Annotated in this window: 58 protein-coding genes (2 of these 58 cut by a window edge); 52 read left to right on the top strand and 6 right to left on the bottom strand. The window is 53.0% G+C overall.

Translation table 11 applies throughout. The features are described from left to right. From hisG to R3I13_RS14585, 20 genes are all read left to right on the top strand, one after another. On the top strand, positions 1 to 720 hold the 3' portion of the coding sequence (gene hisG, locus R3I13_RS14680) for an ATP phosphoribosyltransferase (protein WP_346318720.1). It extends 135 nt beyond the left edge of the window; 720 of the gene's 855 nt are visible here — the last part of the coding sequence; its start codon lies off the left edge, out of view; the stop codon is at positions 718 to 720. A gap of 10 nt (positions 721 to 730) precedes the next feature. Further along, a complete protein-coding gene (gene hisD / locus R3I13_RS14675; protein ID WP_346318719.1) occupies positions 731 to 2011 on the top strand; it encodes a histidinol dehydrogenase in 1281 nt (426 codons plus the stop codon). Positions 2012 to 2015: 4 nt separating this feature from the next. Beyond that, positions 2016 to 3068 carry a histidinol-phosphate transaminase gene (hisC, locus tag R3I13_RS14670; RefSeq protein WP_346318718.1) on the top strand — a complete coding sequence of 351 codons (1053 nt, stop codon included), beginning with the start codon at positions 2016 to 2018 and terminating at the stop codon, positions 3066 to 3068. Next, on the top strand, positions 3065 to 4198 hold the full coding sequence (gene hisB, locus R3I13_RS14665) for a bifunctional histidinol-phosphatase/imidazoleglycerol-phosphate dehydratase HisB (protein WP_346318717.1): 1134 nt from the start codon (positions 3065 to 3067) through the stop codon (positions 4196 to 4198). Before hisC ends, hisB begins: the two co-directional genes overlap by 4 nt. 375 nt (positions 4199 to 4573) lie before the next feature. After that, entirely contained in the window at positions 4574 to 5983 is a 1410-nt protein-coding gene (locus R3I13_RS14660) for an anthranilate synthase component I family protein (protein WP_346318716.1), read from the top strand. Position 5984: 1 nt separating this feature from the next. Then, positions 5985 to 6554 carry an aminodeoxychorismate/anthranilate synthase component II gene (locus tag R3I13_RS14655; protein ID WP_346318715.1) on the top strand — a complete coding sequence of 190 codons (570 nt, stop codon included), beginning with the start codon at positions 5985 to 5987 and terminating at the stop codon, positions 6552 to 6554. Between the two features lie 18 nt (positions 6555 to 6572). After that, a complete protein-coding gene (trpD, locus tag R3I13_RS14650; RefSeq protein ID WP_346318714.1) occupies positions 6573 to 7562 on the top strand; it encodes an anthranilate phosphoribosyltransferase in 990 nt (329 codons plus the stop codon). A gap of 6 nt (positions 7563 to 7568) precedes the next feature. Beyond that, positions 7569 to 8360, top strand: coding sequence for an indole-3-glycerol phosphate synthase TrpC (gene trpC / locus R3I13_RS14645; RefSeq protein WP_346318713.1), 792 nt, complete (start codon positions 7569 to 7571; stop codon positions 8358 to 8360). Then, positions 8357 to 8980, top strand: coding sequence for a phosphoribosylanthranilate isomerase (locus tag R3I13_RS14640; protein WP_346318712.1), 624 nt, complete (start codon positions 8357 to 8359; stop codon positions 8978 to 8980). The genes trpC and R3I13_RS14640 overlap by 4 nt, the downstream gene beginning before the upstream one ends. 7 nt (positions 8981 to 8987) lie before the next feature. Beyond that, entirely contained in the window at positions 8988 to 10193 is a 1206-nt protein-coding gene (trpB, locus tag R3I13_RS14635; protein ID WP_346318711.1) for a tryptophan synthase subunit beta, read from the top strand. Between the two features lie 6 nt (positions 10194 to 10199). Further along, positions 10200 to 10970 (top strand): tryptophan synthase subunit alpha, encoded by a 771-nt coding sequence (gene trpA / locus R3I13_RS14630; protein ID WP_346318710.1) that lies wholly within the window; start codon positions 10200 to 10202, stop codon positions 10968 to 10970. A gap of 67 nt (positions 10971 to 11037) precedes the next feature. Further along, positions 11038 to 11631, top strand: coding sequence for an imidazole glycerol phosphate synthase subunit HisH (hisH, locus tag R3I13_RS14625; protein ID WP_346318709.1), 594 nt, complete (start codon positions 11038 to 11040; stop codon positions 11629 to 11631). Then, entirely contained in the window at positions 11628 to 12773 is a 1146-nt protein-coding gene (gene hisA / locus R3I13_RS14620) for a 1-(5-phosphoribosyl)-5-[(5-phosphoribosylamino)methylideneamino]imidazole-4-carboxamide isomerase (protein WP_346318708.1), read from the top strand. The genes hisH and hisA overlap by 4 nt, the downstream gene beginning before the upstream one ends. A gap of 1 nt (position 12774) precedes the next feature. Then, positions 12775 to 13530 carry an imidazole glycerol phosphate synthase subunit HisF gene (gene hisF / locus R3I13_RS14615; protein WP_346318707.1) on the top strand — a complete coding sequence of 252 codons (756 nt, stop codon included), beginning with the start codon at positions 12775 to 12777 and terminating at the stop codon, positions 13528 to 13530. A 40-nt stretch (positions 13531 to 13570) separates the two neighbouring features. Further along, the gene (gene hisIE / locus R3I13_RS14610; protein ID WP_346318706.1) at positions 13571 to 14167 is read left to right on the top strand and encodes a bifunctional phosphoribosyl-AMP cyclohydrolase/phosphoribosyl-ATP diphosphatase HisIE; all 597 of its coding nucleotides are present in this window, start codon (positions 13571 to 13573) and stop codon (positions 14165 to 14167) included. Then, complete coding sequence (locus tag R3I13_RS14605; RefSeq protein ID WP_346318705.1) at positions 14164 to 15255, top strand: TlpA disulfide reductase family protein; 1092 nt, start codon at positions 14164 to 14166, stop codon at positions 15253 to 15255. Before hisIE ends, R3I13_RS14605 begins: the two co-directional genes overlap by 4 nt. Before the next feature lie 90 nt (positions 15256 to 15345). Then, positions 15346 to 16488 (top strand): TlpA disulfide reductase family protein, encoded by a 1143-nt coding sequence (locus tag R3I13_RS14600; protein ID WP_346318704.1) that lies wholly within the window; start codon positions 15346 to 15348, stop codon positions 16486 to 16488. A 111-nt stretch (positions 16489 to 16599) separates the two neighbouring features. After that, a complete protein-coding gene (locus tag R3I13_RS14595; RefSeq protein WP_346318703.1) occupies positions 16600 to 17754 on the top strand; it encodes a carboxypeptidase-like regulatory domain-containing protein in 1155 nt (384 codons plus the stop codon). A 20-nt stretch (positions 17755 to 17774) separates the two neighbouring features. Next, positions 17775 to 18131, top strand: a complete 357-nt coding sequence (locus R3I13_RS14590) for a BlaI/MecI/CopY family transcriptional regulator (RefSeq protein ID WP_346318702.1) — start codon at positions 17775 to 17777, stop codon at positions 18129 to 18131. A 25-nt stretch (positions 18132 to 18156) separates the two neighbouring features. Next, positions 18157 to 20325, top strand: a complete 2169-nt coding sequence (locus tag R3I13_RS14585) for a T9SS type A sorting domain-containing protein (RefSeq protein ID WP_346318701.1) — start codon at positions 18157 to 18159, stop codon at positions 20323 to 20325. Between the two features lie 94 nt (positions 20326 to 20419). Here R3I13_RS14585 and R3I13_RS14580 read toward each other — a convergent pair whose 3' ends face one another. Continuing rightward, complete coding sequence (locus R3I13_RS14580) at positions 20420 to 21466, bottom strand: formylglycine-generating enzyme family protein (protein WP_346318700.1); 1047 nt, start codon at positions 21464 to 21466, stop codon at positions 20420 to 20422. 96 nt (positions 21467 to 21562) lie between these two features. On the opposite strand from R3I13_RS14580, the gene R3I13_RS14575 reads away from it, so the two are divergent. After that, complete coding sequence (locus tag R3I13_RS14575) at positions 21563 to 22960, top strand: GH1 family beta-glucosidase (RefSeq protein ID WP_346318699.1); 1398 nt, start codon at positions 21563 to 21565, stop codon at positions 22958 to 22960. A 92-nt stretch (positions 22961 to 23052) separates the two neighbouring features. Here R3I13_RS14575 and R3I13_RS14570 read toward each other — a convergent pair whose 3' ends face one another. Continuing rightward, positions 23053 to 24273 (bottom strand): hypothetical protein, encoded by a 1221-nt coding sequence (locus R3I13_RS14570; protein ID WP_346318698.1) that lies wholly within the window; start codon positions 24271 to 24273, stop codon positions 23053 to 23055. After that, positions 24270 to 25568 carry a DUF4270 family protein gene (locus R3I13_RS14565; RefSeq protein ID WP_346318697.1) on the bottom strand — a complete coding sequence of 433 codons (1299 nt, stop codon included), beginning with the start codon at positions 25566 to 25568 and terminating at the stop codon, positions 24270 to 24272. Before R3I13_RS14565 ends, R3I13_RS14570 begins: the two co-directional genes overlap by 4 nt. 282 nt (positions 25569 to 25850) lie before the next feature. On the opposite strand from R3I13_RS14565, the gene R3I13_RS14560 reads away from it, so the two are divergent. From R3I13_RS14560 to R3I13_RS14535, 6 genes are all read left to right on the top strand, one after another. Next, entirely contained in the window at positions 25851 to 26873 is a 1023-nt protein-coding gene (locus R3I13_RS14560; RefSeq protein WP_346318696.1) for a hypothetical protein, read from the top strand. Between the two features lie 20 nt (positions 26874 to 26893). Next, on the top strand, positions 26894 to 27187 hold the full coding sequence (locus R3I13_RS14555; protein ID WP_346318695.1) for a DUF4907 domain-containing protein: 294 nt from the start codon (positions 26894 to 26896) through the stop codon (positions 27185 to 27187). Positions 27188 to 27272: 85 nt separating this feature from the next. Beyond that, on the top strand, positions 27273 to 28598 hold the full coding sequence (locus R3I13_RS14550) for a sensor histidine kinase (RefSeq protein WP_346318694.1): 1326 nt from the start codon (positions 27273 to 27275) through the stop codon (positions 28596 to 28598). Further along, positions 28573 to 29265, top strand: a complete 693-nt coding sequence (locus tag R3I13_RS14545; RefSeq protein WP_346318693.1) for a LytTR family DNA-binding domain-containing protein — start codon at positions 28573 to 28575, stop codon at positions 29263 to 29265. The genes R3I13_RS14550 and R3I13_RS14545 overlap by 26 nt, the downstream gene beginning before the upstream one ends. 96 nt (positions 29266 to 29361) lie before the next feature. Next, positions 29362 to 29940 (top strand): hypothetical protein, encoded by a 579-nt coding sequence (locus R3I13_RS14540; RefSeq protein WP_346318692.1) that lies wholly within the window; start codon positions 29362 to 29364, stop codon positions 29938 to 29940. Positions 29941 to 29944: 4 nt separating this feature from the next. Beyond that, positions 29945 to 30133, top strand: coding sequence for a hypothetical protein (locus R3I13_RS14535; RefSeq protein ID WP_346318691.1), 189 nt, complete (start codon positions 29945 to 29947; stop codon positions 30131 to 30133). Between the two features lie 81 nt (positions 30134 to 30214). Here R3I13_RS14535 and R3I13_RS14530 read toward each other — a convergent pair whose 3' ends face one another. The 3 genes from R3I13_RS14530 to R3I13_RS14520 form a co-directional block, all read right to left on the bottom strand. Beyond that, positions 30215 to 31342, bottom strand: a complete 1128-nt coding sequence (locus R3I13_RS14530; protein WP_346318690.1) for a cysteine desulfurase family protein — start codon at positions 31340 to 31342, stop codon at positions 30215 to 30217. A gap of 120 nt (positions 31343 to 31462) precedes the next feature. Beyond that, entirely contained in the window at positions 31463 to 32845 is a 1383-nt protein-coding gene (gene glmM, locus R3I13_RS14525; protein WP_346318689.1) for a phosphoglucosamine mutase, read from the bottom strand. A 156-nt stretch (positions 32846 to 33001) separates the two neighbouring features. Further along, on the bottom strand, positions 33002 to 35371 hold the full coding sequence (locus tag R3I13_RS14520) for an ATP-binding protein (RefSeq protein ID WP_346318688.1): 2370 nt from the start codon (positions 35369 to 35371) through the stop codon (positions 33002 to 33004). Between the two features lie 293 nt (positions 35372 to 35664). Here R3I13_RS14520 and R3I13_RS14515 point away from each other — a divergent pair, with 293 nt between their 5' ends. The 25 genes from R3I13_RS14515 to R3I13_RS14395 form a co-directional block, all read left to right on the top strand. Then, positions 35665 to 37692 (top strand): sulfatase-like hydrolase/transferase, encoded by a 2028-nt coding sequence (locus R3I13_RS14515; protein ID WP_346318687.1) that lies wholly within the window; start codon positions 35665 to 35667, stop codon positions 37690 to 37692. A 13-nt stretch (positions 37693 to 37705) separates the two neighbouring features. Next, entirely contained in the window at positions 37706 to 38455 is a 750-nt protein-coding gene (locus R3I13_RS14510) for a methyltransferase domain-containing protein (RefSeq protein WP_346318686.1), read from the top strand. Beyond that, positions 38455 to 39030: a phosphatase PAP2 family protein gene (locus R3I13_RS14505; protein ID WP_346318685.1), complete on the top strand. Its 576-nt coding sequence runs from the start codon at positions 38455 to 38457 to the stop codon at positions 39028 to 39030. Before R3I13_RS14510 ends, R3I13_RS14505 begins: the two co-directional genes overlap by 1 nt. Then, positions 39027 to 39761: a ZIP family metal transporter gene (locus R3I13_RS14500; RefSeq protein ID WP_346318684.1), complete on the top strand. Its 735-nt coding sequence runs from the start codon at positions 39027 to 39029 to the stop codon at positions 39759 to 39761. Before R3I13_RS14505 ends, R3I13_RS14500 begins: the two co-directional genes overlap by 4 nt. A 24-nt stretch (positions 39762 to 39785) precedes the next feature. Next, entirely contained in the window at positions 39786 to 41072 is a 1287-nt protein-coding gene (locus R3I13_RS14495; protein ID WP_346318683.1) for a hemolysin family protein, read from the top strand. Between the two features lie 226 nt (positions 41073 to 41298). Then, positions 41299 to 42876 carry an aromatic amino acid ammonia-lyase gene (locus R3I13_RS14490; protein WP_346318682.1) on the top strand — a complete coding sequence of 526 codons (1578 nt, stop codon included), beginning with the start codon at positions 41299 to 41301 and terminating at the stop codon, positions 42874 to 42876. Between the two features lie 31 nt (positions 42877 to 42907). Continuing rightward, positions 42908 to 43642, top strand: coding sequence for a 3-oxoacyl-ACP reductase FabG (fabG, locus tag R3I13_RS14485; protein WP_346318681.1), 735 nt, complete (start codon positions 42908 to 42910; stop codon positions 43640 to 43642). A 66-nt stretch (positions 43643 to 43708) separates the two neighbouring features. Further along, positions 43709 to 44929 (top strand): beta-ketoacyl-[acyl-carrier-protein] synthase family protein, encoded by a 1221-nt coding sequence (locus R3I13_RS14480; RefSeq protein WP_346318680.1) that lies wholly within the window; start codon positions 43709 to 43711, stop codon positions 44927 to 44929. A gap of 119 nt (positions 44930 to 45048) precedes the next feature. Then, a complete protein-coding gene (locus R3I13_RS14475; RefSeq protein ID WP_346318679.1) occupies positions 45049 to 45306 on the top strand; it encodes a phosphopantetheine-binding protein in 258 nt (85 codons plus the stop codon). A gap of 62 nt (positions 45307 to 45368) precedes the next feature. Continuing rightward, a complete protein-coding gene (locus R3I13_RS14470) occupies positions 45369 to 46187 on the top strand; it encodes a lipid A biosynthesis acyltransferase (protein WP_346318678.1) in 819 nt (272 codons plus the stop codon). A gap of 15 nt (positions 46188 to 46202) precedes the next feature. Continuing rightward, positions 46203 to 46625 carry a 3-hydroxyacyl-ACP dehydratase gene (locus R3I13_RS14465; protein WP_346318677.1) on the top strand — a complete coding sequence of 141 codons (423 nt, stop codon included), beginning with the start codon at positions 46203 to 46205 and terminating at the stop codon, positions 46623 to 46625. A gap of 3 nt (positions 46626 to 46628) precedes the next feature. Further along, the gene (locus tag R3I13_RS14460) at positions 46629 to 47270 is read left to right on the top strand and encodes a hypothetical protein (RefSeq protein WP_346318676.1); all 642 of its coding nucleotides are present in this window, start codon (positions 46629 to 46631) and stop codon (positions 47268 to 47270) included. 25 nt (positions 47271 to 47295) lie between these two features. Further along, positions 47296 to 47721 carry an acyl-CoA thioesterase gene (locus R3I13_RS14455; RefSeq protein WP_346318675.1) on the top strand — a complete coding sequence of 142 codons (426 nt, stop codon included), beginning with the start codon at positions 47296 to 47298 and terminating at the stop codon, positions 47719 to 47721. Continuing rightward, positions 47718 to 48851: a beta-ketoacyl synthase N-terminal-like domain-containing protein gene (locus R3I13_RS14450; protein WP_346318674.1), complete on the top strand. Its 1134-nt coding sequence runs from the start codon at positions 47718 to 47720 to the stop codon at positions 48849 to 48851. Before R3I13_RS14455 ends, R3I13_RS14450 begins: the two co-directional genes overlap by 4 nt. A gap of 24 nt (positions 48852 to 48875) precedes the next feature. Next, positions 48876 to 49943, top strand: a complete 1068-nt coding sequence (locus R3I13_RS14445; RefSeq protein ID WP_346318673.1) for a class I SAM-dependent methyltransferase — start codon at positions 48876 to 48878, stop codon at positions 49941 to 49943. Positions 49944 to 49963: 20 nt separating this feature from the next. Next, positions 49964 to 51211, top strand: coding sequence for an NAD(P)/FAD-dependent oxidoreductase (locus R3I13_RS14440; RefSeq protein ID WP_346318672.1), 1248 nt, complete (start codon positions 49964 to 49966; stop codon positions 51209 to 51211). Further along, the gene (locus tag R3I13_RS14435; protein ID WP_346318671.1) at positions 51208 to 51822 is read left to right on the top strand and encodes a hypothetical protein; all 615 of its coding nucleotides are present in this window, start codon (positions 51208 to 51210) and stop codon (positions 51820 to 51822) included. The genes R3I13_RS14440 and R3I13_RS14435 overlap by 4 nt, the downstream gene beginning before the upstream one ends. Before the next feature lie 5 nt (positions 51823 to 51827). Beyond that, positions 51828 to 52091: a phosphopantetheine-binding protein gene (locus R3I13_RS14430; RefSeq protein ID WP_346318670.1), complete on the top strand. Its 264-nt coding sequence runs from the start codon at positions 51828 to 51830 to the stop codon at positions 52089 to 52091. Continuing rightward, positions 52088 to 53281: a beta-ketoacyl-[acyl-carrier-protein] synthase family protein gene (locus tag R3I13_RS14425; RefSeq protein WP_346318669.1), complete on the top strand. Its 1194-nt coding sequence runs from the start codon at positions 52088 to 52090 to the stop codon at positions 53279 to 53281. Before R3I13_RS14430 ends, R3I13_RS14425 begins: the two co-directional genes overlap by 4 nt. Before the next feature lie 5 nt (positions 53282 to 53286). Further along, positions 53287 to 54324, top strand: coding sequence for a beta-ketoacyl synthase chain length factor (locus R3I13_RS14420; RefSeq protein ID WP_346318668.1), 1038 nt, complete (start codon positions 53287 to 53289; stop codon positions 54322 to 54324). Next, complete coding sequence (locus R3I13_RS14415) at positions 54318 to 55088, top strand: polysaccharide deacetylase family protein (RefSeq protein ID WP_346318667.1); 771 nt, start codon at positions 54318 to 54320, stop codon at positions 55086 to 55088. The genes R3I13_RS14420 and R3I13_RS14415 overlap by 7 nt, the downstream gene beginning before the upstream one ends. Beyond that, on the top strand, positions 55081 to 55710 hold the full coding sequence (locus tag R3I13_RS14410) for an outer membrane lipoprotein carrier protein LolA (RefSeq protein ID WP_346318666.1): 630 nt from the start codon (positions 55081 to 55083) through the stop codon (positions 55708 to 55710). Before R3I13_RS14415 ends, R3I13_RS14410 begins: the two co-directional genes overlap by 8 nt. Next, positions 55688 to 56311, top strand: coding sequence for a hypothetical protein (locus R3I13_RS14405; protein ID WP_346318665.1), 624 nt, complete (start codon positions 55688 to 55690; stop codon positions 56309 to 56311). Before R3I13_RS14410 ends, R3I13_RS14405 begins: the two co-directional genes overlap by 23 nt. Beyond that, positions 56311 to 56673 carry a 3-hydroxyacyl-ACP dehydratase gene (locus R3I13_RS14400; RefSeq protein ID WP_346318664.1) on the top strand — a complete coding sequence of 121 codons (363 nt, stop codon included), beginning with the start codon at positions 56311 to 56313 and terminating at the stop codon, positions 56671 to 56673. The genes R3I13_RS14405 and R3I13_RS14400 overlap by 1 nt, the downstream gene beginning before the upstream one ends. A 9-nt stretch (positions 56674 to 56682) precedes the next feature. Next, positions 56683 to 57671, top strand: partial view of a DUF2062 domain-containing protein gene (locus R3I13_RS14395; protein ID WP_346318663.1) — the 5' portion only. It continues 202 nt past the right edge of the window; 989 of the gene's 1191 nt are visible here — the first part of the coding sequence; its start codon is at positions 56683 to 56685; its stop codon lies beyond the right edge, outside the window.

The following is a 57671-nucleotide window of genomic DNA, read 5'->3' as shown; positions in this document are numbered from 1 at the left end:
GTGTTCTTCCTCCGCGATGACGATATTCCGCAATACGTGGAAGACGGCGTGGCAGACCTGGGCATCGTAGGCGAAAACGTAGTGCTGGAAAAGAACCGGCCGCTTACCACCGTGGAAAAGCTCGGCTTCGGTAAATGCCGTTTAGCCATCGCCGTGCCCAAGGCCATGCAGTACAATTCTATCCGCGACCTCCAGGGCCAGCGCATCGCGACCAGCTACCCCGTGATCGTGAACGATTTCCTGGAGAAGCTGAACATACAGGCCGAGATACACGAGATCAGCGGTTCCGTGGAAATAGCTCCCGGCATTGGTTTGGCGGACGCCATCTGCGACCTCGTGAGCAGCGGCTCCACCCTGTTCATGAACGGGCTGAAGGAAGTGGAGACCGTATTGCGCTCGGAAGCCGTGCTGGTATCCAACGGCAAGCTGGCGCCCGAACAGCAGCAATTGCTGGCCAAGCTGCAATTCCGCATACAGGCCGTGAAAAAAGCCAAGAACAATAAATACGTGCTGCTGAACGCGCCCAACGACAAGCTGCCCGAGATCATCGGCCTGCTGCCCGGCATGAAAAGCCCCACCGTGCTGCCTTTGGCGGAAGAAGGCTGGAGCTCTGTTCACTCCGTGCTGAATGAAAACGATTTCTGGGACATTATCGAAAGCCTCAAGGCCGCCGGCGCGCAAGGCATACTGGTAGTGCCGATCGAGAAAATGGTTGTTTAAAAAAAGTGCTATGCAAATTATCCGTTACCCGGAGAAAGATACCTGGGGCGAGCTGCTGAAACGTCCTGTTTTCGATACCCGCCAACTGGAATACACCGTTTCCGCCATTCTCGGCGACGTGAAAGAAAACGGCGACGAAGCCCTTCGCCGCTACACCGCTCAGTTTGATAAAGTAACGCTGGACGGGATCTTTGTATCGGCAGAAGAATTTGAAGCTGCGGACGCGATATTGGAAGAATCTCTCAAAAGCGCCATCCGCACCGCTGCCGCCAATATTGAAATGTTCCACCGCGCGCAGGTGGAGCAGGTGACGCTGCTGGAAACCATGCCCGGCGTGCAATGCTGGCGCAAACCGGTAGGCATCGAAAAAGTAGGTTTATATATTCCCGGCGGCACCGCCCCGTTGTTCTCCACCATCCTGATGCTGGCCATTCCCGCCAGGCTGGCCGGCTGCAGCGAAATAGTGCTTTGCACGCCCCCGGGGAAAGACGGTACCGTGCACCCCGCGGTGCTCTGGGCTGCCCGGTATACCGGCATCACGCAGGTGTTCAAAGTGGGCGGTGTGCAGGCTATCGGCGCCATGGCCTACGGCACGGAAAGCGTGCCGAAAGTGTATAAGATATTCGGGCCGGGCAACCAGTATGTGACCTGCGCCAAACAGCTGGTAAACAGCGCCGGCGTAGCGATAGACATGCCGGCCGGTCCTTCGGAAGTGGCCGTGTTTGCAGACGATTCCTGCGTGCCCGCCTTTGTGGCGGCGGATTTGCTGTCTCAGGCGGAGCATGGGGCAGACAGCCAGGTGCTGCTCGTTACCACCTCCGGTGCCGTGATTGCGGCTGTTGAAAAAGAAGTTGCCGCCCAGCTGGCCCTGCTTCCCCGGAAAGAACTGGCCGCCAAAGCACTGGACAACAGCAAGCTGGTGCTCGTAAAAGACCGGGACGAAGCCATGGATATGCTCAACGCCTATGCGCCAGAGCACCTCATCATGGCCTGTGAAAACGATGAATCGCTGGCTGCCCGCGTAGTGAACGCCGGTTCCGTTTTCCTCGGCAACTATTCCCCCGAAAGCGCAGGCGATTATGCATCCGGCACCAACCACACCCTGCCCACCAATGGCTACGCCACAGCTTACAGCGGCGTGAGCGTGGACAGCTTCGTGAAGAAGATCACCTTCCAGCGCCTTTCCCGCGAAGGGCTGAAAGCCCTGGCCCCGGCTATCGAGGCCATGGCGGCGGCTGAAGGACTGGAAGCGCACAGGAATGCAGTTTCAATCAGAATTAAAAACATGTAGACATATGTTCGACCTGGATAGTATTTTAAGGGACAATATCAAAAGATTGGTGCCATACTCCTCCGCCCGCGATGAGTTTAAAGGCGAGGCCTCCGTATACCTGGATGCAAATGAGAACAGCTTCGGCTCCCCGCTTCCTGTTGCCTATCATCGCTACCCGGACCCGCTGCAGTGGAAGGTGAAATACCGCCTGGCGGAGATCAAGGGCGTGCCGCCGCAGAATATCTTTCTCGGCAACGGCAGCGACGAAGCGATAGACATCCTTTACCGCGCCTTCTGCCGCCCGGGGATCGACAATGTGGTGCTATGCCCGCCCACCTACGGCATGTACGAAGTGAGCGCCAACATCAACGATGTGACCGTGCGCAAAGCCTCTCTCACACCGGATTTCCAGCTGGACCTGGAGGCGATCGAAAGCGCGGTGGATGAAAATACAAAGCTCATTTTCATCTGCTCCCCCAACAATCCCACCGCCAACGCCATCAACCGGCAGGACATCGAGGCCGTGCTGAATAACTTCGACGGCATCGTGGTAATAGACGAGGCTTATATCAATTTCTCCCGCCAAAAATCCTTCATACAGGAGCTTACGGAATACCCGAACCTCGTGGTGATGCAAACGCTTTCCAAAGCCTGGGGCCTTGCCGCCCTGCGGGTAGGGATGGCCTTTGCCAGCGAAGACATCATCAATGTGTTCAACAAGATCAAGCCGCCGTACAACATCAACCAGGCCTCGCAGGAGCTGGCGTTGCAGGCGCTGGAGAATATAGACCAGGTGAATGGCTGGATTAAAGAGACCGTGGAAGAACGCGAGAAATTGCAGGCTGAGCTGGTGAAGCTGCCTATCGTGGAGCTGGTATACCCCAGCGATGCGAATTTCCTGCTGGTGAAAACCGTGGATGCGAAAGGCATTTACAACAAGCTGGTGGCGCAGGGGATCATCGTGCGCGACCGTTCCAAAGTGGAGCTTTGCGCCGGCTGCCTCCGTATCACCATCGGCACGCCTGAAGAGAATGTTGTATTGCTTGACACTTTAAAATCGATTTCCGCAATATGAAAAGGGTTTTATTCATAGACCGCGACGGTACCATGATCCGCGAAGTACCGCCCACGTACCAGATCGACTGCCTCGAAAAGGTTGAATTCTATCCCAAAGTATTCACCTACCTCGGGAAAATAGCCAGGGAACTGGATTATGAGCTGGTGCTGGTGAGCAACCAGGATGGCATGGGTACGGATTCTTTCCCGGAACATACCTTCCACCCGCCGCATAACCATATCATCCGCACGTTTGCCAACGAGGGCATCGTGTTTGCCCGCGAGCATATAGACGCATCGCTGCCGGCAGACAACAAGCCCACGCGCAAGCCGGGCATTGGCATGCTCAGCCAGTATTTCACCCCGGAATACGATCTCGCCAATTCCTTCGTGATCGGCGACCGCATTACAGACGTGAAGCTCGCCCAGAACCTGGGCGCAAAGGCCATCTGGCTGAACGAAGGCACCGGCCTGGGCGCTGCTGAAGTAAAAGGCGATGAATCCCTCAAAGACGTGATCGTGCTGGAAACAACAGACTGGGCGAAGATCTACGAGTTCCTCAAGATCGGGCTGCGCAGGGTAAAACACACCCGCACCACCAAGGAAACCGATATCCATATCGAGCTGAACCTGGACGGGACGGGGCAGGCAGACATCCACACCGGGCTGGCCTTTTTTGACCATATGCTGGACCAGATTGCCCGCCACGGCAGCATAGACCTTACCATTCGCGCCAAAGGCGACCTGCATATAGACGAACATCACACCATCGAAGATACCGGCATTGCGCTGGGAGAGGCCTTTGCCATGGGGCTTGCGGATAAAAAAGGGATGGAACGCTACGGTTTCTGCCTGCCCATGGACGACTGCCTGGCCCAGGTGGCCATTGATTTCGGCGGCCGCAACTGGATCGTGTGGGATGCGAAATTCAACCGCGAAAAAGTAGGGGATATGCCTACAGAAATGTTCTTCCACTTCTTCAAATCCTTCTCCGACGCCGCTAAATGCAACCTGAATATCAAGGCGGAAGGGGAGAATGAGCACCACAAGATAGAAGCGATCTTCAAGGCATTTGCCAAGGCCGTGAAAATGGCCGTGAAGCGGAACCCGGACAATATGCAATTACCCAGCACCAAAGGCGTACTGTAAGATGAAGAAAATAAAATTTGCATTTTCCGATAAAACCCTGCATATTTGCCCTCATAATGCAAATGAACAACACATACAAACTCTGGTGGCACGCAGGCAATTTCTCCGCTGTGTAGCAGTGCCGTGTTTGTATTGAACATACTAAAAAGAAGGCTCGCTGTACACAGCGGGCCTTCTTCGTTTTCAGCCGGCCCCGTACCGGGTAAAACAAAAGTCAACGGATATTTATATGACATCGAAGATGCCATTCGACAAATGAAAAGACAAACTTGAACGAATGACACCGCAAGGTGCCATACGGCCAATAAAAAAGACGAATGATTGCGTATGACATCGAAGATGCCATGCGGCCAATGAAAAGACAATTATGAACGCATGAAACAAATTCAGGTAAAAACAAAGTCAAAGAAGATGCTCGCTGATGTGTTCACACCCGTCAGCATCTACCTCCGCATCCGCGACAAATTCCCCGGCTCCATCCTCCTGGAAAGCACGGACTCCAATGCCAGCGAGAACAGCTGGTCCTTCATCGGGATCAAGCCCATTGCAGGCATTGAAGTGACCTCCACGGACATCTTTGAGTTCAAATACCCCGGCCAGCCCGTAGAACGCAAGCAGCTCTCCAGCAAAGCCGCCGTGCTCAAAGAGATGGATACCTTCCTGAAGAGTTTCAAGTTCGCCGAAAAGCCGCCCATTCCTTTCGGGGAAGGCCTTTACGGCTACAGCGCCTACGATTCCGTGCAGTTCTTCGAAAAGATCTGCTTTCAGAAACGCCCGGCCGCAGGCAATACCATCCCGCTGATGCGTTACCGTTTTTACCAGTATGTGATCGCCATCAACCATTTCAAAGACGATATGTACCTGATCGAAAACCAGGTAGACGGCCAGGAAAGCGAGTTCGATTTCGTGGAATCGCTTATCCGCAACAAGGACTTCCCCATGTATTCCTTTGCCGGCAAAGGTGAAGAACAAAGCAATATGACGGACGAAGCCTATATGGAAATGGTGGAAAAAGGCAAGCAGCACTGCTTCCGCGGCGATGTATTCCAGATCGTGCTTTCCCGCGCCTTCCACAGGCAGTTCAGCGGCGACGAGTTCAATGTGTACCGCGCCCTCCGCTCCATCAACCCATCCCCTTACCTCTTTTATTTTGACTATGGTGATTATAAGCTGATGGGCTCCTCGCCTGAAGCGCAGCTCATCATCAAAGACAGCAAGGCAGTGATACACCCGATAGCAGGCACTTTCAGGCGCACCGGCAACGATGAGCAGGACAAACTTCTTGCAGACCAGCTGCTGGAAGATCCGAAAGAAAATGCAGAGCACGTGATGCTGGTAGACCTTGCCCGCAACGACCTGAGCCGTTACGCCAAAGACGTTGAAGTGGAAACTTACCGGCAGATCAAGTATTACTCCCACGTGATCCACCTCGTGAGCGAGGTGACCGGCAAACTGGAACCCAACAGCAGCCCGTTCGACATACTGGCGGCCACTTTCCCGGCAGGCACTTTATCCGGCGCACCCAAATACAAGGCCATGGAGCTGATAGACAGCTACGAACCCACTGCGCGTGGGTTCTACGGCGGCTGTGTGGGTTTTGTAGGTTTCAACGGCGATTTCAATCATGCCATCATGATCCGCTCCATTCTCAGCAAGAACAATACGCTGTACTACCAGGCGGGCGCGGGCGTGGTGGCCAAATCCGTGGCCAGCTCTGAATTACAGGAAGTGAACAATAAACTCAATGCATTAAAACAGGCCATTATCCTGGCGCAAAATATCTGATATGAACATCCTGGTATTTGATAATTACGATTCGTTCACCTACAACCTCGTTCACCTCGTGGAGAAGATCATCGGCGGAAAGGTAACCGTGGTAAGGAATGACGAGATCAGGCTGGAAGATGTGGACCAATACGACCGGATCATTCTTTCCCCCGGCCCCGGCATTCCTGAAGAAGCAGGCTTGCTGCTGCCTTTGATCAAACAATACGCGCCCACCAAAAAGATATTCGGCGTTTGCTTGGGCCAGCAGGCCATTGGTGAGGCTTTCGGCGCAAAGCTGACCAATCTTACCGATGTGTATCACGGCGTGGCTACTCCCGTCAACATCATTTCCCGCAACGGCCGGCTGTTTGCCAACCTGCCGGAAGAGCTGGAAGTAGGCCGTTACCATTCCTGGGTAGTGGATGAATCCACGCTGCCCGCGGAGCTGGAAGTAACCGCCCGCGACGAACATGGCTACATCATGGCGCTGCAGCACCGGAAATACGACGTTTGCGGTGTGCAGTTTCACCCGGAAAGCGTGCTCACGCCGCAGGGAGAGCAGATCCTCCGCAACTGGTTAGGGCTGTAACACAATAAAATCAGGACAATGAAAAAGATACTCAACTATCTGTTCGAACATAAAACATTCAGCCGCGAAAGCGCAAGGGAAATACTGACCAATATTTCCAAAGGTGTATACAACGAAAGCGAGCTGGCGGCTTTCATGACCGTGTTCCTCATGCGGAGCATCACCATCGAAGAGCTGCTGGGCTTCCGTGACGCACTGCTGGAGCTGTGCGTGCCGGTGAAGCTGGAAGATAACGTGCTGGACATTGTGGGCACCGGCGGCGACGGAAAGAACACTTTCAACATCTCCACACTCAGTTGCTTCCTGGTGGCGGGCGCGGGCGGAAAAGTGGCGAAGCACGGCAACTACGGCGTGTCTTCTATCAGCGGCGCTTCCAACGTGATGGAAAACCTGGGCTACAAGTTCAAGAACGACGAAAGCAGGCTGAAACAGGAGATGGAGCAGGCGGGCATTTGCTTCCTGCATGCGCCGCTATTTCACCCGGCGTTGAAAAACGTAGCGCCGGTGCGCCGTCAGCTGGGCGTGCGTACGTTCTTCAACATGCTCGGCCCGCTGGTAAACCCCGCGTTTGCGCAGCACCAGCTGATCGGTGTGTACAGCCTCGAAATGGCGCGCATTTACAATTACCTCTTCCAGCAAACAGATAAACGTTACGCCATCGTGCACAGCCTTGACGGTTATGATGAGATTTCCCTCACCGGCGATACCCGCATCATCACCAACAAAGGTGAGCAGGACTGGACGCCCGAAGCCCTCGGCAAAAGGAAAGTGCATGCGGAAGACATTTTCGGCGGCAACACTACTGAAGATGCGGCGAAGCTCTTCCTGAAAGTGCTGAAAGGCGAAGGCAGCTGGGCGCAGCATTCCGTGGTAATGGCCAACGCCGCCATGGGCCTGTATTGCCTCGAAAAATACCCGACGTACGACGAATGTTTCCAGGCGGCTGTGGAGTCGCTGGAATCAGGCGCGGCATATAAAGTGTTCCAAAAACTTATTTCCTTACAATAACACCGTATGAAGAACATCCTGGCAGAAATAACCGCGCACAAGGCCGTGGAAGTGGCGGAAAGGCAAAAGGTAAGGCCCGCGCAGGAACTGGAGAGCACTTCCATGTTCCAGCGCACGCCGCTGTCGCTCCGCAGCTACCTGAAGCAACCGGGGCGGAACGGTATTATTGCGGAATTCAAACGCCAAAGCCCGTCCAAAGGCGTGATCAACGCCACCGCCACCGTGCAGGAAGTGACGACGGCCTATGCCCGCCACGGCGCATCAGGCCTGAGTGTGCTCACGGACCAAAATTATTTCGGCGGTTCTATGGACGACCTGCAAACAGCGCGGGCAGCGAACGTCATTCCCATTTTGCGGAAAGATTTCGTGATAGGGGAGTACCAGATACTGGAAGCCAAAGCCATCGGGGCAGACGTGATATTGCTGATCGCCGAATGCCTTACGCAGGCGGAAGTAAAGCACCTCGCGGAATTTGCGCATAACCTGGGGCTGGAAGTGCTGCTGGAAGTGCATACTGCCGACCAGCTGGACAAGATCACCCCGCATACGCACCTCGTGGGCATCAACAACCGCGACCTGAAAACGTTCCAGGTAGACATTTACCGCTCCATGGAACTGCTCAAACAAATACCCGCGGAATACAGCAAGGTGGCCGAAAGCGGCATGGACGACCCCGCTACTATCGTCACCCTCCGCAACGCGGGTTTTGACGGATTCCTGATCGGCGAGCATTTTATGAAAGCGGAAAACCCGGGCGCCGCGTTCGAATCATTCACTCAAAAACTGGCTTCATTATGAAGATAAAAGTCTGCGGCATTACCCGGAAAGAAGACCTGGACGCGCTGGTACAGCTGAAGGCGGATTACGCCGGGTTCATATTTTATGGCAAATCCCCGCGCTTCGCCGGCAATAAGCTGGACGGGCGCACCGTGCGTGAAATAGGGCAGCAGATCGGGAAAGTGGGCGTGTTCGTGAATGCGGACCCGCAGCAGGTATTGCAGACGGTGAAAGATTATGGCCTGGATATGGTGCAGCTGCACGGTGAAGAATCGATCGACGTTTGCCGGAAACTTCGTTTGTCCGTTCCCGTTGTAAAGGCTTTCCCGATGGGAGAGAAGGCCAATGGCGCGGACAACGCAGCGCCTTTCATGCCGGTAACCGACTATTTCCTGTTCGACACTGCCAGCAAGGAGTATGGCGGTACAGGCAGACAGTTCAACTGGGAATTGCTCAATGACTACAGTTACGATAAACCTTTTTTCCTCAGCGGCGGGATTGGTCCCGGCGATACCGAAGCCGTGCTGCGATGGCGGCATAAGCACCTGTTTGCGCTGGACGTGAACAGCCGGTTCGAGACTGCTCCCGGCGTGAAGGACATGGATAAAGTAGCAGCATTCATCAACACAATCAAAAAATAACTGGATCATGGATATCGCGGTGAATACATCACAATCCAAATATCATGTCAATAAAAAAGGCTACTACGGCGAGTTCGGCGGAGCATACATCCCCGAAATGCTGTATCCCAATGTAGAAGAGCTGCAGCAGCAATATATGCAGGTCATTTCCGACCCCGCTTTCCAGCAGGAATTTGAACAGCTGCTGAAAGACTACGTGGGCCGGCCTTCTCCGCTGTATTTCGCCAAACGTTTGTCTGAAAAGTATAAGGCGAAAATTTATCTCAAGCGGGAAGACCTTAACCATACCGGCGCACACAAGGTGAATAATACCATCGGGCAGATACTGCTGGCCAAACGGCTGGGAAAAAAACGCATCATCGCTGAAACCGGCGCAGGCCAGCATGGTGTGGCCACTGCCACTGTTTGCGCGCTGATGGGGCTGGAATGCGTGGTGTATATGGGCAGTGTAGACATCCAGCGGCAGGCGCCTAATGTGGCCCGCATGCGCATGCTGGGCGCTACCGTGGTGCCCGCCACCAGCGGCAGTAAAACGCTGAAAGACGCTACCAACGAAGCGATCCGCGACTGGATCAACAATCCCGTGGATACCCATTACATCATTGGTTCCGTAGTAGGGCCGCATCCGTATCCTGATATGGTGGCGCGTTTCCAGTCCGTGATCAGTGAAGAGATCAGGCAGCAGCTTACGGAAAAGACCGGCAAGGCTGAGCCCGATTATGTGATCGCCTGCGTAGGCGGGGGCAGCAATGCCGCAGGCGCATTCTTCCATTTCACCGATGCGGAGAAAGTGAAGCTGGTGGCCGTTGAAGCGGCGGGCCAGGGCGTGAACAGCGGTTATTCCGCCGCTACGAGCCAGCTGGGTAAACCGGGCATCATCCATGCCAGCAAAACCCTGCTAATGCAAACGGACGACGGGCAGATCGTGGAGCCGCATTCCATTTCCGCAGGGCTGGATTATCCCGGCGTGGGGCCGATGCACGCGAACCTTTACGCGACAGGCCGGGCGCTTTTCCTGAATGCCACAGACGATGAATCGCTGGCGGCGGGTTATGAACTGAGCCTTCTCGAAGGCATCATTCCCGCGCTGGAATCGGCCCATGCGCTGGCCAAGCTGAAAGACCTGCCGCTGAAGTCAGAAGACGTAGTGGTGGTATGCCTTAGCGGGCGCGGCGACAAAGACCTGGAAACCTATATCAAACATTTAAAGTAAAAGAGCATGAACAGGATCGATCAACTCTTTCAAAATAAACCGAAAGACATACTCAACGTCTACTGCACAGCCGGTTACCCTTCGCTGAACGATACCGTAACCATAGTGGAGGCGCTGCAGCAGAGCGGGGCAGACATGGTGGAGCTGGGCATGCCCTTTTCCGATCCCCTGGCTGATGGCCCGGTGATACAGGAAAGCAGCACCCGCGCCATTAAGAACGGTATGCGCATCAGCGTGCTGTTCGAACAGCTGAAAGGCTTGCGGGATAAGGTTTCCCTGCCGCTCATCCTCATGGGGTACATGAATCCCGTGATGCAGTTCGGCGTGGAGAAATTCCTGCAGAAATGCGCCGAAACCGGCGTGGACGGCCTCATTCTGCCGGACCTGCCAATGGACGAATATGAGGCGGAATACAAGCTGCTGTTCGAAAAGTACGGCCTGCATAATATTTTCCTCGTAACGCCCGAGACCAGCGAAGCGCGCATCCGGAAAATTGACAGCGTGAGCAACGGTTTCGTGTACGCCGTTTCATCTTCCTCCACGACGGGAAAGGACAAGGATATGAGCCACCAGGAAGCATATTTTCAGCGGCTGAAGGCGATGAACCTGCGCAATCCCGTCCTGATCGGGTTCGGCATCAGGGATAGCAAGACCTTCCGCGAAGCCTGCCGCCACAGTAACGGCGCAATTATCGGCAGCGCATTTGTGAAAGCCATCGAAAACAGTGCTAACTTGCAGGCTACCGTGAAAGAATTTGTGGCAGGCATCAAAAGTTAAACTAATGAAACCGGGCCGGAAGAAGCCGCAAGGTTTCATCAGACCTTTGAAAAATAATTAATAACTGATGAAGACAGCGATCATCAAATACAACGCCGGCAACACCCGCTCCGTGCTCTTCGCCCTCGAAAGGCTGGGCGTGGAAGCTACCGTGACGGACAACCCGGAAGAACTGAAAGCGGCGGACAAGGTGATATTCCCCGGCGTGGGAGAAGCCAGTACAGCCATGGCTTACCTGCGCGAACGCAAGCTGGATACGCTTATCAGGGACCTGAAGCAGCCGGTGCTCGGCATTTGCCTGGGCATGCAGCTGCTTTGCAAACATTCCGAAGAGAACGATACAGACTGCATCGGCGTGTTTGACCTGGAAGTGAAGAAGTTCCAGAGCCCGGTGGAGAACCTGCTGAAGATTCCGCAGATAGGCTGGAACAATATCACCGGCCTGCACAGCGTGATATTCGAGCATGTGAACCAGAACGACTACATGTATTTCGTGCATAGCTATTTCGCGGAGCTGGGCTCCGAAACCACGGCTATCGCCAATTACGTGATCAATTACAGCGCGGCTTTGCAGAAAGATAATTTCTACGCTGTGCAGTTTCACCCGGAAAAGTCTGCGGAAGCAGGCCAGAACATCATCGAGAGCTTTTTACGACTGTGAGCATACAAATCAGGAATATTACCACGGCAGATACGCTGCAATTGCGCAGGGACGTGATGTACCCCACCTGGCCGCTGGACCGGGTGACGCTGCCGCATGATGCGGACGGCCTGCATTACGGCCTGTATGCAGACGGCCGGCTGGTAACCGTGGTGTCGCTTTTTATAGAAGGCGACTCCGCGCAGTTCCGCAAGCTGGCCACCGCTGCCGATCAGCAGGGCAAAGGTTTCGGGAAACAGATGATGCAGCACCTGCTGGAAGTATGCCGCTCGCAAGGTATCAGCACCCTCTGGTGCAATGCCCGCGAAAGCGCGCTGACCTTCTACCGGCAGCTGGGCTTCACCGTTTTCAGCGACCGCTTTTTTAAAGACGACCTTCCTTTCTTCAAAATGAAAATACCCGTGGAACCCGCTTCCAAAAAGACTTTCAACATCATCCCCGCCATAGACATCATCGGCGGGAAATGTGTGCGCCTCACACAAGGCGATTACGCGCAGCAAAAAGTATACAACGAAAACCCGCTGGAAGTAGCGCAGGAATTTGAAGACAGCGGCATCCAACGTTTGCATCTCGTAGACCTCGACGGCGCAAAGAAAGGCGCTGTCGTGAACTGGAAAGTGCTGGAAACCATTGCCGGGAAGACCGGTCTGGTCATAGATTTCGGCGGCGGCATCAAAAGCGGCGACGACCTGAAGGTGGTGTTCGAATCCGGCGCCGCGCTGGCTACCATCGGCAGCGTGGCCGTTAAGCAGCCCGAGCTGTTCTTCAGCTGGCTGAACCAGTACGGGGCCGGTAAAATGTTTCTCGGCGCCGACGTGAAAGAAGAAAAGATCGCCGTAGGCGGATGGCTGGAAACCACCGACCGCAGCATTTTCGACTTCCTGCGCACTAACCTGGAGCGCGGCGTGAAAGAAGTATTTTGTACAGACATCGCGAAAGACGGCCTGTTGCAGGGCCCTTCCACCGGCCTCTATAAAAAGATCATTGCAGAGCTGCCGGGCATCCAGCTTACCGCCAGCGGCGGCGTGAGCGGGATAAGCGATGTGGAAGAATTACAGGCTGCGGGCCTTGCGGGCGTCATCATCGGCAAGGCCATTTATGAAGGCCGCATTACATTACAGGAACTGAAGAAATTTATCTGATATGCTTACAAAACGCATCATACCCTGCCTCGATATCAAGGACGGACGCACCGTGAAGGGCGTGAACTTCGAGAATATCCGCGACGCCGGCGATCCCATTGAACTGGGAGCGCTGTATGCAGCGCAGGGTGCGGATGAGCTCGTATTCCTCGACATCACCGCCACCAACGAAAGAAGGAAGACCCTTTCGGAACTGGTGACCCGCATCGCCCGTCACGTGAACATCCCGTTTACCGTAGGCGGCGGCATTTCTTCCGTGGAAGATGTGAGCGTGCTGCTGAATGCCGGTGCAGACAAAGTGTCTGTGAACACCGCGGCATTTAAGAACCCCCAGCTGCTCAACGATCTTTCCCGCGAATTCGGCAGCCAGTGCATCGTGCTGGCCATCGATACACGGTTTGAAGAAGGCGACTGGTTTGTATACCTCAACGGCGGCCGCGTGAAGACCGAGAGCCGTACAACAGACTGGGCCAAAGAAGCCGTGGACCGCGGCGCGGGAGAGATACTGCTCACATCCATGAACAACGACGGCACCAAGCAGGGCTTTGCGCTCGACATTACGGGCCGCCTTTCCCGGCATCTCCATGTGCCCGTGATCGCTTCCGGCGGGGCAGGTACTATGGAGCACTTTGCGGACGTTTTTGAGAAAGCAGGCGCAGATGCGGCCCTGGCGGCCAGCATCTTCCACTATAAGGAAATGGAAATACCGGAGCTGAAGAACTACCTCTACAAAAGAGGCGTGCAGATCCGCTTCTGATTGATATATATTTATTATATTTAAAGTGATTTTTACCCATATGGAGGTAGATTTTTCCAAGTCACCGGACGGATTGGTGCCGGCAATCATACAGGACGCCATCAGTCACCGGGTGCTGATGCTGGGGTACATGAACCGCGAAGCGCTGGACAAGACCCTGGCCGAAAAGCGTGTAACGTTCTTCAGCCGTTCAAAGAACAGGCTGTGGACCAAAGGGGAGGAAAGCGGCAATTTCCTGAACCTGGTGAGCGCCGCGCTGGATTGCGACCAGGACACGCTGCTGCTGAAAGTTCACCCCGTAGGCCCTGTTTGCCACACCGGCGCAGATACCTGCTGGAATGAGCAAAACAAGGACGCCGCATCGTTCCTCAGCGGCCTGGAGCAGGTGATCCGCAACAGGAAAGAAAATCCGACAGAGAAATCATATACCGCTTCGCTGTTTGCCAAAGGCATCAACAAGGTGGCGCAAAAAGTGGGCGAAGAAGCCGTGGAACTGGTGATAGAAGCCAAAGACGACAATCGGGAGCTGTTCCTGGGCGAAGCGGCGGACCTGTTGTTCCACTATTTGATCCTGTTGCAGGCCAAGGGCTTCACGCTCGAAGATGTGATAACCGTATTAAAAGACCGTCATAAATGAGAACCGTATCCATCCTCTTTTCCTTACTGGCAGCAGCTTTTGTTGCCAATGCACAGTTCAGGGTAAGCGGCAGCATTGCACCGGCCCAGGAAGGGCAGAAATTGTATTTCGTCAGCGAAGACGGTAATACGCGTGATTCTTCCGTGTTGAAAGACGGGAAATTCTCCTTCCAGACCGCCTACAAACCGGCGAAAGACGATATGTTCGCCCTGCTGCTCGAAGGCCAGCAATACCCGATGCTGCTGGTGGCGGAAAACAACGAGGTGGAAATACAGGGCGACGCAGCCGGCTTTCCTGTGGCCAAGACCGTGAAAGCCGGGCAGCAAACCCAGTGGATGCAGGCCTACCACAAAGCCATGGAGCCCGTGCTGAAAAAAGTACAGGAGCTGAATACCGAAGCAGCTACCATCAACAGCGATGACGAAGCCGCCAAAGCCGCGTTCCGCGCCAAGGCCACCGACTTTGAAACACAGCTGATGAATACAGGCATGAGCTTCGTGAAAGACCATCCCAAGGCCCAGGCCAGCTTGTTCCTGCTCTATGGTGAGCTGAAGGACAGGCTTACGGAAGATGAGTTCAGCAAACAGTTCGGTTCACTGGATGCTTCCGTGCGGAACACCAAATTCGGAAAATCCATAGCAGAAGAGATCTCCGCGGTAAAGGCTGAAAAGGCTGACGCGGGTATGGCAAAGGATTTTGAACAGAAAGACCCCAAAGGCAAGCTGGTAAAACTCTCCTCTTTCCGGGGCAAATATGTGCTGATAGACTTCTGGGCCAGCTGGTGCGGCCCCTGCAGGCAGGAAAACCCCAATGTAGTGGCGGCTTACCATAAATTCAAGGATAAGAACTTCACCATCCTCGGCGTGTCGCTGGATAAAAACAAGGCCTCCTGGCTGGAAGCCATCGAGCAGGACCGCCTGGAATGGACCCAGGTGTCTGACCTCCAGGGCTGGGCAAACGCTGTAGCACAGCTGTACCGTGTGCAGGGTATCCCGCAGAACTTCCTGGTAGACCCGCAGGGAAAGATCATTGCCAGCAACCTCCGCGGCCGCGCACTTGAAAAGAAGCTGGAAGAGGTGCTGCGATAAGCCCCTGCCGGACCGCTTATCATTTTAGCCTTGCTTTTGGCGGGTGGAATGGCCAACTTTGTTGCAGCACATCATAAACTGTTACCAAGTATGAAGAAATTGATCCTTGCAGCTGTGCTGATGAGCCCGGCTGCAATGTTGTTGGCGCAGGATAAGAAAACAAAAACCTACCAGTACCATATCGAAGGCAGCATAGCGGACGCGAACCAGGAAAAACCGGCCAAGTATTATCTCAGGATGAGAACGGCGGGGGTTTTTAAGATGGACAGCGCAATCGCCAATGATGGAAAATTCTCTTTTACCGGCGAAATCCCGGAACCGCAGTTGGCGCAGATCTTCGCTGTAATTCCCGGAATGCCCGACAACTCTATGGGCAGGAAGGAAATAGCGCTTATTTTCCTTGGGAAAGGCACTACCCAGCTGAACCTTGCCACTCCCGCCTCCAAAGCGGAAGCCGGCGGCACGCATGAGCAGGGCGCCTTCAACGAACTGAACGATCTGCTTCGCTCGGTGAATAAAGACTACGAAACAGCCATAAAGAAATACCGCGAAGCCGCGGAATCCAAAGACGAGGACAAGCTCAAAAAAGCAGAGACCCGCCTGGAGCAGCTGGAAGCCAGTAAAAAGGCCGTGATGCGGAAATACCTGGAAGACAATCCCGAAACACCCATCGGGATGTATGTGCTGAACCAGGTGGCCGGCTACGAGCTGAACCCCGATGAAGTGGAACCGCTTTTTAATGCGCTCTCCAAATCTGTCCGCAAATACCCTTCAGCCAAAGAATTTGAGCACCGCGTGGAGCTTGCCAGGAAACTGGCCGTGGGTCAGCCTGCCATCGACTTCAACCAAAGGGATGCAACAGGCAATCCCGTATCTCTCGCGTCTTTCCGCGGAAAATATGTGCTGGTGGACTTCTGGGCCAGCTGGTGCGGTCCCTGCCGCGCAGAGAATCCCAACGTGGTAAAGGCTTACAACCGTTTCAAAGAAAAAGGCTTCACTATCCTGGGCGTTTCCTTCGACGAGCGTAAGGACAAATGGCTGCAGGCCATTGAGCAGGACGGCCTCACCTGGACGCACGTTTCCGACCTCAAGGGCTGGGGCAACGAAGTAGGCAAGCTGTACGGCATCCGCGCCATCCCGCAGAATGTGCTGGTAGACCCGCAAGGGAAGATCATCGCCCGCAACCTGCGCGCGGAAGACCTGAACCGTAAGCTGGAAGAACTGCTTAAATAATAACTTCTCCGACCATAACAGGCCAGCCCCGCAAAGGCTGGCTTTTTTTGCGGAAAAATATTATTTGGAAGTGTTACGAACTGTTCGTAGATTTACGATAGTATCGTAATTATGAAGATCGTTTTGCTTGGAATATGGATCTGGCTGGCCGCAGGACTAACACCCGCCGTTGCGCAAACGGTATTCAAAGTTTCCGGAAAGGTGCAGGACGAGAGCGGCAAACCGTTGCCTTTTGCAAGCGCCTTCCTGAACCAGACCACGCTGGGAGACAGGACCACAGAGGCGGGAACGTTTGCGATACAGGGCATTCCGCCCGGGAAGTATGAGTTGATCGTTTCTTATCTTGGATATGAGCCGGTGATAGCACCGGTGGAAGTACAGGCAGATGTGAGCGGCGTGACCGTGGTGTTGAAGCCGAAAGCGGGCGTACTGAAAGAGTACGTCGTGCGCAAGGACCCCGAGCGGGAGAGATGGATGAAGATATTCGTGCAGACGTTTGTAGGGCGGAGCAGCTTTGCGCAGCAATGCCAGCTGCTGAACGGTGAGATCGTGGACCTGAAATATGACCAGGCCACCAACACGCTCACCGCCGCTGCAGACGACTTCCTGGTGATAGACAATGCTGCGCTGGGTTACCGCATCAAGTTCCTGCTCATGCATTTTACATTCGACATGCGCAAGGGTTACTCCATGTATTACGGCAACCCGATGTTTGAACCGATGAAGCCGCGGAATAAAAGGCAAGCGCAAAAGTGGGCGGACAACAGGAAAGCCGCATACCTTGGCTCTACCATGCAGTTCTACAAAAGCCTGGCGAACAGAACGCTGGAGCAGGACGGATATACAGTACAGAAGCTGGTGCGCAAGGAAAGGAAAAGGGATTTCGTGGAGCCTGAAGAAGAGCTGCAGTCGGGGCAGGTGAAAATGCAGAAACCTAAAATGTTTTCTAAATATGTGAGTTACCTGTATACCGCGCCGTTGCCTTATGACAGCATGGTGTACAGATCAGGCAACGGTTATGTGATGAATTTCAAAGACCTGCTTTACGTGACCTACAAAAAAGAAAAAGAGGACAAGCTATACGTCAGCACCATGCTGCCGCCGGATGCCAAACGAAGCTGGCAGACCTCCGTGCTGCAGTTGCTCGCGCCGGAAGTAAAAATGGATCAGAACGGCAACCTGGAAGCCCCTATGGACGTGATCTGCGAACAATACTGGGGCTGGGAGAAAATGGCGGAAATGCTGCCTTTGGATTATAAATTATAAAATTTCAAATCGTTCATTATATGGAAAAACTGACGAAACAGGAAGAAGCTGCGATGCAGGCCATCTGGAAAGTGGGCAGCGGGTTTGTGAAAGACTTCCTGGAAGCGCATGCCGCGCCCGCCCCGCCTTATACCACGCTTGCTTCCACCATCAAAAACCTTGAGAAAAAAGGCTATGTGGACGCCCGCAAGATCGGTAACGTGTACGAATACACGCCGGCTATTGAAGAAGGAGAATATAAGAAGAAGTTCATGAGCGGTTTCGTGAAAGATTATTTCGAAAACTCTTACAAAGAACTGGTCACGTTTTTCGCCAAAGACAAAAAGATCAGTCCTGAAGAATTGCAGGAGATCATCAACATGATCGGGAAAAAGTAATGCTGAACCCTTATAAATCAACGGTATGACCGCATTGTTCATATACCTGATAAAAGCCAATATCGCGCTCTGCCTCTTTTACCTTGCCTACCGGCTGGGGCTTCGCCGGCTTACCTTTTATACCCTCAACCGCGTGTTCCTCCTTACCGGGATCGTCTTTTCATCATTGTTCCCACTGGTAGATGTGAACGATTTTTTCACCCGCAACGAAACGCTCGCATACCAGGTAGTACAGTATGTACCGGACTTCGGCGTGCTGCAGCAAGCTGCAGGCCCGGAAGCATTTACCGTTTGGGTGCTGCTGGAATGGGTTTTCTGGACGGGTGTGGCCGTGATGGGCCTCCGGTTGCTGATACAGCTGGTGTCGCTGCTGATGCTGCATAGTAGAACGGAAAAGGTAACATTGCAGCAGCAGTCCATCCGCAAAATGGACGGCAACGTAAATCCCTTTTCATTTTTCCGCAACATCTATGTAAACCCTGAACTGCACACGCCGGAAGAGCTGGAAGCCATCGTGCAGCACGAGCAGGTGCATGTAAAGGAATGGCATTCAGCAGATGTGATGATGAGCGAACTGAATAATGTCTTCTATTGGTTCAACCCCGGCGCGTGGCTTATGAAAACCGCCGTGAAAGAGAACCTCGAATTCCTGACCGACCGCAGGATACTGCGTTCCGGCGTGAACGCCACGGCTTACCAATACAGCCTTGTGAAGGTAAGCGCTGCGCAGCACGTAGCGGGAGTAGCCAACAATTTTAATTTCTCTCATTTAAAAAACCGCATCAAAATGATGAACAAAACAAGATCATCGCGCGTGCAGCTCTACCGCTATGGAGTATTGGCAGGCGTGGTATGCGGCGTCCTTTTATCCCTGAACTATACAAAAGCCGGCGCGGTGGTGCACAACGTGGTGAGTGAAGTGAAAGAAGTGCTGGAACCCGGCAGGGATACGGTGCCGCCCGCAACAGCCAACCCGGTTCCGGATGCGTTCAGTACCGGGGAAGAGCTGGCCAAACCAGTGGAAGAAAAATTCAAATCGCTGAAAGCGGATGAATTCCAGACCATCGACGTCAAAAGCCGGAAGCCGGAAACACTTACGGTCTCCGCCGTTAATCTGACGGGACAGGTAAGCGGGATCATCATCTCCCGTAACGATAGCGTTCCCGGCAAACCTGCTGCCGGCAAAGTTGACAAATGGGAAATCATTTCCAGCGAAGAGCCGCGTGATCAGGGGAATTTACTGAAATCGCAAGGTACGGGCAATATTGTCCTCTATGGGCCTGATACCAGCCACAAGCCGCTCATTGTGGTGGATGGAAAGCCTTATCCGCCCGGTGAACTGGTCCTCAATCATATTGCCCCGAATTCCATTGAATCCATTCATATCCTGAAAGATAAATCCGCTGCCGCATTATACGGTCCTGCGGGGCAAAACGGCGTGATCCTTATCGTTACTAAAAAACAAGTGAAAGGGAAAAAGCTGGAAGAAGTGGTGGTGACAGGTTATGCGTCGCCGGCCAAGGGTGGCGAAGTTGAAGAAACACGACCGCTGAATGAAGTGGTAGTAGTAGGTTACGGCAGCAAGCCAGCAAAGAGCAGTGCTTCGGCAGGAGAAGTTAAGGAAGAAGTGGTAGTAACCGGTTATGGCAAGCCCGCAAAGAACTATGCTTCAGCAGGAGATGCGAAGGAAGAGGTGGTTGTAACCGGCTATGGCCGAAAAAGGACCGCAACAACAGGAGACGTGAAGGAAGAGGTGGTAGTCAATGGTTATGGCCGGAAAAGAACGACAACGTCTGCAGGTGAACCGGTGGTGGAAAGGACTGTAACAGGTACTTATGCACCCCAGGCCGCTGGCGGGATACCCGATTCCACCCAGGCAACTGAAGCAGCTTCCAACACCAAGAGAAGTGTGCTGACCCTTTCCAGAACAGAAGGCTCGGATAATGCGGTGAACACGATCTATCCGAATCCGACCAAAGGGATCATGAACATTGCATTTACGGTTCCCGAAGCCGGCAACAATTTCCTGGAAGTGAAGGATATGAATGGGAGAACGGTATACCGCCAGTCCCTGGCGGGTATTAAAGGGGCCTATAAGGGCCAGGTGGACCTGAGCCGCTTCCCCGCCGGCTCTTACGCAGTGCGGGTAAAACTGTCCAACGCCGAAATGAGCTCGATCATCGTGAAACAATAAAGCGCTTTCCGATAAACCTGATGCAAGAATTGATAAGAAATAACCTATGATATTTCCGGCAGGCTTTCCAGTCTGCCGGTTTCATTTTTCAACATTACCGCGCACTGCGCGCGCAACGGAAACCGAGGTTGGATAAGCCCGAGGAAGGTGTTGTTTTCATTCTTGCCGATACCCTGTAACCCCTGCAATATTCATCGCTGCACATAAAAGAACCGCCCCGGATCACGCGCTTTACATTCCTTGGATCATCGGAAGGATCGTTCGGCGTATTGGAACCTTCAGGGTTCCGCGTTCCGGGTTTCACCTGGCTGTAATAGCTGTTGTCGTACCAGTCTGCGGTCCATTCCCACACATTGCCGGCCATGTCATATAGTTTGAAAGCGTTAGCTGCAAAGGATTTCGCCGGAGCGGTACCATAAAAGCCATCAGCCTGTGTGTTTTCGTAAGGGAAATGGCCGTTCCAGATATTGGTCTTGCCGGGGCTTGCCTGCGGTGTTTCAGAGCCCCAGGGGAATGGCTGGCCCTTCAGCCCGCCACGCGCGGCATATTCCCATTCCGCTTCGGTAGGCAGTCTTTTCCCGGCCCATTTGGCATAGGCCTGCGCATCGTCCCAGCTGATGTGCACAACCGGATGCTGCTCTTTGCCTTTAAGATCGCTGCCCGGCCCTTCGGGATGCTGCCAGCTGGCGCCGCGCTCGAAGCTCCACCATTGACTGACATCCCTGAGGTCTACAGCTGTTGTGGTAGGCACAAAAACGAGGGAACCCGGGAGCAGGTCCGCACTGTCCGGCTCAGGAGAGCCGGGCGGGAGGGTAGCCATGATCTCTTCCTTGGAAATGGGCTTTTCAGCAGTAGTGATGTAGCCGGTGGCTTTCACGAAAGCCGCGAATTCGGCATTGGTCACTTCATGCTCATCCATCCAGAAGGAATCGATCTTTACCAGGTGCTTCGGGTATTCGTCTGGCTGGCCGGAATCATCGTCAGCCCCCATTTCAAATTCCCCTCCGGGTACCAGCTGCATGGGGTTCAGCTGTTCCACCACGGAAGGAACGGTGTGGCCTTTCTGCTTCGCGGGTTGGTTGTTGCATGCTGCCAGCATCATGATCAGCGCCAGGGCCTGGCCGGGATATTTAGTTATCATACGTGTGCAAAGGTACAACGGGGCCGTGAAATTGTTAAATTGTTAAATTGCTGCCGGGAGGCCCATAAATGCGCATAATCCGTAACTTGCCCCATCATGGCTTTTACGCGAGAAGATTTCGGGCCGGATTTCAAATGGGGAGTAGTGATCTCCGCTTTCCAGAACGAAGGCTCCCACGATGTTCACGGCAAGGGTCTTTCCATCTGGGATGCGTTCCAGGACAGGAAAGGGAGGATCAAAGACCGCACGCATGCCCGCACCGCCTGTGACTTTTACAACCGTTACCGGGAAGATATTTTCCTGGCGCGTTCCCTCGGCTTCAACGTATTCCGTTTTTCCCTCTCATGGCCCCGCATCCTGCCGAACGGCACCGGCGCGGTGAACCAGGCCGGTATTGATTTTTACCACCGTGTGATAGATACCGTGCTGGAAGCCGGGATGGAACCATATGTTACGCTCTATCACTGGGATCTTCCGCAGGCGCTCGAGCACAAGGGCGGCTGGTGCCACCGCGGCACCGTGTTCGCATTCGAGGAATTTGCCAATCTCTGTGCCCGGGCCTACGGTCATAAGGTGAAAAACTGGATCGTGCTGAACGAGCCTTTTGGTTTTACTTCGCTCGGGTATATGCTGGGCGTTCATGCCCCGGGCAAGTTCGGGCTGAGCTATTTTTTTCCTGCCGTGCATCATGTGGCGCTGGCGCAGGCTGAAGGAGGAAGGGCGGTTCGCACAGAAGTGCAGGATGCGCGCATTGGTACTACTTATTCCTGTTCGCAGATCATTCCTTACACCAACAACGAGCGCGACCAGCAGGCGGCCCTGCGGGCGGACGCGTTGTTCAACCGTCTTTTTATAGAACCCGCGCTGGGCCTGGGTTACCCTACCGACGTGTTTCCCCTGCTGAAGCGGATCGGCCGGCGGTATTCGCTCTGGCGCGATTGGGAAAAGCTTCCGTTCGACTTTGATTTTATCGGCATACAGAATTATTTCCCGCTGGTGATCCGTTACAATGCGTTCATGCCTTACATACAGGCGTCTGAAGTGAAGCCAGGCTCTCGCCGCGTGCCGCAGACCGCGCTGGGCTGGGAGATCAGCGGGGCGGGAATGTACAGCATCTTACAGCAGTTTGCCGCATACGAAGGCGTGAAGGAAATTGTCGTAACCGAAAGCGGCGCAGCCTTTAAAGATTCGCTGGTGAACGGCGCGGTAAACGATGCGGACCGCACCGCGTATTTTAAAGAATACCTGCAGGCCGTGCTGCTGGCCAAACAGGCAGGAGCGCCCGTGAGCGGTTATTTCGCATGGACGCTCACCGATAATTTTGAATGGGCTGAAGGATACAACGCGCGCTTCGGGCTGGTGCATGTAGATCATGAAACGCAGCAGCGGACGGTGAAAGCATCCGGCCACTGGTTCCGGGAGTTGTTGAGTAATAATGTTGCTGAACTGCAGGCAAGCGGGAAAGCAGGCTGGAACCGGGGTAGCCGTCGATAAAAAGCACCGGCGGGCAAAAGAAATCCTTTTTTTGAGGTTAACGCCGTATAAAGGTTGCTGAGTATGGTATTCCTTTTACCCGCCGGGCCGTGTTATAATTCTTTGCGTTTGAAGAACCAGTTGTCGCGCAGGCCGAGATGCAGCACGATGTTGAAATAAGATTCCGTGATAAGGCCATTGGCGGACGTGCCGCGCTGCCCGCCTTCCAGCCCTAGGTAATACCTTAAGTGGCCGGTTCTGCTGGGCAGGGACGCGCCCACGGAAAGCCCGAAATCATTGATCTTCTGGCCTTTCACTTGTATATACCCAGTGTGATAGCTCAATCCCGCCTGGATCGATAAACCCTCTGTTTTCCTGTCGAAATAATATTTGTAGAATGAATACTCCATGCCGCCCGCGAAACGCTGCGAGTTCACGTATTTAAAATCCGTATGTTTCCCGTTAAGCCCTTCCCATTGCTGCCTGCGGTAATCCGCCAGCCAGGTGATGTGCTCGTTGGAAAGCGAAAGGCCGATGCCCAGCTGCGCAGGCAGGTAATAATTTCCCGTGCTGCTGTTGCCCTCATACAGCATATTGTTGTTCGCGTCCCGGATTGAAAATTCATCTTCGCTATGGAGGCGGGTTTGCCAGCGGTATGTAGCGCCGGCGCCCACATCCCAGGCGCCTGCCTTGCCTGTGTATTGCAAACCTGCCGTGAAATTGAAGTTGCGGTAGAAGGAGCGTTTCTCCGTATGTATCTCGTTATTCCCCAGGCTGTCTGTAATCGTGACCGGCCCGAAAAGCAAGGCAGACGATAATCCTGCATAAAAATTTTTACTGATCTTAATGCCGTTCGAAAAATAAAGCCGGTTGATGCCGCCCGTGCCTTCGATCGCGTTCTGTATCTCGGATTCCGTGCCTGCGATGTGCGTATTGTTCACCAGCTTAAAATCCACGCGGCTGTATGGCATCAGGCCGAAGCTGAGCCCCCAGCGGGGATTTACTTTGAAGCCTAATGCAATGCGTTTGAACGCAATGTCGCCGGCAGACTGGCTGATGGTGGAGCTGTTGTACTGGATCGATTTTGCGGCAACGGTGGCTTCAAAAAAGAAAGTTTCCAGGGGAATGCGGCCGTAGGAAGCAGGATTGAGCTCGTTCAGGAAATTGGCGGAAGGCCGGGCAATGCCGGCGCCGCCGGTGCCGAAGTTGCGGCCGTAATCTTTTTCCTCGAGGTCGCCGATGCCGTAAGCGGAATACAGCGAGTTCACGCCTTTCTGCGCCTGCGCCTGCACGGCCAGCAGCAACAAACAGCCGATGGTATATTTTCGCATCATTGGTATAACAGGTAATAGATTTTCAATTGCGCACGGTACTTCCTGTTGCCGCCGCTGCCCACCACCAGGCGGTTTAGCTGGGTATGATACTCACTGAAAGGCGCAGCCAGCAGCAGGCCCCGGTAAGTGTACACATTGGCGGTCATCATGGCGCGGCAGTATTCTGTCACGTCCCAGGAATACTGGTTGTTTTCAGGATAGAGCTTGTCCAGCCGCAGGTTGCCATACTGGATGCCAGCGGCAGAAGAGAGCGTATCGCCCTGCACCACGATGTTCTTTTTATCTGCCAGCGTAAGCGTAAGCCGCGGCGGCAGCGGGTAATCTTTCAGTGTGCCGTTGTCCGGCCTTATGATCAGTTCCGCCTGCATGATGCGGCCGTACCGGCCCAGTTCCTGCAGGCCGGCAATGGAGGGGAAGTCTATGCGGGTCACTGCGCCGGTGAGCGGCTGCACGAAGGTGCGGTTCTCCGTCGTTTCGCCGGGCAGGCCTTCTGCGCCGGTTTTCAGGCCGGCGAGAGGCGTATTGCCCCGGTCGTAGGTAAATGAGTTGAATTGCAGCTCGGGCAGGTTCATCCGGAAGTCCACCGTTTTTTCTTCTACCGTTTCTTTCGCGATGTGATAATGCAGCCGCATCACCACCGCCGTATCGTTCATGAGCAGGCGGAATGCCGCGGTATTGTTCACGCCGCGGATGCTCAGCCCTTTGAAATAATCCCGCCAGTAGTCTTCGTTGGAAAGGTCGTCCGATTTGTTCTTCAGCATCTCAAATAATTCGATCCCTTTTGCATCGTCCATCCTTAAATGAACGGCGTTGCCGGAAGTGGGGCGGATGTATTGCGTAACGTCCGCCAGCGGCGTAGCTGCGATGGGGAACTGCTGGTGGCTCCACAGCACGGTGTAATCGTCCGGCAGCAGCAGCGGGCGGGTGAGCTGGAATACCTGGAACCTTTGCGGCGGGAGGGTGTCGCCATAATAATGCCCGTCCGGCCTGATGATCAGTTCCAGCGAATCATAAATGGCGCGCAGCTCCGGTGTGGTGGTAACGGGAAGGCCTACACGGAATGTGGTATGGGATGTGAATTTCCCGAACACGGGATCGGTATAGCTGCCAACGAGGCCGGTGCCGGTGCCGGAAGTACGTACGGAATCCATCTGCACGGTACGCATCTGCACCTGGAGAGTATCCATCAGTGAGTACTGCACGTTTCCCCCGTCGATCACGTTATCATATGAAAATCCGCTCTTGTCACACGCGGAAAAGCAGGCCATGGCGGCCAGCATACTTAACCGCTTCATTAAGCAATGGTTTGTAAGTTGCATAGCTGCGCAATGATAATCAGCTTAGCCAGCCCGATGGGGCGGTAATATGCAGGCCCCGGCTTTTTGCCGGTCAATCCCGGTTATTTCCCGGCGAGTGGTGTTTTAAGCCGAATAAAGGCCGTTTGCCGGCAAAGCGGTAAAACGGCAGGGTTGGCAGACGAAAACCGCTTATTCGTCCTTAAATGCCCTTTGTCCGTCTATTTTAAAGTACCCATAACAGTTCCCCGGATAATTTTGGCCGTGTTAAAAAAACTATTTATGCAGAAAGCAAGAATTTATTGCTGGATACTCGCGGGCCTGCTGGCCGGGTGTTCTAAAGACCCCAATGATGACGATGAGGTCGGCAACTGGGTGGAATTGTCGGAACTGGCCGGCGACCCGAGGGCCGAAGCCGTGTCGTTCGTGATCGGGGATACGGCTTACCTGGGAACGGGCTTCAACGGGGAGGATTATTTACGCGATTTCTGGAAGTACACGTCGCGCAGCGGATGGGCGCAGAGCGCCGACCTGCCTCCCGGCGCTGATGCGCGCAGCAGCGCAGTGGCCATGGTGATCGGGCAGACCGCCTATGTGGGCACCGGGCAGAACGAACTGGGCTACCGCCTGAACGACTTCTGGGCCTACACACCGTCGAAGGGTTATTGGGAAAGAAAAGCAAAGCTCATCGGCCCCAATCCCGCACTGGACCTGTCGCGCAAAGATGCCGTGGCCTTCTCGGTGAAAGGGAACGGCTACGTGGCCACCGGCTACCATGATGGCGCGCTGAAGGATGTATGGAAATATGTTCCCGCCGAAGACAAATGGTACCCGATGCAATCGTTCGAAGGTACCAAGCGTACGGAAGCCGTGGCGTTTGTGATCCAGGACAAGGCATACATCGCCACCGGCGTCAACAACAGTGAGAACAAGATCGATTTCTGGATGTATAATGCGGATGCGGACGATTGGGTGGCGCTCCGCGATATCGCCAACACCAACGACGACCAGGATTATGATGACGACTACGACATCGCATGCAGCAACGCGGTGGTATTTGTGAAGAACAACAAAGCCTACATCAGCACCGGCACCAAAGGAGGGAACTCCGTGCTTACCTGGGAATACAATCCTGCTACAGACATGTGGATACAGCGGAGGGATTTTGAAGGCGTGGCAAGAACGGGCGCCGTGGGATTCACGCTGAACAACGTATTGTACCTGACCACGGGCCGCAGCAGCGGCTCTTATTTCGATGACCTTTACAGCTTCGACCCCGAGGCAACCTACAACGAAGACGATTGATATCCAAGCCAACGCAACTTATGAGGAAATTATGCTTATTCGCAGCCATTGTATTGACACTGCTGGCATGCCGCCGGCAGTCAATACTGCGGCTTACCACGGAAAAAACGCAATATGGGTGGGCTTACAGGATCACTCAAAAAGGGAAGCCGCTCATCTTCCAGGAACACATTCCCGCCATTCCCGGTTATCATCCATTCAAAAGCAGGGACGACGCACAACGGACAGGCCAGCTGGTATTATCCAAATTAAAGAGCCGCAGGTCCCCGTCGCTCAGCATCAGGGAAGTGGACAGCCTGCAACTCACACGGTAACTTTAACACTTGCTTAAGAGTCTCGGCAGCTCTTTTAACACTTGCTTAAGAGTATGTGAAGTAAGTTTATCGCCGATTCACACCTATGATCAGTATCAGGCATATTTTCAGGAATAAGTTAGTGCTGGTGGCCGTTCACGTGGCCGCATGGCTTTGTCTTTTCCTGTTTCCATTCTTCATATACCGCATCAGGGTGGAGGATCATTTTTTTTACCTGAAAGAGGCCATCAACACATTATTTATCATCGGGCTTTTTTACCTGAACATCTATGTGCTGATCCCGCGTTTCTTCACGCTGAAACGGATCGGTATCTATATCGGGTTCGTGCTGTTGTCGCTGTTGTTCATCGGCGTGCAGCAGGCACTGGTGGAGTACCAGTTCATGAAAAGGATACTGACCGTGAGGGCAGGCGCATTCGGGATGGCCGTTGCTGCTGAGCCCGGCATGATGGCGCCGCGGGGAGAAAGGGTGCTGATCAGGGGAGGCGCGATACTGGACGATGAGCCGTCGCTGCATATTGTGCGGCGCGGATGGCGGAAACATATGATCACCAGCTACCGCAACAGCCGGCCGGTGGTAACAGCGGTAGGATTTACGGATAGCGTTGGCCCGGCGGATACCGCTATGATCACGCAGCCTGCTGTGCCATTGCCGCTGGGCGACAGCATTTTTATCAGGCATTTCTTTTTCCCGGAGATCTTCCGCAAGAGCGCCACTTTCACCCTGCTGATGCTCTTCATGAGCGGGTTCATCAAAATAGGATTGGAATGGTTCAAAAGTGAAAAACAAAGAGAGGACCTGAAACTGGCCAACCTGAACGCAGAGCTGAAATTCCTGAAATCGCAGATCAACCCGCATTTCCTGTTCAACAGCCTGAACACGATCTATTCGCTGGCCCACCGCCGCTCTCCTGAAACGGAACATGCGCTGGTGAAGCTGTCCAACATCCTGCGGTATATGATCTACCAGAGCAACGAGGATAAAGTGCAGCTGGGCAGCGAACTGCGGTATTTACAGGATTACATCGATATACAACGCTTACGCATGACGCGCAATATTCCCGTGGAGTTTATCCAGGAAGGCAATCCTGCGGGACTGGAGATTGCGCCCATGCTGCTGATACCCTTCGTGGAGAATGCTTTCAAACACGGGGTCAGCTACAGGGAAGAAGCATTCATCAATATCCGTTTACACATAGAACCCGGCGGGGTGCTGCACCTGGTGGTGCGCAACCGGCTGTTCAGGCAGCGTGTGGCGGAGAAAGGGGGAGTAGGATTGAATAATGCACTCAAACGGTTGAGTTTATTATATAATGATGCACATACCATAACTGTCCGCGAGCATGGAGATGAATATATTGCTGACCTTAAAATTGCGTTGAAACATGATGAAGTGCTTAGCGTTGGATGATGAGCCGCTGGCTCTGGAGATCATTGCCGATTTTGCCGCGAAGGCGCCCGTTCCCATGCAGCTGAAAACTTTTGAGAACGCCGCGCTCGCGCTGAGGTATTTGCAGGAAGAGCCTGTGGACCTGATCTTCCTCGACATTAAAATGCCGGACATCACCGGCATACAATTCCTGAAATCGCTGAAACATCCGCCCATGGTGATATTCACCACCGCGTATGAAGAGTATGCGCTGGACGGGTTTGAGCTGGATGTAGTGGACTACCTTCTGAAACCGATCCCGTTCGAACGGTTTATGAAAGCGGTGACGCGCGCGCAGGAATACCTGAGCGTAGTGCAGCCGAAGACGGCGGACACCGATTACATCTTTGTGAAAACAGAATACAAGATCATCAAGATCAACCTCGAAGACATCCTCTACATCGAGGCGCTGAAAGATTACATCAAGATCTACACTGCGCACCAGCCGGTGCTTACGCTCAAAAGCCTGAAGTCGTTCGAAAGCCGCCTGCCTAAAGATAAATTTATGCGCGTGCACCGCAGCTACCTGGTAGCGATGAATAAGATCAATTCGGTGGAGCGAAATACCGTGATGATCGCCAACCAATCCATCCCGATCAGTGAAGGATACAGGGACAGGTTCTACGATGTGATCACACGGTACTCATAGTGATAATCTGTGCCATCGCGAAAACAAATATGTGAAAATGAGGTCACCCTTGTATGAGTTTTTGCTGTCTTTATAGATAGAAAAACCGATACACTTATGGGATCATTTTATGACTTTGACTACATCATTGAATTGAATGAGAAAAGAATAGAACAATATTCGAATGCTTATCACAGGTATGTAGAAAAATTTACAGTACTACTGGTTATTTATTCCGCATTTGCAATTTTTCTTATTCCTATTATTCAATCACTTTTTTTTATGGATGATGAATGCCACTGGCTGCATCATGTTGCATTTTACTTGTTTATTACGTTCCTTTTGTGCTCTATCTTTTTTACGATCAGGCTGCTGATACCAGTGGACGTCGTGTATCTTTCCGAGCCCAGGATCTATTACGAGGTTTATAAAGGAAAATACGAGGAAGAGGGGAATGATCATGCAAATACGGATTCCAGGCTAAAAGCGGGATACATTTATGAGCTGGAGAGTGTAGTAAGCAGAAACAACGTTATTTACAAGCGGAAAAGCCGGTTTTACAGCTGGGCATTTTCATTTGCGATATTTGCAACGTTGCCCTACCTTGTTTGTTTGGGTTTTCATGTTAAGCGGGCGAAAGATCACAAGCAACCGATCAGCATAATTGAAAAAATCACTAACTTTAGCGAAATGTAATTTTATGGAAAAGAATTCTTATAAATTACAGGACAAGAAAACACTGCGCCGCCGGGTTAATTTACCCGGGATGGACAATGTGGAAATTTTAACTCCCGAGCCCGAATATGTAACAGAAGGGGTTGATTTTAGTTTTTTTGTAGAAACCTGGAAAGAAATAAAAAAAATTGCACATAAAATAGGCGCCTGGTAAGGCGCCTTTTCTTTTCCACCCCAAATAAAAAACCGCTTCAGCATCACACCAAAGCGGTTCTTCAATATCTCAATTAAATAATCAGATCAGTTCCTTCAGCTTCTCCACCACTTTATCCACCTCTTCTTTCGTATTGTGCCTTGAGAACGAGAACCTCACCGCAACCCTGTTCGGATCGTTGTTGATGGCGCGGATCACGTGAGAGCCTGCATCCGCACCGGAGGTACACGCGCTGCCGCCGGAGGCGCAAATGCCGTTGATGTCCAGGTTGAAGAGAAGCATTTCGCTCTTTTCCGACTTGGGGAAAGAAACGTTCAGCACAGTGTAAAGACTGCGGCCGTAGAGGTCGCCGTTGAAGCTGACGCCGGGAATGTGTTTCTGCAATTGCTCTGCCATGTACAGGCGCACGCCGTTGATGTAGCTGCTGTGCTCTTCAAAGTTTGCCGTAGCCAGTTCCAGCGCCTTGGCAAACCCTACAATGCCGTAAAGGTTTTCCGTACCTGCGCGCATATTCCTTTCCTGGGAGCCGCCCTGGATGTAAGGGGTGATCTTCACATTCTCGTTGATGTACAGGATGCCTACGCCTTTCGGGCCATGGAACTTATGCCCGGCGCCGTTGATGAAATGCACGGGCGTATTGCGCAGGTCAAACGGGTAGTGGCCCACGGTCTGCACGGTGTCGGAATGAAAAATGGCGTCGAATTCCTTGCACAGGTTACCTACTGCATGCAAGTCCAGCAGGTTGCCGATCTCGTTGTTGGCGTGCATGAGCGAAACCAGGCTCCTTTCTTTGGAGCCTGCCAGCAGCGCGCGGAGGTCGTCCATGTCCACATGTCCGTTGGGCAGCAGCTTCACCCAGGATAACTTTACATCTTCCTTATGCCCGGCATGCTCCACCGTATGCAGGGTGGCATGGTGCTCGATGGGAGAGGAAATGATGTGGCGGCAGCCCAGGTCACGGATGGCCGCGGTGATAGCGGTGTTGCTGCTTTCGGTGCCCCCGGAAGTAAAAAATATCTCCCCGGGGTGGGCGCCGAGTATCTTAGCAACGGTTTTGCGGGCATTTTCAATTCCAAGGCGGGATTCCCGGCCATAGGAGTAAATGGAGGACGGGTTGCCGAATTTTTCGGTCATATAAGGCAGCATGGTATCCAATACTGCCTTGTCAAGCGCCGTGGTGGCGGCATTGTCGAAGTAGATCCTTTCCAATTTCTTGCGGTGGTTTGGTTTTTGACTAAAAAGTGCCACAAATTTAAGGAATTAGCCATAAACAAAAACGGATGACGGTTTGTTCCGTCATCCGCTCATGTATATTTAAGTCTATAGGAATTATATAAATTCCTTGATATCCTGCATGATCTTCCGGGCAATGTTATCCGCCGTGGTCTCGTTCTGGCTTTCCGCGTAAATACGGATGATAGGCTCAGTATTGGACGTGCGCAGGTGCACCCAGTCCCTGTCGAACTCGATCTTCAGGCCGTCTTCGGTGTTCTGGGGCTGGTTCTTGTATTTGCCCTTGATCTTTTCGAAGATCTCTTTCACGTCAATCCCTTTGTCCAGCTCGATCTTATTCTTGGAAATGAAATAATCGGGATAGGAGTTACGGAGGGCTTTCATGGTCTTTTTGCTTTGCGCCAGGTGGCTCAGGAACAGCCCGATGCCGATGAGCGCATCGCGGCCGTAATGCAGGTCAGGCACAATGATGCCCCCGTTGCCTTCGCCGCCTATCACAGCGTTCACGGCTTTCATGCGGTTCACCACGTTCACTTCGCCCACGGCTGAAGGATGATATTCGCCGCCGTTTTTGAGGGTAACATCCTTCAAAGCCTGGGTGGAACTGAGATTGCTCACGGTATTGCCTTTCCTGTGCTTCAGCACATAGTCGGCCACCGCCACCAGGGTATATTCCTCGCCAAACATGCTGCCGTCTTCACATACGAAACAAAGGCGGTCCACATCAGGATCCACGGCAATGCCGAAGTCTGCCTGCGACTTGTTCACCTCGTTGGAAAGGGCCGTCAGGTTTTCAGGGAGGGGTTCGGGGTTATGGCTGAACTTGCCGTTCACCTCGCCGAACAGTACGGTCACTTCTTCCACGCCCAGGGCCTTCAGCAGCGCCGGTACGAAGATGGCGCCGGTGGAATTCACCGCATCCACCACCACTTTGAAATTGGCGGCTTTGATGGCGGCAACGTCTACCAGCGGGTAATTCACCACGAGGTCCACATGTTTTTGGAGATAAGAATCGTCTGTACGGTAAGTGCCGAGTTTTGAAACATCTGCAAACACAAAATCTTCCCTGGCTGCAATGTCGAGCACCTCGGCCCCGTCTGCACCGGAAATGAATTCACCTTTGGCATTCAGGAGCTTCAGCGCGTTCCATTCCCTGGGGTTATGGCTGGCCGTGAGAATAATGCCGCCCGCGGCCTGCTCCATGGTTACGGCGATCTCCACCGTAGGGGTAGTGCTGAGGTCCAGGTCCACCACGTCGATACCCAAACCGTTCAGGGTGGATACCACAAGATTCCTGACCATTTCCCCGGAAATACGCCCGTCGCGGCCGATCACCACTTTCCTGTTCTCTGCGTTCTGCTTCAACAGCCAGGTGCCGTAAGCGGCAGTGAATTTCACAACATCAAGAGGGGAAAGGCCTTCTCCCGGTTTCCCGCCGATCGTTCCGCGAATGCCCGAAATTGATTTAATCAGTGCCACAATTGTTGGATTTTTTTAGGACAGCAAAGATAGTCGATTAGAACTTTATACCACTTGTTAATTTGCTATGAACATAATATTAAAAAATGGCATGTATTTCCGGGCGGCATGGAAGTGCTTCTTCAAAACATTGATTATCAATTTATGACGCTGCGATTAAGGTGTAAGGCCGATGGATTTCACCTGCATCACTCTCAACAGGGTATTGAGCATGTCTTCCAGCTTGAAGGGTTTGCTCATGATGTCGAAGATATTCAGCTTTGCCAACCGCACCCGCACGTCGTTCAGGATATCGGCGGTGAAAATAACGATATATACATCGGGGTATTCGTTCCTGAGAGCTTCTGAAAGCGCATAGCCGTCCATGCCCGGCATGTGCAGGTCCACGAAGGCCATGTGGTAGGAATTGTGCTTCAGCAGTTCCAGCGCTTCTTCTGCATCCACCGCAAAATCTCCCGTAATACCGAAATATTCCAGGTGGCGCTTGCCTACGGCTGCGTTGACGGCATTGTCTTCCACGAAAAGCACTTTCAGGCTGCCCAGCTTTTTCCGGTAGGCGGCAACAAGGGATGAGGACGGTTCTGCGGGTTTGTGATTGTACATGGGCTGATCGAATTTCAGGTTAAAAGAAAATTCAGTTCCTTCCCCTATATCGCTTTTCAGGGTAATGGAACCATTGTGCAGTTCTATGAGTTTCTTTGTGATTGCCAGCCCCAGCCCGGTGCCTGCATGTTTGCGGGAAGACGCCTGCTGCACTTGCTTAAAACTCTCAAAGATGGTTTCGTGGTATTCCGGCGGAATGCCGATGCCGGTATCTTTCACGGAGAAATGTATCTCGATACGCTTATCCGTAACGGACAAGGCCCGGATGGTGATGGTCACGGCGCCCTGGTCTGTGTATTTGACGGCGTTGCTGACCAGGTTGTTCAGTATCTGGTTGAGGCGCACCGGGTCGCCCATGATCTTTTGCGGAACATTCGTATGCACAACACTTTCCAGCCGGATATGCTTCAACTCTGCAAGGGACCTGAACTGGTTGGTGACATCCCTGGCCAGCTCAAAAAGGCTTACCTCCGTGGGCCTCAGCGCCAGGTTCCCGCTTTCTATCTTATGCAGGTCCAGTATATCATTGATCAGCTGCAGGAGGTGGTTCGCGGAAAACGAAAGGTTGTCGATCTCTTCTTTTTGTTCGGGTGTATGATTGAGCTGCAGGAGGGTAGTGGTGCCGATGATCCCGTTCAGCGGGGTCCGGATCTCATGGCTCATTACGGACAGAAATTCTGTTTTGGCCAGGGCGGCTGCTTCCGCGGTGTTCTTGGCTTTGATCAGTTCCAGTTCATCTTCCTTTTTGGCGGTGATGTCCATGATGGCGCCCTGCACGAGCGTTACCTGTCCGTCTTTCACGAGCGGTACGCCAATTACCCGCACCCATTTTTTTTCGTTGCCGGGGGTGACGGTCCTTAGCTCCAGGATGAAGGTACGCTGCTCCCTGATGGCCTGGTCCAGCGTTGTGAGGATGTATTCCGCATCGCTTTCGCTGAAGTAGCTCAGGCTGTCGTCGAGGGTGGGCACATAATCTGCGGGCATGCCGTAGATAGCGTAGGTTTGCGGGGTCCAGAATACTTCCCTCGTCTGGGGATTCAGTTCCCATCCGCCGGTCTGGCTGATCTCCTGGCTGATCTCCAGCAATTGTTTGCTGCGGATGAGGGCATCCGTTATCCGGGCCAGCGCCAGCTCATCTTCTTTCCGGTCTGTAATATCCATCAACGCGCCCTGCAGCTTTGCCACTTTCCCGTCTTTCACAACCGGAACGCCTATTACCCGCAGCCATTTCCCCATCACGTGCCGGAATACAAAATCATATGGCTCATGTTCTTCAATGGCCCGCCTGGCGCAGTTTTCCAGGTCCCTGGCATGCTCCTGCTCCGCACATATGGCCTGCAGGTGTTTAAAGTCAGGCACAAAATCCTCCGCCATATCGTTGACCATGATCCTGCCGCATTGCGGGCTCCAGAAAACTTCCCGGGTGTCCAGGTCATATTCCCAGCCGCCGGTCTTGCTCAGGCCTTCGCTTTCGTTCATCAGCTTGGTGAGCCGTTCCAGGCTGGCCGTCAGCTCCTGCAGGCGGAAGGTGTGTTGCCGTTCTTCGGTAACATCCTGTATGTAGCCTATGATGTAAAGCGGCTGACGGTGTTCGTCCATCACCATCCTGCCGTGCGACCTGCAATAACGGACGCCCTGTTGATGCTGTATCCTGTATTCATAATCTATGGCGCCTTCGCCGGGGTGCTCAATTGCATCCTGTATAATGGCTTTCACCCGCGGCAGGTCTTCCGCTACAATAATGTTGGTCCAGCCCATGCCCAGCGATTGATCGAAACTGAGGCCCGAGATCCTTTCCCATTCTTCGTTCACGAAAAAATAATTCCCGTCGGTATTGGCAAGGAAAGCTCCCGACGGCGCCAGCTGCAGCATTTCAAGTATGTGTTTCACATACTGCTCATCCATGGAATGTTGTTTTGCCATGCTTTTATGGTTGACTTATTCGGTCTCCCTCACCTTCGCACACAAGTCCCTTCCTGCATTCCCGGTTAACAGGGCGCAGGAGACCGGGTAACAGACAATAAAAAAAAGAATAGGGGAGTTTTTTCACATGACAGCTTATCAATGCTTAAAAGTTAAATATTTTTTTTTGATAACAACCAAAATAACAGTGGCGATAACAATCCAAAAACATATAAGGCGCTCGGTATCGTACTTGTTACCGCAATTAGGCTATATTTGCAGCTACGTATAAAATTTAACGAGAATATAATATAATGAGTCATATTTGGTCGCGCATACCCAGGTATATCCGGTATGTTTTCATGCAAACCCTTTACCTGTTCGGATTCCTGGTTCTCTGGCGCGTGATCTTCTACAGCTTTTTCTTTACCAGCACTATCCGCGATTCCGCGGTGATCCTGAAAGCCTGGGGCCTGGGCCTGAAATTCGACCTGCGGCTCGCGCTTGTACTGATGATCCCCGTGGGGCTTATAGCGGTCATTGCCCGCGACCGGCTTTTCGGCACCGGGGCGCTCCGCCGGATCAATTACTGGTATTTTTTCGTCATATACCTGCTGCTTACTTTCTTTTACGTGGTAGACCTGGGGCATTACAGCTATCTCGGTCTCCGTGTAGACCCTTCCGTGACGCGCTTCCTGGCCGCCGGCGAAAGAGCTACCAACGCCCGGATGCTGTGGGAAAGTTATCCTGTAGTGTGGGGCCTGCTGGGGATCGTGCTGTTGCTGGTACTGGTGAACTGGAGCGTGAGGACCATCTTCCGGCGTTATGCCGGCAAAGAGGGCATGCCCCTCCGGCCTAAACGGTATGCAGCCTGGGTAGTGGCGCTGGTATTGCTTTTCAGCGCAGGTATCTACGGCAACCTGGCCTACTTCCCGCTCCGCTGGAGCCAGGCCATGTTCACCAGGGACAACGGGATCACCAGCCTGGCCCTCAACCCCGTGACCTATTTCATTTCCAGCTTTTCAGTGAAAGACGATACGTTCGACCGGGAAAAGACCCGCCAATATTACGCACCCATCGCGGAATACCTGGGGGTAGACCATCCCGATGCGGACAAGCTGAACTATGCGCGGAGCTTTGCGGCAGACAGCGCCAGGCCTCGTCAGAACGTGATCATCGTGATGCTGGAATCGGGCGGGGCGGCTATGATGAGCATGTTCAACAATCCCATGCAGGCCACGCCCAACATGCAAAAGCTGGCAGACCAGGGATTGCTGTTCACCGACTTCCACGTACCCGCCATGAGCACCGCCAAAACAGTATTCGGTGTTACCACCGGCCTGCCCGATGTTTGCAAGTTCAAAACCGCCAGCCGCCACCCCGGTATTGTGGACCAGCGGGTGATCATGGACCAGTTCGACGGGTATGAAAAATATTACCTGCTCGGCGGAAACACCAACTGGGCCAATATCCGCGCTGTTTTCACCAACAACGTGGAAGGCATTAAAATTTACGAAGAAGGGTATTTCAAAGCGCCAAAGGCAGACGTGTGGGGCGTTTCCGACTTCGACCTCATTACAGAGTCGGACGAGATATTCAAGGCCGCGCACGACCGGAAGCAGCCGTTCATCGCCTACCTGCAAACAGCGGATAACCATGAACCCTATACCACCACCAAAGGGAAAGGGGATTTTAAGAAAGTGACGGAGAAAGACATTGATATGGCGGCTTTCAAAAAAAGCGGCTTCCTGTCTATAGACCAGCTGAATGCCCTGCGGTACCTGGATTACAACATCGGTTACCTGATGGAAAAGGCGGCGCAGAGCGGTTACCTGGACAATACCATTTTCGTGTTCTTCGGCGACCACAGCGCGCGGCTGAACCCTTTCAAGCACATGCCGCTGCCCGAATACGAGATGGGCACTTTCGTGGATCACGTTCCCTGCATCATTTACAACCCGAAGCTGCTCAAACCGCAGAAGATCAGCCGCATGGGCAGCCTGCTGGACGTGTATCCCACCGTGGCAAAGCTGGCCGGCATCCCTTTCACCAATTACACCATGGGCGTGGATATGCTGGATACCACTACGTATAAGGGCGAACGTTATGCTTTTATTACCTACACCCGCAACCTGCAATCATTTTACGCATTGCAGGGGCAGCAGTATCTTTGCGAGATCGGGCTTGAATCCGGCGACATGCGGTTGTATGACCTGAAGGCCGATCCGTTCAGGGATGTAAAGGACAAACACCCTGAAACAGCGGCGGCCCTCGATAAATTAACGCGGGGGTTTTACGAAAGCTCCCGATATTTGATGTTTAACAACAAGAAACCGAGATAACACAGCGCAGAGAATGGAAGTTCCGAAACAATGGTTCAAAGACTGGTTCAATTCACCTTATTATCACCTGCTGTACAGCAACAGGGATGAAAGGGAGGCCTCTTCTTTTATTGCCAAGCTCGTGGAATACCTTCATCCTGCGCCCGGCGCCCTCATGCTGGATGTGGCCTGCGGCAGGGGACGGCACGCCAAGTTCCTGGCAGATAAAGGATTCAATGTAACCGGCATAGACCTTTCCGAAGAAAGCATTGCGGCCGCCCGCAAGCTGGAAAACGACCATCTCAGCTTTTTCCAGCACGATATGCGCCTGCCGTTCAGGATCAATTACTTCGACCTGGTGTTCAATTTCTTTACCAGCTTCGGGTATTTCGACACCCGCCATGAGAATGACAATGCGCTGCGCACCCTGGCCAACAGCCTGAAGCCCGGCGGCAAGCTCGTGCTGGACTATCTCAACAGCGTGTACGCCGCCGCCCACCTGGTGGAAAACGAAGTGAAAGAGCTGGAGCATGTTGTGTTTGATATTCACCGCGAGATGGAGGGCGGCAAATTCCTCAAAAAGATCCACATCCTCGATAAAAAACAATTGCTGCGGGCCACTTTCACCGAGAGCGTGAGCGCCTTCCGCCGGAAGGACTTTGAAGAGATGTTTGCATTGCAGGGATTGCAGATCACCGATGTGTTCGGCGACTATCATTTCAATATCTTCGATGAGGAGCACTCCCCGAGGCTTATCCTCATTGCACAAAAACCGATTGGCTGATGAACGACCTGCTTACCTGGGACCTGAAACTGTTCTTTTATATCAACAGCAAATGGACGAACGGATTTTTTGACTTCCTGCTGCCCTGGATGCGCGAACCCTATTTCTGGGCGCCGCTTTACCTGTTCCTGCTCATATTTGTGCCGTACAACTTCCGCTGGAAGGGCTTTTTCTGGATCGTATTCTTCATTATCACCTTCGCCATTACGGACCAGTCCAGCATGTTCTTCAAGAACCTGGTGGGCCGCCTGCGGCCGGGGAACGACCCCGTGATAGCGCCTTATGTGCGGGTGCTGGTGGATTATTACCCGAGGAGCGGCAGTTTTACCTCATCTCACGCTGCCAACCATTTCGGGCTGGCGATGTTTTCTTTTATAACTTTAAGACCACAGATCGGGAAATGGGCCTGGCTGTTCTTCGTGTGGGCCGCGGTAATATGTTATTCCCAGGTATATGTAGGCGTGCATTACCCGCTTGACATTGTGGGGGGCGCTTTACTGGGAATGCTGGCGGGCACGTTGAGCGGAGGCTTTTTTCAACGAAGGATCAGACTGGAACCGGAACTGACAACATGAACTTAACATACCTGATATTGATACTGGCCGCCACCATCGGCGGGGGTATGATCCCCATGCTTTTTAAACGGGTGCATCCCGGCCTGCCTATTTACCTGCTGGCATTTACGGGCGCATTCCTGTTCGGGATCACGATTATGCATCTTCTCCCCGAAGTGTACCACGAGCTGGGCCACTCCGCGGGCATTTATATCGTGCTGGGCTTCTTTTTGCAGGTTTTCCTGCAACAGCTGAGCCACGGTATGGAACACGGGCACACGCACCTGCCCGCAACCGGCCACCAGCACCATGTGGCAGTGCTGCCGCTGCTGATCGGGCTGAGCATACATGCTTTTATGGAAGGCATCCCGCTGGGATTCAATTACGAGGACCAATCCGCCCTTCCTTCGCTGATGCTGGGGGTGATGGCGCATAAAGTGCCGGAAGCGCTCACGCTCATCACCGTGATGATGCATGCGCACCAGTCCAAAACACAATTGTGGAGGATACTCGTCATCTTTTCACTGATCACTCCTTTATCCGCTATACTGGCTGCGCAGCTGGGCAGGGAATTTGAAGTAGTCACAAATTCGCTGGTTTACGTGGTGGCGCTGGTGGTAGGTGCGTTCCTGCACATTTCCACCACTATCTTTTATGAAAGCGGTACCAAACATCATGAACTAAGCCGTCAGAAGGTGCTGGCCATTGCCGCCGGCATTGCTTTAGCTTTTGTTACACTGATATTTGAATAATTAATTATTTTTAGGCTTAATATTATGGAAGTCGTCATTATCCTCGTCCTTATTTTGCTCAACGGTATCTTCTCAATGGCGGAGATAGCCTTGGTTTCCGCACGGAAAGTGCGGCTCGAGAATGCAGCCAGGCAAGGGGACGATAAAGCCAAAGCCGCTCTTAAATTATCCAATAACCCGGATACATTCCTGTCTACCGTACAGATAGGCATTACGCTGATCGGGATCTTAACCGGTTTGTACTCCGGCGAACAGCTGAAAGAGGACGTAAAGCTCTATTTCAGCCACTGGCCGCTGTTAGCGCCATACGCCAACGGCATCGCCACCGCGGTGATCGTTATCGGCGTTACCTACTTCACCCTCGTACTGGGCGAACTGCTGCCTAAAAGGATCGGGCTGGCCAACCCCGAAGTGATCGCCAAGCTGGTGGCCAAGCCCATGTACTTCATTTCCCGCCTCACCTTCCCCTTCGTTTGGCTGCTGAGCCGCTCCACCACCGGGCTGGTGAAGATCATCGGGCTCAAACGCTCGTCAGACAGCAATGTGACGGAAGAAGAGATCAAGGCCATCATCAGCGAAGGCACCTCCTCCGGCGCCATCGAAGAGACAGAACAGGAGATCATCGAACGCGTTTTCCACCTGGGAGACCGGAATATCACCTCCCTCATGACCCACCGGACAGACATCATCTGGCTGGACATTCATGAGGACGGCGAAAGCTACAAACGCAAGATCAAAGCCTCCCCGCACTCCGTATACCCCGTTTGCGAGGGCCAGATAGACCATATCAAAGGCATTCTCACCATCAAGGACCTGTACGCCGCCGGCAACCTGGCCGTGCTGAAAGACGTGATGAAGAAGCCCCTTTTCATCCCGGACAACAATACCGCCTACCAGGTGTTGGAAAAATTCAAGGAAACCCAGATCCATGCCGCGTTTATCGTGGACGAATATGGTACTTTCCTCGGGATGATCACCCTGAACGACATCCTGGAGGCTATCGTGGGCGATATGCCCGAAACCGGGCAGGACGATTACAACATGGTGAAACGGGATGATGGTTCGTATCTCATTGACGCCCAGATACCTTTTTACGATTTTCTCAGCGAATTCGACATGGAAGACCTCATGGCGGAGTTCGAACAGGAATTCGATACGCTCGCGGGCTTCATCCTCCACCACCTGGAACACATACCCCAGACAGGCGAAAAACTGGAATGGAGGGACTTTACCTTTGAAATAGTAGACATGGACGCCCACCGTATTGATAAAATATTAGTGACTCCCCCTGAAAATATAGCGGAAGAGTAATACATTTACACCAGAAAACGCTGTCCGGCAGCGTTTTTACGTGTCTTGAAGCCAAAAATTAACCGAAAGAACGGAGACCTGCAACAGCGATAAAACTAGTTGAATGCCAAGCCGGTAACAGGAAAGTTATCAGTGATAAAAATTTTATAGGGGATATTAAAAAAAATCCATCTTTATACTATTTTTGAGCACTTTTTTACATAAACAAATAATTTAATTTAAGATAATGGTCGTACTTGGAAGTAAGGTGCTTTCTTTGGAAGAAGTGCATAGAGTACTGTTTGGAGGGGAGGAGCTGGTTTTGGACGAAGCCGCTGTTAAAAATGTGCATGACAACTTTGAGTTCCTGAAAAAATTCTCATCAAAAAAGCTCATTTACGGTATAAATACGGGTTTTGGCCCGATGGCGCAATACCGCATCCCCGAACAGGACACTTTCCAGCTGCAATACAATCTCATCCGCAGTCACAGCTCCGGCGCCGGCAAATGCCTGGCCCCCGTGCTCACCAAGAGCCTCATGATCGCGCGCCTCAGCAGCTTCATGCAGGGCTATTCCGGCGTGCATACAGACCTGGTGCACCTCCTGCGCGACATGATCAACCACAACATTTACCCCTGTATATATGAACATGGCGGCGTTGGCGCCAGCGGCGACCTCGTGCAGCTTGCACACCTGGCCCATGCGCTCATCGGCGAGGGGAACGTGCTGTATGAAGATGAAATACATCCCGCCGCGGTAATATTCGCCCAGCTCGGCCTCAAACCGCTGGACGTGCACATCCGCGAAGGCCTCGCCGTGATCAACGGCACTTCCGCCATGACCGGTATTGCGCTGGTGAACATCATCGAAGCGCGCAAGCTGCTGCTCTGGAGCTGCAGCCTCAGCGCCATGATCAACGAAGTGGTGGAAGCGTTCGATGATCACCTGAGCTATGAGCTGAATGTCGTGAAAAAACATAACGGCCAGAACAAAGTGGCTGAAATGATGCGCGGCATGCTGAAAGGCAGTAAAATGATCCGCCACAGGCCCGATCACCTTTACAAGGAACTGGAAGAAGAGATATTTAAAGATAAAGTACAGGAGTATTATTCCCTCCGCTGCGTTCCGCAGATACTGGGGCCCATTTACGACACCCTGGTGCAGGCGGAGAACATCGTGGTGGGCGAGCTGAATTCAGTGAGCGACAACCCCGTGGTGGACCACCGCCAGAAAAATGTATTCCATGGCGGCAACTTCCATGGCGACTACATTTCCCTCGAAATGGACAAGGTGAAGATCGCCATGACGAAGCTTTCCATGCTGAGCGAACGCCAGCTGAACTACCTGCTGAACGACAAGCTGAACCACAAGTTCCCGCCGTTTATGAACCTCGGCAAACTGGGCTTCAATTTCGGCATGCAGGGTGTACAGTTCACCGCCACCTCTACTGTTGCTGAAAACCAGACCCTCAGCTTCCCCATGTATATCCACAGCATTCCTAACAACAATGACAACCAGGATATCGTGAGCATGGGCTGCAACGCGGCGCAGATGACCTATAAAGTAATTGAAAACACCTTTGAAGTATTGACCGTGCAGGTAATGACCCTGTTGCAGGCCGTGGATTACCTCGGCTGCCAGGAGCGCCTGGCGGGCTTCTCTTACAAGATATACCAGGACATCAGGGCGATTTTCCCTAAATTTATTGAAGACGCTCCACGCTACAACGATGTGCAGAAGATCAAAGCCTACCTGATGCGGCATGAACCTTCCCTGACAGAACCTGCTGTGGAGAAAAAACATAAATCGTCACCCGTACAATAACAATAACAGCAGAGAATAAACGAAAATTTTAATGGCAAATAACTGCGCACTTGTAACAGGAGGTTCCAGGGGAATAGGAAGGGCGGTATGTATCAAACTGGCGGAACAGGGGTACCATATCCTGATCAATTATAAAGGCAACACGGCTGCCGCGGAAGAAACGCTGGCAGCAGTCCGCGCCAAAGGATCTGACGGTACCCTGATGCAATTCAACGTAGGGAAGGAAGAAGAAGTGCAGAATGTACTGGGCGCATGGATAGACGCGAATAAAGACAAACAGATAGAGGTGCTGGTGAACAATGCCGGCATCCGGCAGGACATGATGATGTTCCAGATGAGCACAGACAACTGGAAGAACGTGCTGGAATCCAGCCTCGACGGATTTTTTTATGTGACCAAGCTGGTGCTTACCGGCATGCTGCTGAAACGTTATGGCCGCATTGTGAACATGGTTTCTTTATCCGGCCTGAAAGGCACGCCCGGGCAGGTGAACTACAGCGCCGCCAAAGCCGGCCTGATAGGCGCCACCAAAGCGCTGGCGCAGGAAGTAGCGAAACGCAATGTGACCGTAAACGCCATTGCACCCGGTTTTATCAGGACCGATATGACGGATGGCCTTCCTGAAAAGGAACTCTCCGCCATGGTGCCCATGCAGCGTTTCGGAACAGCGGAAGAAGTGGCCGAAGCAGTGGCATTCTTCGCTTCAAAAGGGGCGTCGTACATCACGGGAGAAGTGCTGAACATCAATGGCGGCCTTTATTCCTGATCCGCGGAACTGAATAAAAATATTGTTGGCCCGCCACCATTTAGCGGCATACAAAGATCAACGAGCATGAACAGAGTAGTGATAACAGGCATAGGTATTTATTCCTGCATCGGCAAAGACCTGGAAGAGGTCCGGGAATCGCTGTTCCAGGGCCGTTCCGGCATTGTGCTGGATGCAGAGCGCAAGCAATTCGGCTACCGCTCCGGCCTCACCGGCCATGTAACCCGCCCCGAGCTGAAAGGGCTGCTTGACCGCAGGGCCCGGCTGATGATGCCGGAACAGGCGGAATACGCCTATATGTCCACCCGCGAGGCCCTTGCCAATGCCCGTATGGACCAGGATTACATCGACACAAAAGAAGTGGGCCTGCTGTTCGGCAACGACAGCTCCGCCAAACCCATCATAGAAGCCACCGACATTATCCGTGAGAAGAAAGACACCATGCTGGTAGGCTCCGGGTCTGTGTTCCAGACCATGAACTCTACCGTGAACATGAACCTGGCCACGATCTTCAAGCTGAAAGGCGTGAACTTCAGCGTGAGCGCGGCCTGCGCCAGCGGCTCGCATGCCATCGGCCTGGGTTATATGTTCATCCGCAACGGCCTGCAGGACGCAGTGATCTGTGGCGGCGCCCAGGAAGTGAATAAATACGCCATGGGCAACTTCGACGCCATCGCGGCCTTTTCCGTGAAGGAAGACGAGCCTGCCAAAGCTTCCAGGCCTTTCGACCGCGACCGGGACGGGCTGGTGCCCAGCGGCGGCGCGGCTACGGTGATACTTGAAAGTCTTGAGTCTGCCCAGCGCAGGGGAGCCCCCATCCTCGGCGAGGTGCTGGGATATGGGTTTTCCAGCAACGGCGCTCACATCAGCAATCCCAGTGTAGACGGGCCTATGCGCAGCCTCGAAATGGCCCTGCGTGAATCCGGCCTCAATGCTTCCGAGATCGGCTACATCAACGCCCATGCCACTTCCACCCCCGCCGGCGACGCCAGCGAGGCCAAGGCGCTGGCAGCCATCTTCGAAAGCGCCAAAACCCCCGTCAGCTCCACCAAAAGCATGACCGGGCACGAGTGCTGGATGGCCGGCGCCAGCGAGATCGTTTATTCCATGCTTATGATGCAAAACGACTTTATCGCCCCGAACATCAATTTCGAGAACCCCGACGAAGATTCAGCCAGGTTAAATATCATTACCAATACAATTAATAAAAATTTTAATATATTTTTGTCTAATTCTTTTGGCTTTGGAGGAACGAACTCGTCCCTCGTGGTCAGGAAATGGCAATAATGGGATGTATGCGAGGGTTATGGCCATAATTTGTATAATTTTGCCGTAGCAGGGCCCTATATATGAGAAACGGGAATGCTTATTTGTCTAATCAACCTATATCTGGAACACACTTTTTTATGGAAATTAACGAGATCATCACAAGAACGAATGCTTTTCTGGCGGAGGAATTTGAAGTTGCCCCGGAGAGCATCACCCCCGGGGCCGACCTGAAGGCCACGTTGGAGCTGGACAGCCTGGACTATATAGACCTGGTGGTAGCCATTGAGAACAACTTCGGTTTTAAGGTTAAACCTGAAGACTTCCAGGGTATTGTTACCTTCCAGGATTTCTATGATTATGTAATTGCCCGTGTTAAACAAAAAGAGTTGGTATAATGCCATCCTGGCAGGGTAAGTCCAAAGGAAATAAGCTGGGGTATCGGATATTTATTGGTGTTTTGCGATATGGAGGAGTGCAGCCGGCTTATTTTCTCCTGGGATTTGTTGCAATGTATTACTGCCTTTTCTCCTATCGTTCCACCAGATCCATTTACCAGTATTTTCATCAAAAGGCCGGCTACAGCCGTTTCCGCTCGCTGATCAACGTTTACCGCAACTATTACGTGTTCGGGCAAACGCTGATAGACAAGATAGTGGTGATGGCGGGCATTCCTAACCGGTTCACCTTCCAGTTCGACGGGGAAGAGCACCTGCATAAGGTGGTTTCCGGCGGAAAGGGAGGCATACTGCTGAGCGCCCACCTGGGCAACTGGGAAGTGGCAGGCCACCTGTTCACCCGTTTGCAGACCCGCATCAACATCGTGATGTTTGACGGGGAGCATGAAAGGATCAAAAATTACCTGGAGGGGATAACAGGGGGGAGGAATGTAAATGTAATTGTTTTAAAGGACGATTTATCGCATATTTACGCTATCCACGACGCGCTGAGCAAGCAGGAGCTGGTGTGCATGCATGCGGACCGTTTCCTGGAGGGGAATAAAACAGCGGAAGTGCCGTTCCTTGGAGAAGCTGCGCGCTTCCCGGTTGGCCCGTTCCTCCTGGCTGCTACCTTCAGGGTGCCGGTGTCGTTCGTTTTTGCATTTAAGGAAACCAGTAAACATTATCACCTGTACGCAACTCCGCCCTCAACATACCAGGGCGCCAAGCAGGGCGGACTGGAAGCCTCCATGCAGGATTTTGTGGCGGTAATGGAAGAGAAAGTGCGGCAGTACCCGCTGCAGTGGTTCAATTATTATGATTTTTGGTCGAAGGACTGAGATATACCTGAATACATGATCAACAAAGAAGACATCACGGAATACATTCCCCAACGCCCGCCGATCGTAATGATCAGCCGCCTGCTGGAAGCAGGGGACAAAAATATCCGCACCGGGCTCGACATCGCGGAAGATAATGTATTTGTGCAGAACGGTACTTTCATGGCGCCCGGCCTGGTGGAAAACATTGCGCAAACCGCCGCCGCGCGTATCGGGTATCTCGCTAAAAAACACAATGTACCTGTGCCGCTCGGTTTCATCGGCGCGATCCAGAACCTTGAGATCCTGGAATTGCCGCTCGCCGGCACCAGCGTTGAAACGGAGATCGTGATAGAACACGAAGTGTTCAACGCTACGGTGATCCACGGTACAGTGAAGCAGAACGGCCGCCTTATGGCCGAATGTGATATGAAGATTTTTGTGTCCCAAAATAAATAAGCAATGAAAATCAAACACCTGGCCCTGCCCGTTGTGGCAATGATGCTGACAGTAACCACAGTAACCGCACAAACAGCCAAGGACGTATTTGACAAGTCCGTAAAACTCACTTACCTGGGTATCGACTTCACCAAAACAAAACTGATCGGTGAAGCCGCCGCCAAAGAAGACCTTGTTGTGGAAAACAATTTCCCTGATATTAACCAGAAGGTGGTGAACGAACCCAAAAGGTACGACCTCGCCGGCGCTTTCGGCCGCGATGAAGTAAGTACCGACATCGGCGTGACCAATAAAAGGAACACCAAAGCCGACCCGGACAAGCTGAAATCCGATAACTCAGACGATTACCAGCTGCTGAAACCCGAAGACGTTGCCTCTATGGTAAAAGGCTATGACTTCTCCGGCAAAACCGGTGTTGGCGTGATCTTCTTCATGGAAGGAATGAATAAGACCAAAAAAGAAGTGTCTATGTATGTAACCTTCGTGGATATGAAATCCAGGAAAGTGCTCTTTACCGAGCGCGTGGAAGGCAAAACAGGCATGGCTTTCGGCTTTTCCAACTACTACCTTTCCGGTATAAAGAAAGCGGTGGAAGACATCGAAAAGAAAAAATTCAAAGAGTGGAAATCCAGCCACGGCGGATAATTCATCATTTAGTATAAAAAATTACATGCAACCTGTATTGAGCGAGAGTGCTGAAGTTCTGATCCGGTTCAACGAAGCCGATCCTTTGGGAATCGTATGGCACGGCCACTACATCCGGTATTTTGAAGACGGTCGCGAGGCATTCGGCAGCAAATACAGGTTGCGTTATTTAGATATTTTCGACCACGGCTACACGGTGCCCGTGGTAAACGTAGAATGCAATTACAAGCGGCCGTTGCGCTATGGCGACACGGTAGTGGTGGAAACCCGCTACGTGCATACAGACGCCGCCAAGATCCGTTTTGAGTACACCCTGTACAACGCGGAAACCCGCGAAGTGGTGTGCACCGGTTCTTCCGTACAGGTTTTCCTGGACAAAGAAGGGTCCATGTTACAACTCACCGTTCCGCCCTTCTTTGCGGAATGGAAAAAGCAGTGGGGTTTGATATGACGGAGGTTTTTGTAGCTGCGGGAAATATCGTTTCCCCGCTGGGAACAACCGCCCGTGAGAATTTCGAACGGGTGCGCGCAGGGGAAAGCGGTATCAGCCGCCAGCCCGGCGGGTTCTATGCCTCCGTGATACCGGACGCGCTGCTGCAGCCGCTGGTAACAGCATCCGGCCTTTCAGGCCACACCAAATTTGAGCAGCTGCTCATCCTGAGCATACGGGATGCGCTGGCGCAAACCAATATCAGCCTGCGCGACAAACGCACGGCTTTTATCGTTTCTACCACCAAGGGCAACATCGCCCTGCTGGAACAGGGGCTGGGCGCTGATATCAGGCCCATGCAACTGCACAACACCGCCATCAAAACAGCGGGATATTTCGGCGCCGCCAACCGCCCTGTGGTGATCAGCAATGCCTGCATCTCCGGCCTGCTGGCCATCCTGATCGGGCAGCGGATGATCCGCTCCGGCCGGTACGACCATGCGGTAATATGTGGTGCGGATGTGATGACGAAATTCGTGCTCTCCGGCTTCCAGTCTTTCCAGGCTGTGAGCGACGAGCCCTGCCGCCCGTTTGACGCAGACAGGAAAGGCATTACGCTCGGCGAAGGCGCAGCCACCGTTATTTTAACGAAGAATAAAACATTGTTGCCCGGGAAACAGGCCATCCGCCTCGGCGAAGGCGCTTCCAGCAATGATGCCAACCATATTTCAGGCCCGTCCAGAACGGGCGCCGAGCTGGCTGCCGCCATTACCAGGGCGATGCAGCAGAGCGGCGTTCAGCCTTCTGATATCGGGTTCGTATCCGCGCATGGTACCGCCACTTTGTACAACGACGAAATGGAAGCGAAAGCATTCCATCTCTCGGGCCTGCAGCAGGTGCCGGTGAACAGCCTCAAAGGGTATTACGGCCACACCCTCGGTGCAGCCGGGCTCATAGAGGCGATCATTGGCATGTACAGTATGGAGGAAGAAGTAGTGATACCCACTGCCGGCTTTGCCTCATCCGGAATCAGCCATCCATTGATGGTGAGCAGTCAATTAGAGCCACGGCCCATGGCGCATTACCTCAAAACAACCTCGGGTTTCGGGGGATGTAATGCCGCAATGGTGTTCAGTAAAGTGACATTGTAAATCTTTTAAAAAAGCAGATCACCAATGAATTTTTTTACCAAGGAAACAAAAACCGCATTACAGGCTAAAGAACAGGCGCTCTGGCTGGCATTCGCGCCGATAGCCTTCCAGGCATCCAAAGCGCTGCGAGACCTGGGCATACTCCAGGTAGTGGCAGACAGCGGCATGAACGGCGTTACCATCGAAGAGATACTGGAGCACGTGAAACTTTCGCGCTACTCCGCCCGCGTATTGCTGGAAGCCGGCCTGGGCCTCGAAATGCTGGTGGTGAACGATAAAAGATACACACTTACCAAAACAGGGTTCTTCATCCTCAGCGATACATTGACCCGCATTAATATGGACTTCTCGCATGATGTATGTTACAAAGCCATGTATCATCTGCAGGATAGTCTTACCGAAGGCAAACCCCGCGGCCTGCAGGAGCTGGGCCCCTGGGAAACCATCTACCAGGGCCTTTCCATCCTCCCGGAGCCTTCCCGCACCAGCTGGTTCAATTTTGACCACTACTATTCCGATCTCGCTTTTCCCGGCGTATTGCCCATCGTATTTGAGCATAAACCGAAATCGCTGCTGGACATTGGCGGCAATACCGGCAAATGGTCCATGGCCTGCGCCAAACACGACCCGGATGTACATATCACCATCATGGACCTGCCCGTGCAGGTAAATGTGGCGAGGAAAAATATCAATGAAGCCGGTTTACAGGACCGTGTTTCATTTTTCGAAACGAACATCCTCGACGAAAGCCTGCCCTTCGCAAAAGGTTTCGACGTGATCTGGATGAGCCAGTTCCTGGACTGCTTCTCCGAAGCCGAGATCATCAGCATCCTGCGCCGTTGCCGCGAAGCGCTGAACGAAGGCGGCAGCGTTTTCATCCTCGAACCTTTCTGGAACAAACAGCAGTTCAAATCAGCTGCTTTCTGTTTACAGCAAACATCCCTTTACTTCACCGCCATTGCCAACGGCAACAGCCAGATGTACCATACAGACGATTTCTTCGCCTGCATCCGCGCTGCGGGGCTGGAGGTAGTGATGGAGAACAACAATGTAGGGCTGAGCTACACCCTGCTGCGTTGCGTGAAAGCTTAAGAAAATTTAAACCCTTTAATATGCAAACTGAAAAGGTGGATGTACTTGTAATCGGCGCCGGCCCTGCCGGAACGGTGGCCGCATCCATAATCAACAAAGCCGGTTATTCAGTTAAGATCGTTGAAAAACTGAAATTCCCCCGTTTCGTGATCGGCGAAAGCCTTTTACCCCGCTGCATGGATGCCCTTACCGAAGCAGGTTTTATAGACGCCGTTTCCGAGCGCGGTTTCCAGAAGAAATTCGGCGCCAAGTTCGTCAAGAACGGCAAGGTCTGCGATTTCACCTTTGAAGAACAGCATACACCAGGGTGGACCTGGACCTGGCAGGTGCCCCGCGCGGATTTCGATCTCACCCTCGCCGATACCGTACAAAAGATGGGCGTGCCAGTGGAATATGAAACAACCGTAACAGGCATTCAGTTTTCAGGTTCTGATTCCGTAACAACCGTAGAAGATATCCACGGCAATAAAAAACAGATAGAAGCCCGTTTTATAGTGGATGGCAGCGGTTACGGCCGTGTGATCCCCAAACTCTTTAACCTGGAAAAACAATCCGTTCTCCAGCCGCGCAAAGCGCTTTTCGCACATACGGACGACATCCGCCGTTCTATGGCAGACGAGCCCAACCGCATCACCGCCGTTGTGCATGAAAAAGGCGTCTGGATCTGGATCATTCCGTTCTCCACCGGTGTAACGTCCGTGGGGTTCGTGGGCGACCATACTTTCCACGACCGCTTCAGCGGCTCGCCGGAAGAGCAGTTCCGGGCCATGCTCGATTCAGAGCCGTATACGAAAGAACGTTTCAAAGATGTGCCCCTGGTGTTCGAACCGCGCAAGCTGGAAGCCTGGAGCGCCACCACCGATAAATTTTATGGCGAGGGATTTGTGCTTACCGGCAACGTCACGGAATTCCTGGACCCGATCTTCTCATCCGGCGTAACTTTGGCTACCGTTTCCTCGCAAACAGCCGCGAAGCTGGTGATCAGGAGGCTGAAGGGCGAAGCGGTGGATTGGGAAAAAGAATACATGGAACCCACCATGCAGGGTGTGAACGTGTTCCGCTCCTACGTGATGGCCTGGTATGAAGGCACGCTGGATACTATTTTCTTCAGCAGGAACCCGGACCCGCTGATCAAACAGCAGATCTGCTCCGTACTGGCCGGTTACGTGTGGGACGAAAGCAATCCTTACGTGAAAAGCCATGAAGATGCGCTCAAAAGGCTGGCGCGCCTCATTGAACTGACCGATAAATTAAACCCGACGGCGTGAGCAGCAACGGCGCATATATCACCTCGGCCTGCGTGATCCGTGATCATGCAGTGATACGGAACGGCAGCACGGTATTTGAATCAAAAGATACCGACCTGCCCGGGTTCCTGCGCAGCCTGTACGACCGCTACAGCGGCCAGTACCCGAAGTTCCACAAGATGGACCTGCTCAGCAAACTGGGCTGGGCCGCTACGGAAATACTGCTGCAGGATATGCCGATGGATATGTACGCCCCGGAAGAAACAGGCGTAGTGCTGGCCAACACCAGCAGCAGCCTGGATACGGACGAACGTTATTATGAGACCGTCAGCGAAATAGCCAGCCCGGCCCTGTTCGTATACACCCTCCCCAACATCGTGATCGGGGAGATCAGCATACGCCACGGGTTCAAGGGCGAGAACGCATTCTTTATCGACGATCATTTCGATATTGAATTTATAACAGGATACGTGCGGCAACTGCTGGAAACAGGCGCTATCAACGCCTGCATCTGCGGCTGGGTAGAGCAATACCATGCCGGTTATGAAGCTGCGCTCTTCCTCGTTGAAAAAAACAGCCGCGGCATGGCCTTGCCGTTCACCGCGGGAGAAGTTGAAAAATTGTACAGATAACATATATGGAAAAGTTGATGGCAGATCTGAAAGCCCAGATCATTCAGCAATTGAATTTGCAGGAAGTAAAACCGGAAGACATCGGGAATGACCAGCCTTTGTTCAAAGAAGGGCTGGGACTGGATTCTATCGATGCATTGGAGCTGATCGTTTTGCTGCAGCAGCATCACAACATCCGTATCGCCAAACCCGAGGACGGGCCGAATATTTTTTATTCCGTTCGCACCATGGCTGAATATATTACTGCGGAGCAAAACAAGACCGCATGAGCGGAAACGTATGGATAGCAGGCGGCGGCGTTATTTCCGGCATTGGCCATGATCTTGGCCAGTGCATTGCTGCATTTGAAAAAATGCAGCCGGGGATGCGCAAGATGGAGCACCTGCAGTCCGTGCATGCCAACACTTTCCCGGTAGTGGAAGTGAAGGCCGGCAATGCGGAGCTGGCTGAAAAGGCCGGCATGCCTGCGCATTGGAGCAGGACCGCTCTGCTGAGTATGATCGCCGCCAAAGAAGCCTGGCAGAGCGCAGGATTGGGAGATATTGCCCAATACCGCGCCGGCTTTGTGTCTGCCAACACCGTAGGCGGCATGGATAAAACGGAGGACTTCATGAAAGCCTTCCTGGAAGACGCTTCCAAAGGCCGCCTGCGCGAAGTGGTGCATCACGAATGCGGCGCAGTGACCGAGCTGGTGGCAGACGCGCTGGGCATCCGGCATCATGTATCCACCATCAGCACCGCCTGCTCATCCGGCGCAAATGCGCTCATGTACGGCGCGCGCATGATCCGTGCAGGTATGCTCGACGTGGTGATCGCCGGGGGCACTGATTCGCTCACGCGCTTTACCCTCAACGGTTTCAATACCCTCATGATCCTGGATCAGCAGGCCTGCCGCCCCTTCGACGATACCCGCACCGGGCTCAACCTCGGCGAAGGCGCGGGGTACGTTGTGCTCGTGAGCGATGAGATAGCGGAAAATATCAAACCCTGGTGCAGGCTCAGCGGCTTCGCCAATGCGAACGACGCGTATCATCAAACCGCTTCCTCGCCTGAAGGCATCGGCAATTTCAAAGCCATGAAGGGAGCGCTGGAAATGAGCGGGGTAGCGCCTTCTGAGATCGGCTACATCAATCTTCACGGCACCGGCACGCAGAACAACGACAGTTCTGAAGGGCTGGCGGTGGAAAGGCTTTTTGCGCCCGCATACCCGCCCGCAAGCTCCACCAAAAGCTTTACAGGGCATACGCTGGGCGCCAGCGGCGGCATCGAAGCGGTATTTTCCGCCTGGGCCCTCCGCGAAGGCATCATTTACCCGAACGCAAACTTTACCACGCAAATGAAAGAGATCCCGTTCAGCCCCGTAACAGCCTTTTCGAAAGGCAATGCGCTGCGGCACGTGATGTCTAACTCATTCGGCTTCGGCGGCAACTGCTCGAGCCTGGTATTTTCAAAGGAATGAAGCATATGCAAGCATACATACAAGGCGCCGGTTGTGTATCCGCCCAGGATAACGCCCTGTTCTCCGGAACTGTCCGGGAGCACGAGGGGAACCGTTTACCTGTGGCGGACCCGGATTACAAACAGTGGATCGACATCAAACAGATCCGCCGGATGGGCCGCGTGATCAAGATGGGAGTGGCTGCTTCGCACATCAGTTTACAAAACGCAAACCTTGCCATGCCCGACGCGATTGTGATGGGCACTGCATACGGTTGCCTGGCAGACACAGGCGTGTTCCTCAACAAACTCGTCACGCAGCACGAAGACATGCTTACACCCACGGCTTTCATTCAAAGCACGCACAATACCGTAAGCGGGCAGATCGCGCTGATGCTGGGCTGCCATGCTTATAACAATACTTTCGTGCACGGCGCCTTTTCGCTGGAAAACGCCTTGCAGGACAGTTTGCTTTTGCTGGCCGAAGACCCTGCCAAACAGATATTGGCCGGCGCGGTAGACGAGATCACCGATTATTCCCATAGCATTCTTTCCCGCTTCAGGTTGTATAAAGATGCGGCTACCAGCGGGCTGCTGCATTCCAATACCCAGGGCACCATCGCGGGAGAAGGCGCCGCGTTTTTTGTGCTGGGCGCGGAGAAGAAACAAAATTCCATCGCTGAACTGACGGCGGTGGATATGTTATACAATCCATCTTCAGCAGAAGAAACGACAACACATATCGCAAAATTCCTGGAACGCCACGGTAAGCCGGACTTGTTGATAACAGGCAGGAACGGCGATGTGAAGAACGACAGCTACTATGCACCTGTGGAAGAAAAACTTTTCAAAGGTATACCCGTAGCGGCTTTCAAGCACCTATGCGGCGAATACCCGACTGCTGCGGCCTTCGCCATGTGGATGGGAACGGGGATATTGAAGAACGGCACAGTACCCGCCGCCGCCATGTTCAAAGACGAAGAGCCGGCTGCGCCGAAAAAGATACTGATCTGGAATCACGCGAACGGTAAACATCATTCACTCATTTTATTAAGCGCATGCTGAGAGACTGGGTTACATACCTGGGCCTGCTGGTCTTTTTTGTGCTGCTGTACCAGTACAGGATGGGGTATGCCCCATTCTGGGTAATATTCCTGCCACTGGCCGTGGTGACAGGCTTTTCGGCCTGGGGTGCGAGCCGCGTGGATTCGAATTATTTCATCAAAACATTGTGCAGGGCCGATACTAAAGAAAAAGCGGTTGCGCTTTCTTTCGACGACGGTCCTGTTCAAAAATATACCCCGAAGATATTGGACATTCTCCGGCAGCACCAGGTGCCTGCCGCTTTTTTTTGCATCGGCCACCGCGTTGCCGCCGAGCCTGAACTGCTTCGCAGGATACATGCGGAAGGCCACCTGGTAGGCAATCACAGCTACTCCCATCACACGCTTTTCGACCTGTATCCCACCTTCAAAATGAAGGAAGACCTGCAAAAGGCGAATGAAGAGATCAAACAGGCGATAGGAGAAACGCCCCGGCTTTTCCGCCCGCCGTATGGTGTTACAAATCCCATGCTGGCAAAGGCCGTAGCCAAGTTCGACCTTATTTCGGTGGGCTGGAGCATCCGCTCGCTGGATACGATGATCAAAGACGACGACGAACTGTTCGAGCGCGTCACAAAAAATATACAGGCGGGAGACATATTCCTTTTCCACGACACCAGCGAGGCTACGGCCAACATCCTGCCCGCGCTGATCAAGAAACTGCGGAGGGAAGGTTTCGCCATTAAACGGATCGATGAACTTTTAAATATACCGGCATATGCGTAAATGGATCTTATTGTGTTGTTGTTTTGTGGCCCTGAACGCCGCCGCCCAAACGGGTTTTAAGCCTGTGGGCAATATGGAGCAGTTCAGGCAGCAGTTCGCCAAAGCCGCACAGCAAACGAACAGCATTAAAAGCGATTTTGTGCAGGAGAAACACCTCAGCCTGCTGTCCGACAAAATAGTGAGCAAAGGCAAGTTCTGGTTCAAGAAAGAAAATAAGGTGCGGATGGAGTACAGCAGCCCTTCGTATTACCTGATGGTGATCAACGGGAAGAACTTCCGCATCAAAGACGCCAGGACAGACAAAAACATTTCAACCAGCGGCAATAAATTATTCGAGCAGATCAGCAAGATTACAGCAGACTGTGTGCAGGGCAACGTGCTGGGGAATAACGATTTTGCTACGAAAGTGCAGGAAAATGCCCAGTATTATTTGTTGCAGATGACGCCGGTGAGTAAAGGCATGAAAGACTTCTTTGCTTCCATCGACCTGCTGGTGGATAAAAAGGACCTCTCTGTCATAAAGATCACGATGCACGAGCGTTCGGGAGACGATACCATCATCAGTTTTAACCAGAAAGAAACAAACGTTCCCATCGCTGATGAGATTTTTGCTCTTAAATAGCCTGTTGCTGGTCATGCTGGCCTCCTGCACATCCGCGTACCGCGGGCTGCAGCGCAGCGAAGGCGATGCAGCCGTTTGCATGGAGCGCTTCCGGCCGAAAATAGAACAGCCCGTGCTGTATGCCACGCAGGTGGATATATTGCAGCATCATTTGTCGGGCCTGCTGTATTTCAAACCCATGGAAGACAGCAGCATGCGCGTAGTGTTCATGAGCGAGATGGGCATGAAGTTCTTTGATTTCGAATTCAGCAGGGACGGCAGTTTTACCAAACATTACATGCTGCCTAAGATGGATAAAAAAGCGGTGGTGAAAACGCTGAAGAAAGATTTCGAAATGATCCTCATGCGCCAGAACCCGGCGGCGGCAACGGTATACACGATGGACGGCCAACGGTATACCGCATTTGATCTTCCGAAAGGGAACATCTACTACATCACCGACAAGGATTGCCAAACGCTGCTGCGCGTAGAGAACGGCTCCAGGCGCAAGCCGGTGGTGGAGGCTTTCATGACGCATTACCGCAACGGCGTGCCGGACAGCCTGCTGGTGCAGCATAAAAAAGTTAAATTCACGATTTCATCACAACGAGTGGAAAAATAATGTTAACAGGAAAATTTTTTACAATCGTTTCCCAACAACAGCCGGACGCACAGTCCGTTCACACTGTTATTGCCTGGAACGCCGCCCACCCGATCTTCGAAGGCCACTTCCCTGACCAGCCGGTAGTGCCGGGGGTTTGCATGATGCAGACCATCCAGGAACTGCTGTCTGCCGCTGTGGGCAAGGAACTGCTGGTGGAGAAAGCCTCCAATATGAAATTCCTCAACATGATAGACCCGAGGCAGGCGCCGCAAGTAACGGTGGAGATCACCTGGGCGGCAGACGATGCTGCTTACAAAACCACTGCAGTCATAAAACACGATGCAACCGTTTTCCTGAAATTCCAGGGACGATTTAAATAAATGGAACCTTTGCCAACATACGAACCGCAATTCAGCACCGGCAAGATCTGCGTGCTGGTGCCCACCTACAACAACGCCGGGACCCTCGGCGATGTATTGCGGAACGTGCTATCCTATACCAGCCACGTGATCGTGGTGAACGACGGTGCTACCGACCATACCGCAGACGTGCTGGCCGCTTTCCCGCAGGTGTCAGTCGTATCGTACCTGCCTAACCAGGGCAAAGGCATCGCGCTGCGCCGCGGCTTCAAATACGCCATAGAACAGGGTTACGACTATGCCATCACGATCGATGCGGACGGGCAGCATTTTGCCAGCGACCTCCCCGTTTTCCTTAAAAGATTAAAGACCGAGCCCCGGGCCATTCTCATCGGTGCAAGAAATTTGCAGCAGGAGAATATGCCGGGTAAGAATACGTTTGCCAACAAATTCTCCAACTTCTGGTTCTACGTGGAAACAGGCCTCAAAGGGCCGGACACGCAATCCGGTTACCGCCTGTACCCGCTCCATGCCATGAAGAAGATGCGGTTTGCCTGCCGGAAGTACGAGTTCGAGATAGAAGTGCTGGTGAGAAGCTCCTGGAAAGGCATTAAAGTAGACTGGGTGCCCGTGCAGGTGTATTACCCGCCCGCAGAAGAAAGGGTTTCCCATTTCAGGCCCTTCCGCGACTTTTCGCGCATCAGCGTGCTGAATACGGTGCTTGTAACGATTGCGTTCCTCTACATCCATCCCCGCAACTTTATCCGGTTATTGTTTTCCAAAGGCGGTCTGAAACAGGTGCTGAGGAACCTGCTGATGAGCCCGGAAGAAACGAACGGCCGCAAAGCCCTGTCCATCGGCTTCGGCGTGTTCATGGGCATCGTGCCGATCTGGGGGTTCCAGATGCTGGTGGCGCTTGCGCTGGCTGCTTTGTGGCGGCTGAACAAGGCGCTGGTGATCATTGCGGCGAATATCAGCATCCCGCCGATGATCCCGCTCATCATTTACCTGAGCTTCGT

This window comes from Chitinophaga sp. YIM B06452, assembly GCF_039655965.1.
Taxonomy (GTDB): domain Bacteria; phylum Bacteroidota; class Bacteroidia; order Chitinophagales; family Chitinophagaceae; genus Chitinophaga.
The sequence above is the reverse complement of the archived record's forward strand: the minus strand, read 5'-3'. Positions and strand labels throughout refer to the sequence as shown.

Excerpts from the sequence above, each read along its gene's own strand:
- trpC (WP_346318713.1), top strand. The coding sequence starts at position 7,569 with ATGAAGAACATCCTGGCAGAAATAACCGCGCACAAGGCCGTGGAAGTG.
- R3I13_RS14465 (WP_346318677.1), top strand. The coding sequence starts at position 46,203 with ATGATCAACAAAGAAGACATCACGGAATACATTCCCCAACGCCCGCCG.
- trpA (WP_346318710.1), top strand. The coding sequence starts at position 10,200 with ATGAACAGGATCGATCAACTCTTTCAAAATAAACCGAAAGACATACTC.
- R3I13_RS14430 (WP_346318670.1), top strand. The coding sequence starts at position 51,828 with ATGGAAAAGTTGATGGCAGATCTGAAAGCCCAGATCATTCAGCAATTG.
- R3I13_RS14480 (WP_346318680.1), top strand. The coding sequence starts at position 43,709 with ATGAACAGAGTAGTGATAACAGGCATAGGTATTTATTCCTGCATCGGC.
- R3I13_RS14575 (WP_346318699.1), top strand. The coding sequence starts at position 21,563 with ATGGCTTTTACGCGAGAAGATTTCGGGCCGGATTTCAAATGGGGAGTA.
- hisC (WP_346318718.1), top strand. The coding sequence starts at position 2,016 with ATGTTCGACCTGGATAGTATTTTAAGGGACAATATCAAAAGATTGGTG.
- R3I13_RS14540 (WP_346318692.1), top strand. The coding sequence starts at position 29,362 with ATGGGATCATTTTATGACTTTGACTACATCATTGAATTGAATGAGAAA.
- R3I13_RS14595 (WP_346318703.1), top strand. The coding sequence starts at position 16,600 with ATGAAGATCGTTTTGCTTGGAATATGGATCTGGCTGGCCGCAGGACTA.
- R3I13_RS14605 (WP_346318705.1), top strand. The coding sequence starts at position 14,164 with ATGAGAACCGTATCCATCCTCTTTTCCTTACTGGCAGCAGCTTTTGTT.
- trpD (WP_346318714.1), top strand. The coding sequence starts at position 6,573 with ATGAAAAAGATACTCAACTATCTGTTCGAACATAAAACATTCAGCCGC.
- fabG (WP_346318681.1), top strand. The coding sequence starts at position 42,908 with ATGGCAAATAACTGCGCACTTGTAACAGGAGGTTCCAGGGGAATAGGA.
- R3I13_RS14590 (WP_346318702.1), top strand. The coding sequence starts at position 17,775 with ATGGAAAAACTGACGAAACAGGAAGAAGCTGCGATGCAGGCCATCTGG.
- hisD (WP_346318719.1), top strand. The coding sequence starts at position 731 with ATGCAAATTATCCGTTACCCGGAGAAAGATACCTGGGGCGAGCTGCTG.
- R3I13_RS14440 (WP_346318672.1), top strand. The coding sequence starts at position 49,964 with ATGCAAACTGAAAAGGTGGATGTACTTGTAATCGGCGCCGGCCCTGCC.
- R3I13_RS14490 (WP_346318682.1), top strand. The coding sequence starts at position 41,299 with ATGGTCGTACTTGGAAGTAAGGTGCTTTCTTTGGAAGAAGTGCATAGA.
- R3I13_RS14455 (WP_346318675.1), top strand. The coding sequence starts at position 47,296 with ATGCAACCTGTATTGAGCGAGAGTGCTGAAGTTCTGATCCGGTTCAAC.
- R3I13_RS14585 (WP_346318701.1), top strand. The coding sequence starts at position 18,157 with ATGACCGCATTGTTCATATACCTGATAAAAGCCAATATCGCGCTCTGC.
- R3I13_RS14405 (WP_346318665.1), top strand. The coding sequence starts at position 55,688 with ATGAGATTTTTGCTCTTAAATAGCCTGTTGCTGGTCATGCTGGCCTCC.
- R3I13_RS14520 (WP_346318688.1), bottom strand. The coding sequence starts at position 35,371 with ATGGCAAAACAACATTCCATGGATGAGCAGTATGTGAAACACATACTT.
- R3I13_RS14475 (WP_346318679.1), top strand. The coding sequence starts at position 45,049 with ATGGAAATTAACGAGATCATCACAAGAACGAATGCTTTTCTGGCGGAG.
- R3I13_RS14550 (WP_346318694.1), top strand. The coding sequence starts at position 27,273 with ATGATCAGTATCAGGCATATTTTCAGGAATAAGTTAGTGCTGGTGGCC.
- R3I13_RS14460 (WP_346318676.1), top strand. The coding sequence starts at position 46,629 with ATGAAAATCAAACACCTGGCCCTGCCCGTTGTGGCAATGATGCTGACA.
- R3I13_RS14495 (WP_346318683.1), top strand. The coding sequence starts at position 39,786 with ATGGAAGTCGTCATTATCCTCGTCCTTATTTTGCTCAACGGTATCTTC.
- R3I13_RS14500 (WP_346318684.1), top strand. The coding sequence starts at position 39,027 with ATGAACTTAACATACCTGATATTGATACTGGCCGCCACCATCGGCGGG.
- hisF (WP_346318707.1), top strand. The coding sequence starts at position 12,775 with ATGCTTACAAAACGCATCATACCCTGCCTCGATATCAAGGACGGACGC.
- R3I13_RS14570 (WP_346318698.1), bottom strand. The coding sequence starts at position 24,273 with ATGATGCGAAAATATACCATCGGCTGTTTGTTGCTGCTGGCCGTGCAG.
- R3I13_RS14560 (WP_346318696.1), top strand. The coding sequence starts at position 25,851 with ATGCAGAAAGCAAGAATTTATTGCTGGATACTCGCGGGCCTGCTGGCC.
- R3I13_RS14535 (WP_346318691.1), top strand. The coding sequence starts at position 29,945 with ATGGAAAAGAATTCTTATAAATTACAGGACAAGAAAACACTGCGCCGC.
- R3I13_RS14450 (WP_346318674.1), top strand. The coding sequence starts at position 47,718 with ATGACGGAGGTTTTTGTAGCTGCGGGAAATATCGTTTCCCCGCTGGGA.
- R3I13_RS14515 (WP_346318687.1), top strand. The coding sequence starts at position 35,665 with ATGAGTCATATTTGGTCGCGCATACCCAGGTATATCCGGTATGTTTTC.
- R3I13_RS14410 (WP_346318666.1), top strand. The coding sequence starts at position 55,081 with ATGCGTAAATGGATCTTATTGTGTTGTTGTTTTGTGGCCCTGAACGCC.
- R3I13_RS14655 (WP_346318715.1), top strand. The coding sequence starts at position 5,985 with ATGAACATCCTGGTATTTGATAATTACGATTCGTTCACCTACAACCTC.
- R3I13_RS14400 (WP_346318664.1), top strand. The coding sequence starts at position 56,311 with ATGTTAACAGGAAAATTTTTTACAATCGTTTCCCAACAACAGCCGGAC.
- R3I13_RS14420 (WP_346318668.1), top strand. The coding sequence starts at position 53,287 with ATGCAAGCATACATACAAGGCGCCGGTTGTGTATCCGCCCAGGATAAC.
- R3I13_RS14565 (WP_346318697.1), bottom strand. The coding sequence starts at position 25,568 with ATGAAGCGGTTAAGTATGCTGGCCGCCATGGCCTGCTTTTCCGCGTGT.
- R3I13_RS14580 (WP_346318700.1), bottom strand. The coding sequence starts at position 21,466 with ATGATAACTAAATATCCCGGCCAGGCCCTGGCGCTGATCATGATGCTG.
- R3I13_RS14415 (WP_346318667.1), top strand. The coding sequence starts at position 54,318 with ATGCTGAGAGACTGGGTTACATACCTGGGCCTGCTGGTCTTTTTTGTG.
- R3I13_RS14425 (WP_346318669.1), top strand. The coding sequence starts at position 52,088 with ATGAGCGGAAACGTATGGATAGCAGGCGGCGGCGTTATTTCCGGCATT.
- R3I13_RS14445 (WP_346318673.1), top strand. The coding sequence starts at position 48,876 with ATGAATTTTTTTACCAAGGAAACAAAAACCGCATTACAGGCTAAAGAA.
- R3I13_RS14660 (WP_346318716.1), top strand. The coding sequence starts at position 4,574 with ATGAAACAAATTCAGGTAAAAACAAAGTCAAAGAAGATGCTCGCTGAT.
- hisH (WP_346318709.1), top strand. The coding sequence starts at position 11,038 with ATGAAGACAGCGATCATCAAATACAACGCCGGCAACACCCGCTCCGTG.
- R3I13_RS14510 (WP_346318686.1), top strand. The coding sequence starts at position 37,706 with ATGGAAGTTCCGAAACAATGGTTCAAAGACTGGTTCAATTCACCTTAT.
- trpB (WP_346318711.1), top strand. The coding sequence starts at position 8,988 with ATGGATATCGCGGTGAATACATCACAATCCAAATATCATGTCAATAAA.
- hisIE (WP_346318706.1), top strand. The coding sequence starts at position 13,571 with ATGGAGGTAGATTTTTCCAAGTCACCGGACGGATTGGTGCCGGCAATC.
- R3I13_RS14505 (WP_346318685.1), top strand. The coding sequence starts at position 38,455 with ATGAACGACCTGCTTACCTGGGACCTGAAACTGTTCTTTTATATCAAC.
- R3I13_RS14555 (WP_346318695.1), top strand. The coding sequence starts at position 26,894 with ATGAGGAAATTATGCTTATTCGCAGCCATTGTATTGACACTGCTGGCA.
- R3I13_RS14600 (WP_346318704.1), top strand. The coding sequence starts at position 15,346 with ATGAAGAAATTGATCCTTGCAGCTGTGCTGATGAGCCCGGCTGCAATG.
- R3I13_RS14640 (WP_346318712.1), top strand. The coding sequence starts at position 8,357 with ATGAAGATAAAAGTCTGCGGCATTACCCGGAAAGAAGACCTGGACGCG.
- hisB (WP_346318717.1), top strand. The coding sequence starts at position 3,065 with ATGAAAAGGGTTTTATTCATAGACCGCGACGGTACCATGATCCGCGAA.
- R3I13_RS14545 (WP_346318693.1), top strand. The coding sequence starts at position 28,573 with ATGATGAAGTGCTTAGCGTTGGATGATGAGCCGCTGGCTCTGGAGATC.